This is a genomic window from Corynebacterium sp. LaCa117, assembly GCF_046717765.1.
GTDB classification, from domain to species: Bacteria; Actinomycetota; Actinomycetes; order Mycobacteriales; family Mycobacteriaceae; genus Corynebacterium; species Corynebacterium kefirresidentii.
Genome location: NZ_CP177102.1, coordinates 447,116 through 504,786 on the forward strand (window position 1 = coordinate 447,116; position 57,671 = coordinate 504,786).

Genomic DNA, 57,671 nt, shown 5'->3' on the forward strand with positions numbered 1-57,671 from the left:
AAGTCCGTGATTTCAGCCAAAAGCTCGCCCACGCTGGAACTCAACGGTAGTGCCACGTCCGCCTCTTTATGGAAAGTGCCAGCGTGAATGCGGATGGTAAGGCGCAGGTGGTGCGCTGTAGCAGTAGTCATTATTCCCCCGAAAGTCAATGGATTGTGGGCGTCCCCCTTGCCCAATGCCACATATTGTGGCTTACTAGTGGCGACGTGTCCACCGCAGCGCGGGGAATCTTGGCAGGGGGCTAAGGGCGCTGGCGCGTGGCTCGGGGGAGGTTACCTAAGCATGCTTGGGATCGGGGATACCCGCGTAATTGAGCCGTTGACCATGCCATTGCGGGACGCTGCACCACCGCTACCCACCGGAAGCATTGAGGCCGAGGAGGTCCCAGAGGCAGTACGCCCACAACCGGTACCGCTGGTGCGGCTGCTCCTTCCGGTGGTGATGATTGCGGCGATGCTTGGCATGGTCGCCCTCATGGTGCTTGGTGCGGGAGATTCCCGGCAGATAAGCCCGATGGCCTTGATGTTTCCGCTGATGATGCTGGCGAGCATGGCCATGATGTTTGGGCCCAATAACAGCGGGCAGGATCCTGATGAAACCCGACGCACCTACCTGCGCCACATCAAAGCCTTACGGGAAAAGGCCCTATGCAACGCTTCTGCGCAGCGCGCACATGAGAACTATCGCCACCCCGCACCGGAAGAACTAAGCGCGCTGATAGGCTCGCGTCGCATGTGGGAGCGCGGCCCCGATGACTCAGACGCTCTCGAGGTACGCGTAGGAACTGGGCCTACCACGCTGTGCACTCCCATCAACGTGCCGGATTCTGGAGCCACCGAGGACTTAGACCCAGTGTGTGCAGTGAGCATGCGCCAGACCATCAAAGCGGTGGGTACCGTGCCCGATATGCCGGTGGTTATTCAATTGCAGGCTTTTCGCTTTCTTTCTGTTTCCGGTACGGCATCGACGCGAGGTGAAGAGCCTGCGGATCCCGCCCGCGATATGGTGCGCGCTATGGTCCTCCAGATGGCATTGGCGCATGGCCCAGAAGCTTGCGGCATCGAGGCTCGTGGTGGCAAGTGGGAATGGCTAAAGTGGCTGCCCCACGCTCGCACGCCGGAGAAGGCACGCTTTCGCATTCTCATTGTCGATGGCGTGCTGACAACGGGAACCGAGGATTTTTTCCACGATGATTCTTACACCACCATCATCGAGGTCGCAGGGGCGCCGTCCTCGGCGCTGGGGGTACGTGCCGAGCACGAAGGCCTAAGCCTGGTGGCAGGGGAGCACTTGCAGGTAGTCACCGCAGCCGGAGTGGAAGAACTAGGGGCTCCCGATGGAATGAGCGTGGCCGCTGCGACATTGCTTGCGCGCAGCATGGCTTCCTTCCGTCGGCCCGATAGCACCTCTGGCCGCCATGGAAGTGACCTCATGGGCCTTTTAGGCTACCGCGATGTGGAGGAACTAGCGGCCAGCGGCATGTGGCATGGCCGAGAAGGCTCGGCGCGCCTCATGGTGCCCATCGGCATCGATACGGTCGGCCAACCCGTCACGGTGGATCTTAAGGAATCTGCGCACGGCGGCATGGGCCCGCATGGCTTGTGCATTGGGGCTACCGGCAGCGGCAATAAGGAATGTGGGTTTGGGGTACGATAGGACGTATGACAACGACTACATCACAGCGTGCGGCGATTTACGCACGTATTTCGTTGGATAAGCAGGAAGAAGCCGGTGTGAAGCGGCAAATTCACCTCGCCACTAAGCACGCTGAGGCTGACGAGGCTAAGGTGGTCGCCACCTACGTGGACAACAACATCTCCGCCTTCTCAGGCGACCCTCGCCCTGATTACAACAAGCTTATTCACGCCATCGAGAACCGCGAGATTGACGTTGTTTACGTCTACGCACTCGACAGGCTGACCCGTCGCACCAAAGACACACTGGCGCTCTTTGAGTTGTGCGAGAAGCACAACGTCACCGTCAAAGCGAACCGTGGCTACAACATTGACCCTTCAGACCCTGCATCGCGGCTCACTATCGTGATTCTTGGTCTGATTGCTGAGCAGGAGTCTATTGATCGTGCTGCACGTGTCCGAGCTGCCTACGAAGACCGGGCCCGGACAGGGCGGCCTAAGACAGGCGGGCGGCGTATGTTCGGCTACGAGGCTGACGCTGAGACCATCATCGACGAAGAGGCCAAGGCTATTCTCGACGCCGCCGCGATGGTCATTGCTGGAAAGACTCTGCGCGAAACCGTGCGCGAGGTCTTTCATGCACGCAGTCTTACTGCGACTTCAGGCAGGCCTATGTCGGCGCCAACGCTGCGAGACATTTTACTCAACCCACGCGTGCGCGGCTTGAGTACGTTCAACCCGACTGACCCGGATACGGGGAAACGTCTTGTTAAAGATCGCAAAATCATTGGTAAAGGCAACTGGTCTGCGATTATCGACGAGGTTACAGGTGAAAAGCTCGATGCAATCTTGCGCGACCCGTCGCGGCGGCTCTCACATAGCGGTAACGCACCGCGCTATTTCCTCGCTTCTGTCCTGACCTGCACCTGCGGAGAACCGATGTATTCGCGTAGCCGGCGGAACAAGGATGGTAAACCTCGTCGTTTCTATACCTGCAAGCGCTCTGAGCCGGGCGGTACCCATGTCTCTATCGGTGCTGAGGTTGATGATCTTATCGAAGCTGTCATTCTTAAACGCATGGAGCAACCTGACGCCGTGGATGCGTTGCGTAAGGCCTTGGCGCCAGAGAACAACACCCTTACCGAACGACTCCAAGAACTTTCAGGACGGCGAAACGCGCTGTTGGCCAAGCGTGAGCAGATTGAAAATTCTGCTATCGATGAAGAGATTGACATGCCAACATTCGTGCGAATGTCAAAGAAAATTGAAGCTCAGATTGCAGGTCTTGATGGAAAAATGCGTGAACTAACGACCAGTCATGCTGCTGACCCCCTTGCTGTAGAACTTGCCGACGTGCCGGACTTTGCCAAATGGTGGGGCAGTGCCTCTGTTGAGGATAAGCGACGGCTGACTCGGCTGCTAATGGAAATTCACATCCTGCCTGGCAAGCCTGGCGCTAAGAAATTCGACCCGCACCGCGTGAAGATCACCTGGCTACAGTAGCTGTCTGTAAAGCGCTTCTACGAGGCAGTGCTGCGAGAGCTGGCAACCAATCTGTCCATGTTCCTCGGGGGCGGCACCGCTCAACCGTAGCGTTTTGGGAAAAATTAGACACAACTCTCGCAGCCTCGCATGTCGAGCGCTGGAAAGAATATCTTAACTGTCCGAGATCGTTAATTTTTAATTGGGTTACACCCAAATAGACTCAGGAATAGTGTTAGTAGATACGTGCAGAGGTACCACATTGAGGGTCGACCTTTACACGTGAAGAAGGGTTCTTGGAGCTGTGGTGGGTCATCTCGTTGAACACTCCGTGTGCCAATATCGCCTGTATGATCGATCTTCTAAGAAGCGATAGGAGCCCTAGAATGGCACATATTAGCGTCCATGCATTTGGAATCGGCATGATCTTTCGCGTTCCCGATGACGCCGATATGAGTGGATTTAGCCTCGGAAGCTTCAAGAGCGAAAAGATGTACAGGGTCAGCTTGATGAGTACTTACGTAATCAGGGATATGACCCCAGCGAGTCCTACAAGTGGTGAGCGACGCACAAACAGGAACGAATGAATTTTCACTGTAGCGAATATTCTATGGGGTCATCCTTTTTCATGGACACCCACTGCAGGCACACTGGCTAAATTTGAAGAATGTCTTCTGCAAATAACCTTCCCGTTGCTAACCCTACTCTGACCCGCGCGCTCTGCAAGGCACTCGTAGCCGGATGGGAGGGAATCTCAGCTACGGAGATGCATAACGCTTTCGCCGCGGCTGGTATCACGATGATCAAGGATTTTGTCTCCAAGACTGATATCGCCTACCACGCATTGATGAACGAGCAACAATTCGCTCAGTCGAGTGGGCCACTGGCACGTTTTGTCTCGGAGGCTCTAGCTCCAGCTCGGTTTTTGAAGGAGCCCCAGAAGCGTCAACGGATCATCTCCGACGTCGACACAATCCTTCGCACCTATAAGTTCAGCGTCACCGACGAGGGACACATTGTCCCTGCACTTGAAGGCGTCATCGGCGCCGACGCCCTGACCAGGCGGTTAAAAGAGAAGCTTGTCTTGCGTGGCACTCATGCAGAGGCACTGAGATTTTGTGAAGAAGAACTGATCAATCAGTCGATGTTCCATGCCGTAACCGAGGCGACGAAGTCACTGATAGAACGTATCCGGCCCGCAGAATGCGCGCTTGACGGAGAGAAGCTCACTCAGTACGTGTTCGGTACACGCAATAACCCTGGGCCACGATTCATAAACGATTTCTCCAGCCCGGCAGATGAGGCGGAGCATTTCGGATTCATCCATCTACTCAACGGAATCTACGGACATCTTCGTAACGATCATGCCCATCGTGCACGTCTGAGATCGGAAGAAAAGGAACAAGATTTCCTCGACGCCATGGCGATGATTTCCTATGCACACCGGGTCATCGACAGGAGCTGGCTGAAGGGTCAAGCCTAAGCTGCGGATGGTCGAATTACCGCTACCCCTGAGGCAATATGCATGGGCGACAACCCTCCTCTAGATTGGCAGTATGGTAAAACTCTTGCAAGTCGATGGTAAATCCTCGATGGTATGCGAACAGACGAGCATGATTGAACAAGGCCTGGGTGAGGTCACCGATCTTGAGGCGTGGATCGTTCACCACCCCGAGGTAATCGACCCGAAGATGAAGATCGTCACGACCCAGTTCAACCGCTGGGCTTCCGAAGAAGGCTCGGCCTTGGAACGCCCCGATATTGTCGGGTTGTCAGATTCCGGTGAGCTGGTCGTCATTGAGCTCAAGCGAGTCAAGGACAAAACGGTACATCTCCAGGCCTTGACTTACGCTGCGTTAGCATCGAGTTTCACCCTTGACGTCCTCGCCCAAGAGCATGCTGCCTGGTACAACAAGCAGTTCCAACCCACCGATCGGATGACAGAAGTCCAGGCGAAGGAGGAGTTGGAAAGCTTCCTGGAGGTCGATGACGAATTTGATGAAGAGTTGGCTTTCGCGCTCCCTAAAATCATGCTGGTGGCTCCGGAGTTTCCGGCTCAGGTCTTGACCACCGTGCAGTGGCTCAATGAGGTCGCCCCGGATCTGACGATCGAGTGTCACCAGTATCATCTTTTCACTGTGCCTACTGGAGAAACTGTTGCAAATCTAGTTGTCAGCTTCAACCGTGCATTCCCAGTAGAAGACATCAGTCAGCTTCGTCTTCGGGCCCAGTCACCCCGGGTGACCGCCGCGAAGGAACAACAGAAGACAAGACGCCGTCGATCAGTGTCGAGGATTCTAGACCATGATCTGATTCCTCACGGAGCCTCACTTGATTTTGATCCTTCTGGCCAGGTCAATCAAGAAAGTGTGTCCACTTTAAAGGCATGGCTGAACCAGGATCCTGCTCGGCAGAAATTCACGTGGAATTCGCACTCACAAAAGCCATTTAAGTGGGGCGTTGAACCGGAACAAGAATGGACAGCAACTAGGCTCAGTAACGAGTTGTTTAAACGGGCAGGAGTACCTAGGGGGAACTTTGCCGCCACCACCGCATGGTTCTATCAGGGCGAAAACCTTGCCTTGGTGGCAGAGCGAGCCTCATCCGACCTGGAGATATAGGGCGTCCTCAGGTGCCTCATGTTCCCGGAACTAAGGCGCGCGATCATGTGACTAACAGAAATACGTCCGACGTACACATAGTCTGTGAAAAGGAGCCGGGCTACATAGACAACGGTTCCTCACCCCTAACCTGAGGACCTGTTGTTACGAACTCTAGCCTTGTACTAGGGGCTGTTTGTTATGTCCATGGACTTTTTGGACACGGAGTCCAGTAACTTTTTGGGCTAGGAGTCCAATGACTTTTTGGACGTGGAGTCTCCCTGCTTTTTGGGCAGGGAGTCTTTGGTGTTTTTGGACAGTCTCTAGCTCGTCTTACCGGTTATGGTTTCTTTCGTCTCGACGGGCGCGGACGCGACAGGATTGGTTTGATCTCTGGTGGTCGGCGGTGCCACATTCCTTCGACATGCCCGATGTTGATCTGTCCGCCGGCTGGACGCTCAAGTAGCTTGATGGGCAGTGGGAATGAAAACAGTGCTTCACCATCATGATCAGTGAAGAACTCAGCGGTGTCATCGGTAACGTGGCTGTATATGAGCCGGTTTTTAAACCGGAGTCCTACATAGAATCCATAGCCCAGGATGCGCACCACTCCGCTTTTGTTGATCCACAGTGTGTCGGGGATACCCCAGGCGTTGCTTGACTGGGCGGATAGACCGTCTACGGTGGGACTGACGGTAGGAGATGATTCTTGCTGGATTGGTTCGTTATCGTCATCGATGGTTGTGGGAGAAGCTGCAACTTCTCCCACAACCGGCGCCATCGCCTCTTTAACCCCATTCTCGATACGATGCTCGTGGTGTATCGCGCTTTCTGAGTGTGTATCCCGGTATGACTTCACAATCTTGGCCCACAGCATATCCGGGTCAATGGGTTGTGTTGGGGATTGAGCGTGGGCGAAGTGCTCACGGGCTTGGGCTGGAGTGATGTGCATTTTGCCGACTAACAGGCCTTGATGGCGGCGCCTGGTGTTGTAAAACTCGCGGTAGTCGTCCAACAGCTGTTGGACGTGCTGAAGTGTCGTAGGTTGGCGTGCATCGAGAAACTTGGTCATGGTTTGATGCGAGCGTTCATCTTTGCCTTGGGTTTGCGGGCCAAAACCTGCAATGGACCAGATACCTTGGGCGGCGAGCCAGCGCTCGGTATCGGACAATCGGCCCCGGTGATAGGTGGCAAAAGCTTCACCGTTATCGGTCAAAAGTTCCTGCGGGCGACCATACGTTTCTATTGCTGCGGCCAAGGTAGTGCGAGCATCGAATCCGTTTTCTTTGGCGGCGAAGGCTTGTGAGCCCAGATCAAACCGGCTGGCATCATCAACCAGCTGGTAGATAGTGATCTGGGTATGTGGAGTGTCAAAGAGTCGGTAGACAAACCCGTCGAGTTGCCACAGCTCATCGACCTTATCGCGTGCCCAGAGTTTATAGCTTTTACGAGGACGTTTACGGGCATTGGCCTCAGCAACACCAGCTTCGTGGAGCCAAAGCGCAATCGTAGACCGTGCCGGTGGGTGCTCTAAACCAAGGTCATCAATGAGGTAGTAATAGATTGACCACGGGCCATAGTCACGTCCCTGGGCCTTGAGCACTGATCGAGCTGTGATGACTTTCTGACGAAGGTGATCATCGTAGATTCTGGCTGGGGAATGCGGGGCGGTGGAGTCAGGCAGGATGCCTGCACGGCCGCGTTGTTCAACGCGGCGTTTGATGTTGGCATAGGTTTGGCGAGATACGCCAATATCCTTGCAGAATTGGGTGACGGTTCGTCCGTCTCTTACTGGGTCGAAGTCCGCTATTTTCTTGCGGAGATGGGTTGAAATAGCCATCTTGGTATTCCAACCCACCGACTGTCCAAAAAGTCTTGAGACATCACGACAAGGAAGTCTTTGGACTCCGTGACCAAAAACTATCTGGACTCCCCGTCCAAAAATCCATTAGACTCCGTGTCCAAAAACTCCATAGACATCACAGTACTAGGGGCTGTTGTATTTTTTGGGTATACTTTTCTTTTACCTAGTTATTACTCCGGTTGCGGGCGCGCTGTAAGGCGGTATGGTTTTGGGTGTCCGCAACGCGCTTCCCCCGGCGCATAGTCGGACGGAAGGAAAATAAAAAAGCCACAATCCCTGAACTGCTCCCCATTAGTTGGACTGAGAAAATCAGTTACCGACTAGTGGGGGGTAGTTTTCATTGAGAGCTCGAAGTTCGCTGAGTGAGCATCAGCGCGAGCAGTTGGTTGAACTTTTTGAGCAAGGCATGGGCTTTAAGGCTGCTGCCACTGCTCTTGATGTCTCCAAATACGCCGTCCGTATGCTCTATCGTCGGTTTACGCTGCATGGCAGGCTATGTCTCGTGGAGAAACCGACTAAGCAGCAGTATTCGTTCGAAATCAAGAAGGAAGTTGTCCAACGCCACCTTGCTGGTGAGACAGCGATGGATCTCGCGCGTGAATTTGGCCTGTCATCAGAGCAGCTAGTCAGCCAGTGGTCGTGGAAATGGCGTAAAGGTGGCGATGACGCGTTAAAACCGAAGCCGAAAGGCAGGCCTAAAGGTTTGGCCGCGCCGAAGCTGCTCGCGGAGGAGGACAAGCTGCGTCGCCAGATCGCGCGGTTGGAAGCGGAAAACGCTTACTTAAAAAAATTGCGGGACTTGAGAAATCAGGGACACGCCTGAAAGTCCAGGCGATTGTCATCCTCAAGTCACAGCATCGTCTGCAATACCTTTTGGATGCGGCAGGCATGCCGAGATCGACGTTCTTCTACCACCAGAAACGACTCAGCGAGCCGGACAAGCACGCTGCGCTCAAAGACCCGATCCGGGAAAGCTTCGAACGTAACAAGCATCGCTACGGCTACAGGCGAGTGCTACTTGACCTGCGCAACCAGGGGTGGGTGGTCAACCACAAGCTCGTCTACAAACTCATGTGCGAGTTGGGGCTTCGAGCCAAGGTCCGCCAGCGCAGGCCATATGTTTCTTATAACGGGACGATCAGCCACATTGCCGAGAACACACTTGACCGCAAGTTCACCCCAGATAAGCCAAACGCCGTCTTTGTCAGCGACGTCACCGAGCTCAGGATCGCAGGCCGCAAAGTCTACCTGTCACCGGTGATGGATCTGTTCGACCGTTCAATCGTTGCCCACACCGTGGCTACATCACCGTCGACAGCCTTTACCGCCGATGCTTTAACTCAGACGATTAAAATGTGCGCCTGAGACTGGGTGGATGATGCACACCGATCAAGGTTTCCAGTACCAGCATTCGTCCTGGCGCAACCTCATTCATGACAACGGCGGTGTTCAGTCGATGTCGCGTAAAGCTAACTGCTACGACAACGCGGTCATGGAGAACTTCTTCGGCCACTTGAAAACCGAGATGTACCACGGAGAAGTCTTCGACACCGTCGCAGAGTTCAACCAGGCGATCGACGACTACATCCAGTGGTACAACACCGAACGCATCCAACAACGACTCAAGGGCCTGGCCCCGATGCAATATCGAAATCAGACCCTTGAAGTCCTAACCACCTAGAGTTAAACCAGTCCAACTTTCGGGGGCCAGTTCACCCCCGCAGGTGGCTTCTCCCCTAGTGCTTCCAACGACGAGAAGCACTAGGGGAGTTTCCTTTAGTGTGTAGCTTCCAGTCGTTCTTTGAGGCTGGTGGCTAAGTCTAGAAGTTCGTCTGGGTTATCTGCGGGCCGTTGTTGGGACAGATTCCTCTGTGCTGCGCGTACGAACTTGGCGAGTGTGCCGGCGTCGCGGGCCAGTGGGGAAGTGGCAGGCAACTCCGCTTGTATTACCTGTAGGTGCTTGGCGGCACTGTTGGCGGCGTCTAGTGCGTACTTGTAGTCTCCAGTATCCCCGTGCGCCCCAATAAACAACGCGCACAGGTGCGTGTCCTGGGCTTCATGAATAATGTCAGCCATTCCTTTACCCCCTTAACCTCCGACCAACGACAACGCGTGCTAAACCCCGACATTATACATATTCTTTATGAATGGGTTATGGCAAAAATACACCTAACGAAGAAAACACACCAAAAGACGCTTCTCCGAAAGAACAAGATGCACCAGATAGGAACCCCTCTATAGAGAGCCATACCGAACAGGAAAAAGAAGTCACCCAAAGCACAAGTTCTGCTTCGCCTGCCCGCTCCGAATGGCTCCGCGACATTGGAATACCATTCATTGCCTCCACAGTGGTGGGATCCATTTTTATGGTGACGCAGATTTGGGACTCTAACAATCAGGCAGACACAGCAGAGCGACTCGAAAATCTGCGATACGTTCGAGATCGGGCTCAAGTTGCGACGTCAGCTAACCTATCACCCCATTGTCTAACAGCTGACGGGACCATATTTACCCCTGGTACGCCCACTACGAAATCTTCCACAGATAAACCAGACCCTTCCATTCCTGAACTGCCTTTTAAAGACTTTGACCTAAAGGAACAAAATTTGAGTGGTCTTTGGCTTAATTGTGCAAACTTTAGTGGAGCAAACCTCGAAGGGGCAGACTTAAGCAACGCAGTTTTAATAGAGGCGAAGTTTGACGGCGCGAATCTAAGAAACGCGAATCTACAAGGTGCAATCCTTGAACTAGCACAATTAGGGGGTGCCGATTTGCGTGGTGCGGATCTAAGCAACGCGGACCTATCGGGAACTCCTACAGACCTTTCAATTCTTGAAACTGCAACTTTGCACGAGACCATTCTTCCAGAGGATAACTTGGCGTTGACTCCACAACAGAAACAACGCTTACAAGATTTAGGTGCGACTTTCACTAAGGAGGAAGACCCCGAACCATAGTATAAAAGTCCGATTAGGTACACCCTATTGTTACGTGCGCCTATGGCAGTAAGTTACATGTAAAATAAGGTAGATTTGGGCATTATTTTACACTTGTATAGTGGGGTCTAGGCCGTATCTATACAGAAAGTGGTGATTGTGGTGTCGACGGCTAGTGGTTCTGGTTCGCGTGGGCAGCGGGTGGGGTATATCCGCGTTTCAACGGTGGAGCAAAATAATCAGCGCCAGAAAGAACTACTGTCCGTGTCTGGAAGTATTGACCGGTTCTTTGAGGACAAGATTTCCGGCCGCACTAAGACCGAGCGCCCTGGGCTTAGGGAGTGTATGGCCTATGTGCGCGACGGTGACGAACTCGTCGTCTCGTCGATTGATCGCCTCGCCCGCTCACTAACAGATCTACGCGGTATTGTCGACGAACTCGTCGACAAGGGCGTAACCGTTACCTTCCTGCACGAGCATCTCACTTTTACAAAAGACACCGCGGATCCGCGTGCGGATCTTATGCTGGGTATTTTGGGTTCGTTTGCGGAGTTTGAGCGGGCCATTATCCGCGAGCGCCAGGCGGAGGGTATTGCGTTGGCGAAAAAGGCCGGCAAGTACAAAGGCCGCAAACCCGCCCTTAGCCCAGACCAAGTAACAGAAATTAAGCAGCGCGCACTAGCAGGGGAGGCGAAGGCAGCGCTGGCGCGGGAGTTTGGGGTCACTCGCCCTACGGTGTATCGGGCGCTGAAGAACGCGTAGACGCGACGGAGCGCGGAGGGAATGTATACGCGATACTTTTCGCATCCGACAGTATTTCTACGGATCGTATCTAGCGCGGATATCGGCGGGGCTTAGGCTTCTACCTGTATCGGAGCAAATTTATAAGTGTTGCTACTGCTATGGCTGATATTCCAGCCGTCCCCCCGCTTCCCCAGCTAATCACTTCAAATTGAGCTAAGAGGGCGACAAGACATATCCCTAAAACTGCGGATAACCCAATTCTGATATAGGAATTCATTGAGCCATTCTCCTTCGTCAGTCCTTACCTTAATACCAATCAACGCATAAAACCGCTGCCTTGATTCAAGAGAGTCACAACTGTTGAAGTCTCACCAGTATACAGCCTAAGATAAATTTTTAAGCTTTGCGTTCTGGTACTTTCCTACGCACCCTAGATACGCGACTCCAAGGGCCCACTAAGCGCGCTCTATATTAACCTCTATCAAAGTCCATTCCACCATTTCGCAGCGGTATAGATGCTTACGTTCTTCCCTGCAACAGAGTCTAAAGCCGCCGAGACGGACTGCTCAGTACATGGGGATTTCTGGACCTTGGCCACGGAAGTTTTCGGTCAAAGCCCCGAACTCGACTTCCCATATATGAAACTCACTCGGCAAGAATGCAGGCTCCTTTTTCTGCCGAGAAACAACATCAGCTTGAGCTGCTTCACGTGTGGTAAATGCGGCCAATATATCTGGGCCTATTTCCTGGTAGCGCACGGAGGAATGTTGCGCATACCCTTCCCTAAAAACGAGATAAACAAGTCTCGGGAAACGACACTTGTTTAGTTCCCCCTTCCAGCCTTGAAGGGGAACTTCTTCAGTCCAACAGGTTATATCTGAAGAATCAACATGCTCGCCCATGGCACGCTCCTGCTCCCTAGTTAAAGCTATTCCGACGAATTCCTCGTCATACGTAGCGTCCGTACGCGCAAAGAGTACAAAGATTCTAGCCTGGTTACTGTTGTTTAAGATTCTACCTATTAAACCTTGCATGCTTCTCTAAACGGTTTAGTGTTAACAGTCGCAGTGTAAGTTTTATCGTCGTCTACGATAGTTCCCGTATTCGAGGGGCCTAACCCCCGACGTGTCCACTTTCCGGGGGTCAGGCCCACGCGTCTTTCGGCCCGAGGATCCGCTTCAGTCGACCATGGTCGCCTTCCAGGATGTTGTTGAGGTATTTCACCTGCCGGTGTTCCACTATTGCCGGCCAGATTCCCACTGACTTCAACTCGGCGATTGCCCTGACTAGGGAGGGTGCTTTACCGCCGTTGATCACTCTGGGATACCCGGCTGACGCATTGGATCTGACGGCCTTGGCTAGGAAACGCTTCGCTGCGGCCACGTTCTGCTTCGGAGAGAGGTAATAGTCTAGGGTCTGGCCACCGGCGGTGATCGCCCGATAGAGGTAGCATCACCTGCCGCTGACCCGGATATAGCTCTCATCCACCCGCCAGGAACTGGCCTGCCAGTCAGGTACCTGTCGGTACCACCGTGTTTGCTTATCCAGCTCAGGCGCGTATTTCTAGACCCAGCGGTAGATCGTGGTGTGATCAACCGGCACGCCCCGTTGAAGTCATCATTTCCTCCAGATCGCGGTAGCTCACCCCGTAGCGGCAGTACCACCTACTGCCCACAGAATGATGCCACGGGGGGGAAATGACGGCGGGAGAAGATACCCATGGCTGTGATTATTTCACGTCGCCCTTCCTACTGCCCCAACTTTGCAACAGCACCAGAGAGAGCATAAAAGAAGCGTAGCGGTTAACCGCTACGCTGTGTTGTGGGGATTTTTACTTTTTACGGTGCACGTGTTCTAGTTAGTGGTTCGTTTCTTTCCTCGGGTGATTGCGACGATATTCCTCGACCAAGTGAGCAATACCCGGCGCAGCCTGGGACAGCATCCAGGTCATAAGCGCTATAAGAACCCCTATGACGATAAGTGTTAACGCCAACCAGCCCAGTGTTGGGGCAACACCTTCGGCCTCCTGGACGTGACCCCACAAGGCAGACACGCCGTCGGGTATGCCGAGCATACTTAGCAGCCCCTTCCCCAAGGCTCCGACAGCAACGAGTGCAATAGCAACGAAGAGAACACTGGCTGCAATCCACGCGGCAGACTGGCAAGCCTTAATAAAGTGCCTGTTAGATGCTGCCATGTCCTCGTTATACTTCTTGCGCTCTGCTCGTATATCCTCCAGCAGCTTCTCGTTGGCCTCCTTCTCCTGGAGCAAGGCGTTGCGGGCCTTGTCAGAGGCTTTTGCTGCCTTGTGCAGGCTTTCCGACTCTTTCGACATTGCCTCGGAGACCGCTACTGCTACCAGTGGCTCCAGGTCAGTAGTCAGGCTGGCCGTCATCTGGTTGTTGAGGCTCTGGGCTACTGCTTGGCTGGAAGACCGGTCGAGCTGGATGGGACTTTGTGCTGCCCTGATTACCTCCCGTTGTAGCTTTACGAGCTGCGACATCTGCTGATTTAGCTCGAGTAGAGTTCCCTTGACCCCGTCCATGCCGCTGGGCAGTGCCTCGATATTCTTTATCAGGCCGGTGATCATCTGTTGCACTCCCATCATCGTTTCCTGGAAGTGACTGCTGCTCACGTAGTTCTTGTTCTCGGCGAGCCTGCCCCTTACGCTTCCTAATTCGGTCTCCACTTTCGCTAATCGCGTCGAGAAGTCGCTGGGCAGACTGTTGATAATCTCCCCCGCGTTCTCCGGCAGACTCTTCAGTTTCTCCTGCGTCGCCTTGATAGCCTTCTCCACTTTGTTCAGGCGTGGATGGAAAACCTTCAAGACGCTTTCCATCTTGCCCTTCGCTGCTGCCTGGGCTATCTGTGTCATCTCGGTCACTGAGACCATAATTAAATCCCTCCTGGGAGTAGTAGTTTTCCTCCTCGTCATCGAGAAGGCTGGAGCCGTATTTCGCCTCCAGGTCATCGTCAATTGCATCAGCTTGGAGTTCCACCTCCTGCCGCGCAACGAGAGCTGCCTGAGCTTCGTTAACGCGCTCGGTCACACCCTCTAGCGAATAGCTGCGGCCTAATTTCGAGCCGGCCTTAGCTGCTTTACGCTTTCGGGTACGCCCTGCCTTCGTGGTGTTCGTGAAATAGGCCTCCTCTCCGTCATCATCGACCAGGGCCACGGTTAACGATTCACCCTCGGTCTTTGAGTTAGGCTGCACTTTTAGGGACAGGTTGTGATGTCTATGGAGTTTTTGGACACGGAGTCTAATGGATTTTTGGACGGGGAGTCCAGATAGTTTTTGGTCACGGAGTCCAAAGACTTCCTTGTCGTGATGTCTCAAGACTTTTTGGACAGTCGGTGGGTTGGAATACCAAGATGGCTATTTCAACCCATCTCCGCAAGAAAATAGCGGACTTCGACCCAGTAAGAGACGGACGAACCGTCACCCAATTCTGCAAGGATATTGGCGTATCTCGCCAAACCTATGCCAACATCAAACGCCGCGTTGAACAACGCGGCCGTGCAGGCATCCTGCCTGACTCCACCGCCCCGCATTCCCCAGCCAGAATCTACGATGATCACCTTCGTCAGAAAGTCATCACAGCTCGATCAGTGCTCAAGGCCCAGGGACGTGACTATGGCCCGTGGTCAATCTATTACTACCTCATTGATGACCTTGGTTTAGAGCACCCACCGGCACGGTCTACGATTGCGCTTTGGCTCCACGAAGCTGGTGTTGCTGAGGCCAATGCCCGTAAACGTCCTCGTAAAAGCTATAAACTCTGGGCACGCGATAAGGTCGATGAGCTGTGGCAACTCGACGGGTTTGTCTACCGACTCTTTGACACTCCACATACCCAGATCACTATCTACCAGCTGGTTGATGATGCCAGCCGGTTTGATCTGGGCTCACAAGCCTTCGCCGCCAAAGAAAACGGATTCGATGCTCGCACTACCTTGGCCGCAGCAATAGAAACGTATGGTCGCCCGCAGGAACTTTTGACCGATAACGGTGAAGCTTTTGCCACCTATCACCGGGGCCGATTGTCCGATACCGAGCGCTGGCTCGCCGCCCAAGGTATCTGGTCCATTGCAGGTTTTGGCCCGCAAACCCAAGGCAAAGATGAACGCTCGCATCAAACCATGACCAAGTTTCTCGATGCACGCCAACCTACGACACTTCAGCACGTCCAACAGCTGTTGGACGACTACCGCGAGTTTTACAACACCAGGCGCCGCCATCAAGGCCTGTTAGTCGGCAAAATGCACATCACTCCAGCCCAAGCCCGTGAGCACTTCGCCCACGCTCAATCCCCAACACAACCCATTGACCCGGATATGCTGTGGGCCAAGATTGTGAAGTCATACCGGGATACACACTCAGAAAGCGCGATACACCACGAGCATCGTATCGAGAATGGGGTTAAAGAGGCGATGGCGCCGGTTGTGGGAGAAGTTGCAGCTTCTCCCACAACCATCGATGACGATAACGAACCAATCCAGCAAGAATCATCTCCTACCGTCAGTCCCACCGTAGACGGTCTATCCGCCCAGTCAAGCAACGCCTGGGGTATCCCCGACACACTGTGGATCAACAAAAGCGGAGTGGTGCGCATCCTGGGCTATGGATTCTATGTAGGACTCCGGTTTAAAAACCGGCTCATATACAGCCACGTTACCGATGACACCGCTGAGTTCTTCACTGATCATGATGGTGAAGCACTGTTTTCATTCCCACTGCCCATCAAGCTACTTGAGCGTCCAGCCGGCGGACAGATCAACATCGGGCATGTCGAAGGAATGTGGCACCGCCGACCACCAGAGATCAAACCAATCCTGTCGCGTCCGCGCCCGTCGAGACGAAAGAAACCATAACCGGTAAGACGAGCTAGAGACTGTCCAAAAACACCAAAGACTCCCTGCCCAAAAAGCAGGGAGACTCCACGTCCAAAAAGTCATTGGACTCCTAGCCCAAAAAGTTACTGGACTCCGTGTCCAAAAAGTCCATGGACATAACACTTTTAGGGACAGGTTGTAGTCGCCAGCAACCTCTAGCGCCTTGGTCAGCGGGTCCTCGGCATCGGCTACTCGTTCATCAGCACACAGCTCATCTATGCGCTTGCGAGCAAAATCAGCCCAGGTGATTGCTGTTAATTCATCCACGCCCAGGCCCGTCGAGTCGGTGGACTGGCCCTCTTTGCGTGCCCTGCGCTCGGCAGGAAGTAGCGATATTTCCGGCTTTATCGGCTTGCTGTCTTTCGGCTTGCTACCTATCGGCTTGCTTCCATTGCCTCCCTGACGGCCTCCCGGCTTGCCCAGGACACGCATCCCCAACTCGCGCATCAACTCATCGTTGACGTTGCGCAACTTAAACCAGTTACGCATGTCCCTCGGTGCAGCCTTCTTTGTCTGCGGGTCGTGGTTGGCAAAGACGATATGGTTATGGACGCAGCCGCTTTTACTGTCGGTGTGCGTGGCAACGGTAAACGGAACTCCCGTGCCTTTAGTCAGCCGCATCGCCAGCTCTGAACCGGCTGCATTAGCCCGAGCTACATCAGCCGGGTTGTCCTTATCCAGCTCGTCTTTCGCCCACGATTGGATATAAATAATTGCTTCGTCAGTGCGCTGAGACGGAGCATAACGCTCCATCTCGTCCACACTGGCCTCCATGAAGTCCACTCCAGACCAGCGGCCAGATGTCGCCTGCGGCGAGAACGATTCAGCATTAGGTTGAACCGTGCATAAAGCATCAGCTCGCGCCCGGCCCTTGCGGGCATTGTCTGCCGTTCCGTAGACGGCATACACTGTCGCCGCGCGGAGGTTCTGGCTGTAGCTAATCTTGATTGTGGACAAAGTCTTTCACCTCCTGGCGGAGAGAATCGACTTTGTCAGCGATGCCTTCTACCAACTCGGACACCGATTCAGTCCCGTCGATATTTGCCCGCCGAGCCAGCTGGTTCAGATTGATGCCAATCCGGCGCAGTTGCTCGTTCATCTCGTCCCACCGGCGCAGCGTGTCCGGGGCCAAACGCTTTTGCGTTAGCACGCTCTCCTCCTCTGCGAGGACATAGAGAGCTTCCCGGAACACGACTGCTTTTTGCACACCTGCGAACCGTGCGACCTCCTCGACAAATTTGTCCAAATCCTTGTCGAGGCGCACGGTTGTCCGCGAATATGTCGAGAACTTGTCTCGCATATCCACCTCCTACTTTCCATACTTACTGTGGCAGGGTGGCCCCGGCTGCTGACGCAGCCAGGGCCACAGTCTGTTAGTGAGGGTCACGCTTCTCCGGTGTCGGCCCCCTGAATCTGCTGCGCAGCTTCAGGCGTACTCGCCACCGTCAAAGACGGCCCTCCCTAACAGGCGGCCAGCAAGCCACTCGGGCACCTCCGGTGTCTCGTGGCGCTGGCGAGGGAGATTCTCTCCCTCGACCCTCTGGTCCTACGCTCACTGACCGTAGTGGTCAGTTTGCTCCGGGCCTGCGGGGGATTCCTCCGGCTCTGGGGAGCCTTCGGAATCTGCCTCAGAGGCTTCGTCAGCCTCTTCGTATTCCCCGCCGTGGGAGTCCTCAGAACCCTCCGACTCCTCCGACTCTGTAGAGTCATCGGAGCCTTCATCGGCTTCTTCGTCCTCCGACTCCTCCGGCTCGGTCGAGCCTTCGGAATCGACTTCGGAGCCTTTATCAGCTCCCTCGTCCTCCCCGCGATGAGCGCTCTCGTCCTCCTCGGACTCTTCGCGGGAGGGGGCCACCTGTGTGCCGCATTCCACGAGCAGTTCCCGGACAGAACGGTCGAGAAATGCGGCCCATTTGCTCGACGGTTCATAAACGCAGGCGGCGAGAACTTTGCCTAACCTACGCTCAATTTCCTCGAACTCCGCAGCCAATTCGGTTTCCTCTCGCTTCTGCTTCTCCAGGCGAGCTTCAAACTTTTTTATCGCAGAGGCGGTCTGAGACTTCGTAATCATAGTTCTGGTTCCCATCCTTTATCTGTGTCGTTTTCTTCTGGTTCATTCTGGAAAAGAGGGGCAAATCGCGGGTCTTTAACCGTGACGTTACGGGGCTTGCGCTCGGGCTGGCCCGGGGGATTGCCGTTGGGCTTGCCCTGCATTTTCCTGTCGCGTTCGTCAAGCTCTCGTGACAGCTGGTCTATTTCGGCATCGACCTTTTTCCTCTCCTCCCTAAGCTGCTCCAGGGACACGCCCTCTGCGGGAGCGTGTTGGGCAAGATCCTCGAGAATCTCCTGGACGCGATTAGAACGACGAATGATGTCGGCGCAGTCTAGGCCGACTAAACCTGCGATAAGGCCTTTTGCAGATTCCTCGGCTTCGTAGCGTTCCTTCGACCCGCCGCGAGGTGTCCGGGGTGGCTGCGGTGATTGTGGCTCCATGGCCAACTCCTTTCTTTAGGTTGCGGTATTTCGGTGCCATCGGGCACTTGGGTTAAGCACCCGATGGTTCAAGGCTTCCCAGGGGTATGTTGCCTACGTTGTTAACGTCTCTGTGACGATAAAAGTGTCTAGGGGAGGGCTGCGAGAGAGCTGCATGCAAACCGCCTACTTACACTCAGACCAGTTGTCGCCAGGGCCAGCTGAATCCGAGAGCACAGGGACAGAGACCCCACCAGAGGAAGGCAGCTCGACAGCCTTAAAGGCGGCTACCACACACTCCTTAATCCCCTCAGCACGCTCGCGTGGCACCGAGAGAATAATCTCGTCATGGACGAAAATGCGTACCATCTCCAGGACTTCCCTCGGGAGATTGAGAACGCCCTCCAGGAATACGTCTCGGGCCGTGCCTTGACCGTATGCAGCCGGTGCTTGGGTATAAGCCCTATCTCGTGCGACAGCGACACGGCGACCGAAGCCGGTGGAAACCCAGCCACGAGTCTCGGCGCTTTTACGCAGAGACTCTTTGAAGGACTCCAGCTCCGGGAACTCACGATGCAGGCGGTCAAGCTGAGACCGAGCCTCAACAACAGAGATGCCAGCATGGTCGGCAAACGACTTTGGCCCCATGCCGTAGTTTGCCGCATGGCCGAGAGCTTTAGCCTCAGACCTGCGGGACTTATCGCCAAATACACGGACAGCCATCTCTGTATGTGCGTCACGACCAAGCGCGAATAGCTCTGAGTAGCGCTCGTCACCGCTGCCAGCAGCCATGCACCTAGCATCAATCTGGCTCAAATCCACGCTGATAAGAACCTCGTCAGCACTATCCGAGAGGATCATCTCGCGTTGACGGATAAGCCTTTTATCACGAGAACCGAAAACCGTCATACCTGGATCTTTGGTGCTCAAGCGTCCAGTGTTCTGACTGGGCTTAATAGACGGGTACACACGGTCACCGTGCAGATACTTTTTAATCGTCGCAGCAGGCGTCGAGGCTTGCAGCAGTGTTTGCATCCTAGTCGCCAGCTCGACTACCTCGGGGGTGCCTGCATGTTGCTCAGCAAGCTCCTGCATCGCCTTACCGCTAATCGAGATTCCACCTTTCTTTGTACGCGGCACTTCGGCACCGAATCGGCCAAAGTAGTCTGCAATAGCCTGCTTGCCATCTACCGAAGCCCATGGCGACGTACCTTCGTCGGGCATACCGACAGTGTCTACTAGCCACTGTCGGATATTGCTTTTCGTCTGTTCTTCCTCCGCGAAAAAAGCCTCGACCTTACCGGTGTCTACACGGATACCTTTCGCTTCCACGACGGATAGAGCGTACGTCTTTTCGTGCTCACGCTGGAGATATTCCTCGCCCACTGCGTCGATGGTCTCAGGCAGAAGCTTGCTGTATACGGCAGTGTTCGCCCGCACGTCCTGGAGCGCGTACTTGACATAGTCAGGGTGATCGGTGGGTATCTTGTCGAAGCCACCAAACTGCTCCGCCTGCGCGTCAAGTACTGTTTTCCCATCTTTGAGCAACTTTCCACCAACGCCGTAACGCGACGCGACAGCATTGAGGTCGTACTTTAAGTTCTTAGCACCACCTGCAGCCAGCCGCGCCATGACGAGAGTGTCATGCACACGGTTAGACTTCACCAGAGCCTCAACATCGAGACCATAAAGACGCTGTAGCGCAGCTAGGTCGTATTGGACGATGTTGTGGCCTACGACCACGCCTGCACGCTCGATTAGAGGTAGCAGCTCACCTGCAATATCGGTTGTAGCTACAGGTTCTGCACCATTGATGGAGTAAGTAGCCAGCCGGACAAAGCCAGGGTCATCCGTCACGTGCAGGTGATCGGCACGGCCGGTCTCCAAGTCGAATACCAGCGTGTCAACACTATCTGTATCCGAAGGCTCAGGTGTTGCAGGGGTAGAAGGCTCTGGCGGCACACTGTTATCGGGACCAGCACCAGGGCCGGGGCCACCACCCCAGTCATCCTCGCACACCACATGAAAAAGCTTCGTGTGGTGCTTTACACCAGCGCTTTCAAGACAGTATCCACCAATCCACGCGCCTTGCAGACGGGAGTAGACACGCCCGAGGCGGCGTGCTGAGACCTCGTCCAAAGAAACCAGACCCTCAGGCAGAGGGACATAGTCGCGGGAGTCAGCGATTTTGCATTCCGCGTCGAAGGCGCGGAAATCGTCGCCCTCCATTGCTTCATAGAGCCACGCTAGGTGCTCAGCGTTTTCCTGCTCAGAAGCGTTATACCGTGCTCGGATCTCCTCCAAGTCTGTCGTGAGATCGGCATACCCGACGTGCTCCAAAGTGCCACCGACCACGTGATACCAGCCCTCGAAAGAGCCGAACGGGCCGGCCACATTAGGCGATGGCCTGCCAGCCACAGCCCATGCACGGATTAGTGTCAGTGCCGCTGCCAGCAGTTCACGCCGGTGAGCACGCACATATCGGCGCAGGTGAGGATGCCGGAAACCGCTGCGAGATTCAGGCCTGGAGCACTTCGGGTCGAGAAGAATAGGAACGACACGGCGGGCCAGGTCGCCGTCAACAGCGATATTATTTCCGGCTGCGTACACGCACAGGTTGTTTTGTACCGAAATCATGCGCGACTCACCAAGGATGCGGTCGGTATAAGACTCGGCTGTCAGCAGGGCAGATAGAGCTTTACTATCCACACCGACGCTACATTCGTCGAGGAAAAGTGTTGCAGCACCAGCAAAAAGCTTCGACGCAATTACCTTCCGCATCTCTGTCTCAGTACCAGGCAAGTCCTGCACCGCAGCAGTCTCGCCTGTTGCGATCAGATGGAAAACATCTGTGAGCAGACCTTTTCCAGAGGATCGGCGCACGGCAGAAATCACGTGCATAGGTGCTGTGGTAAGCATCGGACGCGCCAGAGGTGTTAGCAGAGCACCGAGAGCACGGGTGCGATCAGCAGGAGTTACCCACGGAAAATCGTAGAGAACATCCTCAAGCAGCACCTTTGCATTCTCCACGTCCTGATCACTTGGTTTATCTGGCACAGAGATACCGGTAAGGGAATCGTCGAGGTCTACATAGACACCCGTGCCCTTGTGGTAACCCGAGCGCGTGATAATTTCGCCAGTCTCTGTAACCAGCGGCGACCGCGTCACGCTGTGCAGCGGCGGCAGACTATCGGTATAGAAAGGAGTGAAAATCACGTCGATATCTTTGTCCATCGGTGCCACGACAGTGGTGGAATCGTCAGTTTCACGCACCAAATCGAAAGCAGCAGCAGCCAGACGCCGCCCCGTTGCACGGTCTACCGGCACCAGGACAGCCTGGCCATCACGCCGAGAAATCATTACAGGACGAGAATCCTGGCGAAACAGTGTCACACCTGCATGTTTACTCTCAATTGCCTCCCAAGCTCGATCCCATAGCGTTTCAGGCGGCAAGTCGGTATGAAGCTTCGGACGCGAGTCGTTGCGAGTCTCGTCAGTGTTGCTGCGCTGCTTCTTGCTAGCACGCTTCGGCATCTTGCTGGCAGGCTTAGCCTGCGCCCGGCGAATCCACAGCTCAAGCATCTCAGAGCGCTCGCCATCGTCCACAGTGGCAAGGACATCATCTAACCCTTGCGACCCGTGGCCTGGCATACGCACGAAACGGACAGGGGATGCACCCCACGCCTTACAGTGTTCACCAAGGCCTTGCGCACCGTCGTAGACAGCACGGTTAGAGCCAGCATCAGCATCAGGGATGATGTAGACAGACTGCCCTTTAAGACGGGCAAAAGCAGGGTTAGGCCCGTCCTCGCCACCCATCCATGTCTGAATACCAGGGATGCAGTACACAGCAGTCGTGTCATCAGTCCAGGTCATCGCAGCAAGAGCCTGCTTCGTGCCCTCGACCACCAGCACGCGACGTGTGGCACTCGTAATCGGTCGCCGCTCGATAAACGACGGCGAGATATTCGACCCTTCTTTCTTCGGGCAGATGTATTTACGGGGTCGCCCCTCCTCGTCCACCAAAGAACCAGGTTGTGGCTTTACTTGCCACGTCACACCGCGCCCGGCCTCAACCATTGGATAGACCAAAGCCGGAAGGGTGTCGTTTCTATCTGCAATCCAGCGCAACGGCTCAGGCAGCTCGTCACGGGTGGAGGCAGTATAGACACCAGTTGCAGCGATTGTTTCATCGCTAATAGCAGAGGCATGAAGCTCAGCTAGATGGTCTGAATTAAGGTCAATGTCTGGACTTATGACAGTCGAGGCAGTAGAATCAGAGTTGTTCAGATTATGAGAGGCGCTCTCCGGGGCGCTTTTCTTATGTGTCACGCCGCTGCACCCCCAGACAGAACAGTTGTAAGGCGGCAACGTTGCTCCTCACTTAAAGCAGGCGCAACAGCTACAATGGCATCGATGAAATCCTCGACAGTCGCCGGGCGGTGACATGCCGCTAAGTAAGCATCGAGATCGGCGCGGCTTACTCGGTACGTGCCGCCGATAAGATGTGCTCCCAGCTCGCCACGCTTAATCCTGTCGCGCAGAACGTCAGCGCTGCCGAGACCCATGTCGGTGAGGTCAGCGAGGGTATAAAACGAAAGACGGGGGTTGACCGCAGGAGCGGTAACAGAGGAAGACAAAGCGTACTCCAGACAGCATTAATCGCTATCCGGAGAGGGGTGCGTTCCCGGCTTATATCTGGGCGGTCTGAGAGCACCGTGCGCAGCTTCGCTTTACGGGAGCGCTAACTCCCTACCCAACCTCTGTCCCCAGCCTGGCTTGCCGTTCCAGGACTTACGCGGATGTATCTTTTATCGTCGGAGAAACGGCATGCTCGTGCCGTCGGGGCTACCCATTTTAAGCATTGTTCTCGGGGTTATCCCTGCCGACTCCCTCGCATAACGGAAAATCGACACTGATGACAAGTATAGGGAGCAACCCGCCAGCCGTCAAGAAAAAAGAGCACTTTTTCGGCACAGGTCGCCGCCGTTAGGTACGGGACATGTAGGGGTTGGCGCGGCCTAGGTACCGTCCGAGATTGCTCCGGTGCTATCAGCCTTACTGCGTGCTTTTTGGTGGGGGTTATGGGGCTTATGGGGCTTGGATTTCGGCCCTCTATACAAAAACATGAAAAAATGGAAGCTTAGGTACACAAAACCTTTTAAATTTTCCTATTTTCTAGCGCAGGGTTAAAAGTAAGCCCCCTAACCCCCACCTGCTGCTGTACCGTGCTGCCGTGCTGCTGTGTATGGAAATGCTATATAGTACCCACAACCCACATTCATTTAAGTCGGAGCTCCTGCGCACCCTTGTCACCGCGCTTGCGGCTACCCATAGCCCGGACGAGCTGAACCTCGTACTGGTGGATTTCAAAGGCGGCGCTACGTTCTTAGGATGTGACCACCTGCCGCATACCTCTGCGGTGATTACTAACTTGGAAGAAGAATCTACGCTGGTAGAGCGTATGTACGATGCCATCTCCGGCGAGATGAACCGCCGCCAAGAGTTGTTGCGCACCGCCGGAAACTTCGCCAACGTCAGCGAGTACAACGCTTCCGCCGCTGCAGTACGCGAGCACGGGCCACTGCCCGCCTTGGTCATTGTTGTTGACGAGTTCTCGGAGCTTTTGGGCCAGCACCCTGATTTTGCGGAACTTTTCGTTGCCGTCGGCCGCTTGGGGCGCAGTCTCCACGTGCACCTGCTTTTAGCCTCTCAAAGACTCGAAGAAGGCCGGTTGCGGGGGCTGGATTCCCACCTGTCCTACCGAATCGGGCTAAAAACCTTCTCTTCGGCGGAATCCCGCCAAGTATTGGGCGTGACCGATGCCTACCATTTGCCCGGCCAACCCGGCGCGGGCTACCTCAAGTCTGATGCCGAGGCGTTGATTCGTTTCCAAGCCTCCTATGTTTCTGGGCCCGTGCCGCGCCGGGCGATAGCTGAAGCTCATGGGGACGGACCCGCCGCAGCCCGCGGCCGCGTGCAGTTCTTTCGAGGTTGGGCAGAGGAGGAAGAAAGCACTAGCCCTGTGGTTGTTCTCGATGACACCACCACTGTGCTTAGCGAGGTCGTGCGCGCCGCGGCAGAAGAAGCCCAATTGCGTGATCAATCGGCACACCGTATCTGGCTGCCGCCGCTACCACCGGTCATTGAGCTATCTGCATTACCCGGACTGTCTAGCGGAGCGGACGTGGGCACCTCGTCGTCTGTTGCAGGTAACGGGACGCTGCTGGCTCCTGTCGGCATTATCGATAGACCGTATTACCAACGCCAAGATGAGCTGATAATCGATTTCCACCAGCACGGCGGGCACATGGCCTTATGCGGCGGCCCGCAGTCAGGAAAATCAAGTGCGCTGCGCACCATCGTCTCGGCTCTGGCGCTACGGCATAGCCCCAAGGCAGCACGCTTCTACGTCATCGATTTGGGCGGCGGTCAGCTAGCGTCTCTGGAGAGACTGCCCCACGTTGCCGGAGTTGCCGGGCGTGAGGAGGGAGAAAAGGTGCGGCGCATTGTGGACGAAGTAGCCGGCCTTATTCGCCGCCCGGAACAGTGCGCAACCTTCCTCGTCATCGATGGCTGGCACCACATAGGCACCTCCAACGCGGAGTTTGAAGACATAGCGGAGAAAGTCACAGAGATAGTCGCCGATGGCGCCTCTGCCCACGTGCATGTCGTCATTGCCACCTCGCGGTGGACCACGATGCGCCCCGCTATCCGCGACCTCATAGCGAACCGACTTGAGCTGCGCCTTGGTGAGTCCTTGGATTCGCTTATTGACCGCAAATTGCAGCAGAAGCTACCCAGCGCGCCGGGCCGCGGGCTCACCTTGGCCGGAGAGAATATGCTCCTAGCTCGCACATCAAACCAGGACATCGCCCACATTTGCCGCGTTCATGCCGCAGCCGATCCAGTTCCGCAACTCAAGATGCTGCCCGCGGTACTCACCCCGTCTGCCCTTGCTACTCAAGGGGACATTCCCGACGGCGAGATCGCCTGGGGCATCGGCGGACGGGATCTCGATCCGCTGACGTGGAATCCATCGCGCGAGCCGCACCTAGTGGCAATAGGAGCGCAGGGTTGCGGCAAGTCCACCTTCTTGGCACAAATAATGCGCGGTATCTGCGCCTTCGCGCGGGAAGACGCTCGCCTTGTGGTCATCGACCAGCGGCGGGCCCACTTGGGAACCTTGAACCAAGACATGGTTGCCGCTTATGCCGCAACGCAGACAAGTGCACAAGAGACCATTCTCGATACTGTCCGGACACTGGAATCCCGCCTGCCGGGCCCGGATATTACCCCAGCGCAGCTCGCCGCACGAGACTGGTGGGAGGGGCCAGATATCTACTTGGTCATCGACGATGCGGACCTGCTGAGCGATATTGCCCTTTCACCGCTCCTGGAGCTACTCCCGCACGCCCGCGACATTGGCCTGCATCTCATCGTCGCTCGCAAGTCCGGTGGCATTGGCCGCGCCCTTTTCGGTCAATTCTTCTCTGCAGTGCGCGATCTTCAACCAGCGTTGCTGCTTTTCGACGCCGACCGGGACGAAGGCACCATCTTTGGCCTTAAACCCAGCCAACAACCACCCGGCCGCGGTCAGTGGAGCATCCGCGGTGAAAACCTCGGCGTCGCCCAAGTGGTGTACCCAGAAGGAGAGAAGTAAATGACCACCAACCTCAGCGCGAATTCGCACACCGACGCCCCAATCACTGACGGTGGGGAGACTAACGCTGTACCAATTACCGTCACGATCCTGGACGCGGCCACCATTTTTGAAGGGCCTGATTCGGTATACCGCTACGACCTGCCGGGTACCGGCATCGTGGAAGGTTGGGCTTTGGGCCAGGTCATGGATCAGATTGCAAAGTTGGCCGGGCCGTCCTGGCCCGACGTGGAAGCTTGCGTGGTGGCAGACTCGTCCGGCACGGACATTGCGCAGGAGGCCACCACCATCGTCAGCCGGCAATTGGAAGTCACCGGGGTGCGGCTCATTGACCCAGAACCAGCTATCTCCTCGTTAGCTACGTCAACCTCATTTGGAACCCCTACTCATCCGGCTACGGAGATTGCGGAACCAGCTTCTCCCACCAGAGTGATGGAAGCGCCAGCCTATGATGAGCCAGTAACACCAAGCTGGTCCGACCGGCTGCGCGGTTGGCTCGGGGCTATTGATATCTTCCACCTCGCAATTGCAGTGGTCATTATTGCCGTTGCCGGAGCTTCCTGGTGGGCTATCGGCGCACGAGATTCAGCAGACAGTGATGCCGCCTCAGGTGATTCCCGCCCACAACCACGCGCTGCAGATCCGAGCCGCGACAGCGCAATGGAATCCGTGCCCAACTCGCCAGAGTCCAGTGCCGTGGATACTACAGAACCAGGTGGTAACGAATTAAATCCAGGGGAGAAGCATCTAGATATTGAGGGGATGTCTGTGGTCGTTCCCACCGGGTTTCATACCAAGGTAGAAGATGGGTTGGTTACCGCCACCGGGGAGGATCCGAACCTGCGTATCCTATTGGCGGCGGATGAAATGTTTAACGTTCCGGCGGATGCACTTTTTAAAGAAATCCGCGCGCAGGTCGACGAAGACCCGGCGCTACGCGATGCTACCGATAAGGCCGGGCGCCTGAGCTATACCGAAGACCCAGGGGACGGCTCTTTGGTGGAGTGGACTACCTGGGAAGACCGTGGGCATCAGATGTCTGTGGGGTGCCATACCCGCCACAATTCCAATGCTGTGCAAAAGGCAGCCTGCCGCATGGCTACGGAAAGCCTGGTCAAAAAATAGTCTTAAAAACTTTGCCCCAGGCGGGAACCGTTTGGTGGAAAGTTCAGTCCAATAAAGGTGAGAAAGCACAGATGCTTTTTCGGGGGAATATACACAATCTCATCCGTCCTAAGGAGGGGCGCACTTTTATGTCTCAGACTTTCAAGACACAAGCCGATGTCATGGTTGCCACCGCCGGCAAAGTCGATAACACCAACGATGAAGTCCAAGGCGAGCTCACTCGCCTGCAGGGAGTCGTCGACTCTGTGCGCGGAAGCTGGGTAGGCCAAGCCCAGGTCTCTTTCGATGACCTGATGCAGCGCTACAACACCTCTGCACAACAGCTGCGCGAGGCATTGGCCTCTATCTCTGACAATATCCGCAGCAACGCCCACAACTTCGACAACGTGGAAGCAGAAAACGCCCAGGCATTCTCCAATGTTGGTGGCGGCCTCGCCCTCTAAACCGCACTGCACAGTTCTCTAGTCCACTGACCAAAACCTATAGATTCACAGAAGGGAATCCACCACCACATGTCCGAGATCAAGTACGAATTCGGTGCCATTTCTTCCGCCGCAGCTGATATCAACGCCACCTCAGGTCGCATCAACAGCACCTTGGCAGACCTGAAGGCGCGGCTGCAGCCGATGGTGAGCACTTGGGAGGGCGAGTCCGCAGTGGCTTATAACCAGGCACAGGCCAAGTGGGACAAGGCATCTCAGGAACTCAATACCGTGCTCGCGACCATCTCCAAGACCGTCTCTCAGGGCAATGATGCAATGAGTGACGTTAATCGTCGCGCCGCCGCAAGCTGGGGTTAGATCCGCGCCCCGCCTGCACTGTTTCAGGCTGTCTTGGCCGAGCTTGCGGTGCCACTGACCACACCCGAGTGGCAGGAGGCGGACGCAGCCGCAGTCTTGGCAAAAGATTGCAGCGTGAGCACTTTTTGACCAATACCTCTTTTCCTCTCTTCCACCTTTTCAAGTCGTACCTTTCTAGTCCACACCCACGAGCCGGTACCTTCCGTTTGAGCCGCGGAAGGTACCGGTTTCGGCGTTTTGGTTTTCGAGCAGGTGAGCAAGTAGGGTAGGAGACCTATGTGTTCGCTCGTCGGTTAGCAGCTGGCGAAGCGCTCCCTGCAGGTCTCCACCGGCCGCTGTACGGGAGTGGATGGATGCTTAGCGCTGGCCGGCAGTTCCGAGACAGACTTTCAAGGAGTCAAATTGTCTACTTTCCACCCAAAGAGCGGTGACATCACCCGCAAGTGGTACGTCATCGACGCTACTGATGTGGTGCTGGGCAAGCTCGCTTCCACCGTTGCAGACCTGCTGCGCGGCAAGCACAAGCCACAGTTCGCACCGAACGTTGACGCTGGTGACCACGTCATCATCCTCAACGCTGACAAGATCCACGTTTCTTCCGTTAAGCGCGGCCGCGAGATGCGCTACCGTCACTCCGGCTACCCGGGCGGCCTGAAGTCCATGACCCTGGGTCAGTCTTTGGACGCCAACCCGGTTCGCGTTATCGAAGAAGCCGTTGCCGGCATGATGCCGCACAACAAGCTCTCCCGCGCTTCCATCAAGAAGCTGCACGTCTTCGCAGGCGAAGAGCACCCGTACGCCGGCCAGAAGCCGGAAACCTTCGAGTTTAAGCAGGTGGCACAGTAATGTCTGAGCAGAACATCGACAACAACGTAGCCGACGCTGCTGACATCGCTGCAGCAAGCGCCGCTACCGAAGAGTTCACCAACACCATCGGTGATTCGTTGGCTAGCGCCAACGCGGAGACTGAGGCAGAGGTCGAGGCTGCCGCTCCGGTACACGAGGGCCCGATCCAGACCGTCGGACGCCGTAAGCGCGCCGTCGCTCGTGTTCGCCTCGTTGCTGGCTCCGGCCAGATCGTGGTTAATGGCCGCGAGTTCGGCGAGTACTTCCCGAACAAGCTGCACCAGCAGGACATCCTGTTGCCGCTTACCCTGCTGGAGCGCGAGAACCAGTTCGACCTCAAGGTCACCGTCAACGGCGGTGGCCCAACCGGTCAGGCTGGCGCCCTGCGTCTGGCTATCGCTCGTGCACTGAACATCTACAACCCAGGTGACCGCACCGCCCTCAAGAAGGCTGGTCTGCTCACCCGTGATGCTCGTGCAGTTGAGCGTAAGAAGGCTGGTCTGCACAAGGCACGTCGCGCACCGCAGTACTCCAAGCGTTAATCTCGCTTCTACTGCGCGCGCAAGCGCCACGAACGCCGCTGCTTCCCTTTTGGAGGCGGCGGCTTTCGTCGTTTTATGGAAGCGCGGGCGGAAGGAATAGTGCTCAACCCGTCGATAAACCAAAAGCTTGATTTCGCCTAAACCGCCCCAACATGCAATCGCTGGGCACAGGCGTGCATAATTGACTGCATGACTCGACTTTTTGGAACCGATGGCGTTCGCGGCCTCGCGAACAAGAAGCTGACCCCGATTCTGGCCTTGCAACTAGGCCAGGCCGCTGCGGAGGTATTCACCGCCCAGCGGGAATCCTATGAGCGTCGGCCGTTGGCCATTATTGGTCGCGACCCGCGCGTTTCCGGCGAGATGCTGGATGCGGCGATTGCCTCCGGTTTGGCCTCCCGCGGCGTTGACGTGGTGCGCGTGGGCGTGCTGCCGACCCCGGCGATTGCCTACCTGACGGATGACTATGGCGCGGATCTCGGCGTAATGATTTCTGCCTCCCACAATCCTATGCCGGATAACGGCATTAAGTTCTTCTCCGCCGGCGGCAAGAAGCTACCGGACGAAGTAGAAGACCAGATTCAGGCCACCATGGAAAACCTCACTGAAGACGGCCCTACTGGCACCAAGCTGGGGCGCATCATTTCGGAAGCGCCAGACGGGCGCGAGCGCTACCTTAACCATTTGAAGGAAGTGGTCTCTACGGATTTGAGCGGCATCAAGGTGGTTGTAGACACCGCCAATGGTGCGGCCTCCAAGGTTGCTCCCATCGCCTATGAGGCGGCCGGGGCTGAGGTTATTGCTATCCACAATAAGCCGAACGCCTTTAATATCAATGAGGATTGCGGTTCGACGCATATTGAAAAGGCACAGGCGGCCATCGTCGAGCATGGCGCCGATTTGGGCCTGGCCCACGATGGTGACGCCGACCGTTGCTTGGCTGTGGACGCCGAGGGCAATGTGATTGACGGCGACCAGATTATGGCGCTGTTGGCCGTGGGCATGAAAGACGATAATGACCTGCGCTATAACACCTTGGTAGCAACCGTGATGTCCAACCTGGGCCTGAAGCTGGCGATGCAGGAACAAGGCATTGAGGTGCGCCATACCGCGGTGGGTGACCGCTACGTCCTAGAGGAGCTCAACCGCGGAGATTTCTCCTTGGGCGGCGAGCAATCCGGCCACGTGGTGCTGCCGGATGATTGCACGACTGGCGACGGCACCCTTACCGGCCTGTCCATCATGGCGCGCATGGCAAAGTCTGGAAAGTCCCTCAAGGAATTGGCATCGGTGATGACCGTGCTACCGCAGGTGCTCATTAACGTGCCGGTTTCTGATAAGAGCGTCATCATGGACGCCCCCGAAGTACAAGAAGCCATTGCTCAGGCCGAGGAAGAACTCGGCGAGACCGGCCGCGTGCTGCTGCGCCCCTCCGGCACTGAGGAAGTTTTCCGCGTCATGGTGGAAGCCGCCGAAAAAGAGCAGGCCCGCAAGGTTGCTGGGAGGCTTTCCGCCATCGTCGCTGCGGTCTAGAACCGCCATGTGGTGCGGAAGAATTTTGAAAAACTAGGGAACCATTTGGTCTAAACCCCAGTCCAATGAAGGTGAGTACTTTTACCGCATATGGATTTGGGGGAATATACCAGTGTCTGAGGTTTTTCTTCGCCCCTTGGAGGCGATGTCCGCACTACGACAGGTTGTAGCCGATAACGACGAACAACGCGATGCCCACCGGGCCGAGGTACCGGGTTTTCCGGTGTCCGCAGCCGGACGCAACTTTGGCGGCCACGGTGAGCGCATTCGCGACGTTTTGGCGCGCATCCATGAGCGCGGTGGGCAACGATTGGATAATTTATCCGCCACGGCCCACGCCGCACATGAACAGGTGCGCGCCTTTGCCGATTTTGATGAGTCCTTTGGTGGCTCCTTTGTTCGCGGCGGGGAGGCGGACACCAAGTGAGTGCGCTGACAAAATCTCTGCTGGGGGACTATTCCAACGCTATTTCCCAATTCCAATTCGCCTGCCTAGGCAGCTATTCAGGCCCTAGTATGCCGATGAATCTCCTGGGGGAGTTAGTAGGCGCGGTTGATGGCATCGCGCCCGAGAACTTAGTGAAAAACACCGTTGTGGCCGTTGGCGGCAACCGCCCCAAGGGAGGCGGGTCCGGCTTAGAGCGGTACTTGCAACAAGATGATTCCGAGCTTGCGCAAGGCACTATGCGCGAGCACCTCTGTGGTGTCCAGGATGATTTCACTACTGACCGTCAAGACGCCGCACATCTGACTAGCTCGGCGGAGCAGTGCTCGGGCGCTATTGCTGACGTCGTCGATGTCTCTGACACGGCCCTTACCGAGCTCGTCTCAGCGGTCATCCCACTGCTGAATATCTTGTCCATGGTCGCCACCAAACACCCTTTAGCCAGGTTCATCATCCCGATTCTTTCCACCATCGGTGGGAGCATTATCGAAGAGACAAATCACAATATCGCCAGCACCTGCCGCGACCGCGATGATGCGATCGAATCCTGTTATAACGAGTTCGAATCGCGCTGCGAATGCGTATGTGGGCGCCCATTGCCGGAAGAATGTCCGAAGCCGGCAAAACCTACAGATGATGCCTGTCCCGCACCAGTAGAAAAGTGCCCGGATACTCCAGCGCCCACCAAGAAAATCCCGAAAGAAGAGTGCCCGCCCCCGCAGCCCACCGAGCCTGCCCAAGTGGAGTGCCCACCAGAGCCCAAGCCCATGCCGGAGCCTGATTCCAAGCCAGAATCACACCACGCCACCTCCGTGCCACCACAACCGACGCCGCCTTCGTCACCGCCTCCTCCACTGGAGGAGTGCCCTGCCCCGGAGCCGATGAGCGAACCCGAGCCCGAGTGCGAGCCTGCAGCCAAGACGGAAGTGCACACGGAGAATGCATCAGAGCATAGGGCTGAGTGCCATTGCCATGAATGCACTGAGCAAACAATGACCGAGCATCCAGCACGTTCCCAACGTGAAGTAGAGACCACTCGGCCAGCACAGGCGGAGATCATTCCGCCGCAGGAGCCGCCAGAACAGCCGCAGCAGATAGAAGAGCCATGCCCAGAGCCAGAATCTAATCCAGAGCCGAAGCTTAAGCCAGAAATGGATACCGAACCCGCTTCTGAATCGGGCACAAGCGAGGAACCACTGTGCCCAGACAATACCGAGGAGAGTACTGAAGAATGTGTGGATAAGAGCCAAGACAGCACAGAAAGCTGTGAGATCGAGTCCTCCTGTAGCGGTAGCCTCGGCCTAGTCGGTGCCGGAATCGCATTGGTTGGCGTGGGCCTCATTGTGGAAGGTGCTGCACAGTGTCTGGAGAATATGTCCGAACTGGACTGTCCGGTGCAAGAACCTGAACCCGATCCTGTACCTGAGCCGGAACCTGATCCCTGCCCTGAGCCTAGTCCAGAGCCAGAACCGGAGCCTTGCCCTGAACCAGAACCAACTGGTGGTGACGGAGTTATAGCACCGCCTCCAGAGCTGTCTCAGGTAGAGGAGCCAACGCCGCCACCGGAGAAGGTGGCGCACCTCCAAGCCGCCGGTCCCGTAGAGACGTCGGCACCAGCTCCTGAGCCAGCACCTGAGTCGGGCCCAGCACCGAGCCAGGCACCGGATTCAGCACCTGCACCGGCGCCGGCGCCACAGCAGGATGCGGCACCACAGCAAGAGGCGGCACCCGCGCCAGAAGAACCATCCATTAAGGCACGAAAGGCAGGGCAGTGGTAATGAATAATGATTTTGCAGAGTTTGCGCAGGGCTTTCGGGAAAGGACGGCTAAACGCTTGCTGGAATTTGAAAAAACGCTGGCGAAAGCGCAGGACGAGCTAGAAAAGTCCGCAGATAAGGCCATGCAGGAGGCACGGAGGGAGGAGAGGCAAGTGGGACGTCGACAAGCGGCGGTGCCAAGGCCCCGATATGGCGCTGCCTCGGCGCGCTCACGGAACGCGTCGGGGCAGGTGCAATCTGTGCTGCGGCGGGGCTAAAGCCTTAGGCGTCGCGGGTTACGCCGGCGCGCTCGGCCAAGTCCTCGCCTACCAGGCTTTCTACCTTCTTCGCGCTTGCCTCTGGATCTGCAAAGGCGGCGTAGGTGGAATCGTCATTGAGGGTGGCTAGCAAGAAGCCGGTGACCAAGCCGCGGGCGATTTCGGTGGGGCCGGACTGGAAAGCAGCGGTGCCGATTGCCAGCTTGCGCAGACGATCTTCGGTAAAACCGGCCTGGCTGCCCTTGTCGACGGCGCGGAAGCACACCGGGCCATTCCAGTTATAGGCCAGCTTGGCGGGGTTGCCAGCATTGAAAATGTCGTCCTGGCCAGAACCGATGACTAGGCCTGGGGTGTTGATGCGGCGGGCTGCCTGCACCGCAGAGGGGGAGGTGACCGAGGGGTAAATAGCGGCTACAGCCGCAACCTTCTTATTGTCCAAGGCCCCAAGCACGGCGATGCCACCGCCCATGCCGTGGCCAATCATGCCGAGCTTGCCTGGGGAGACCGTAATGTTTCCGGCGCCTAGCTTTACCCCTGCGGCAATCTGCAATGCGGATTCCATATCCGCAGCTAGGTTGCGGTGGTCGGGGAAGAGGCCGGTCTCAGAATCGGGGGCTACCACGACGATGCCCCAGCTAGCCAGGTGGCGCAGGGTGGCGTGATAATCCTTAATTTTGTGCATCCAGTCATGGCCAAAAGCCACGGCGGGCAGGCTCTGGCCCTCCGCGGGGGTATAAACCTTGCCGGTGATTCCGGCATAGTCAAGGTCGCCAACCAAAACTCGGTTGCGGCCACGCTTCGACAACGTTGCTAGATGTTTCTTCAAATTCGCAGACACGCATTCCAGGATAGATGAAGATCACCCGCCAGGCGGGAAAGGGTGCGGGTTTATCTGAGAAAAATCTACGCAATATCCGGCCGAGTTGCGGGTGTGGCGGCACGGCTTTCCTAAGCCCCTCCTAACTTGCGCCCCTATGCGCAAGGGAGTGCAATGTGTGAACACCTACGTACTCTTTTTCTGGGAAGGCAGGCTGCGGTACATGACTACCGGCGTCGTTGATGTGGAAGAACTTTCTACTCGCTATGGAATGGAGGTAAAGACCGAGGTCATTGACCGCGTGGCGCATGCCTCCGATGCCTCTCACTACCTATACACCCCCAAGGCAGTCATCGAGGCTCGCTCCGCCGAGCACGTGGCCGCCATTTTTCGTGCCGGCCGGCAGCAGAATGTTCCGGTAACCCTGCGCTCCGGCGGCACCTCCCTGGCAGGCCAAGCTTCCGGCGATGGATACCTGGTGGATGTGCGCAACCACTTCCGTGGCATTGAAGTTTTGGATGAAGGAAAGCGCGTGCGTGTCCAGCCCGGCGCGACCGTGCGCCAGGTCAACGCCCGCCTAGGCCTGCGCAACCGCAAGCTTGGCCCGGATCCGGCCAGCGAATCTGCCTGCACCATCGGCGGCGTGGTGGCCAATAACTCCTCCGGCATGGCCTGCGGTACCGAGCTCAATACCTATAACACTCTGGAATCGCTGACCTTCGTACTACCCACCGGCACCGTGATTAACACCGCCGATTCGGACGCAGACCGGCAGTTCCAAGAACAGGAGCCGGAGCTGGTGGACACGCTTATCCGCCTGCAGCGCCGTGTGCGCGATAACCAGGAATCCGTGGATATTATCCGCCGTCACTTCCAGCTGAAAAATACGATGGGCTATGGGCTCAATTCCTTCCTCGACTTTGATAGCCCGGTCAAGCTCTTTGAGCACCTGCTTATCGGTTCGGAAGGAACCCTGGCCTTCATTGCGGAAGCGGTATTCCGCACGGTGCCGATTTCTAAGCTGACCACCACCACGGTGGCCGTATTTAATGACCTCACCGCTGCCACCAAGTCCCTGCCGGCCCTGCTGGATACCGGGGCGGCCACCCTAGAGCTGATGGACTCTGCCTCTATTCGCGTCGGTCAAGGCTTTGATAAGGTGCCGCAGGCCATTACCGGTTTCGATGTGGATAAGCAGGCCGCGTTGCTCATTGAGTATCACGCTGATGCCCAAGAGGAATTGCAGGAGAAAGAAAGCAAGGGATCGCAGCTCTTGCGCGAATTGCCGCTGCAATCGCCGGCTGCCTTTTCGGCTGATGCCGCAACGCGAAATACTGCCTGGAATTTCCGTAAGGGCCTTTACGCCCAGGTAGCAGAGGCGCGCCAGTCTGGCACGACGGCCCTTTTGGAAGACATCGTGGTGCCCGTCGGCGATCTGGCAGATACTTGTTCTTCCCTGCAGGAACTCTTTGCCCGGTATGGCTATGACGATGCCGTTATCTTCGGCCACGCCAAGGACGGCAATATCCACTTCCTGCTTACGGACCGCTTTGAAGGCGATGATGCTATCGGCCGCTATAACGATTTCAATGAGGGCATGGTGGACTTGGTCCTCTCGGCCGAGGGCAATCTCAAGGCGGAACACGGTACCGGCCGCGCCATGGCGCCGTATGTGCGCCGCCAGTACGGCGATGAGCTCTATGAGGTAATGCAGGAACTCAAGCGGGCCTGCGATCCCACCAACACGATGAACCCCGGCGTCATCTTGGACGATGACCCCGATGCACACATCAAAAACATCAAGCTCAACCCCACCGTGGAAGAGGAAGTAGACCGCTGTGTGGAGTGTGGCTACTGCGAGCCGGTCTGCCCGTCGCGCGACCTCACGCTTACCCCACGCCAACGCATTGTGGTGCGCCGCGCCCGCAAGCGCGCGGAAGAAGCTGGCGATAGCCAACTCGTCGCTGAGCTAGATCAAGCCTACGAGTACATGGGCATCGAGACCTGCGCCGTGGATTCGATGTGCCGCACTGCCTGCCCAGTAGGCATCGATACCGGCAAGTTCATCAAGCGCCTGCGCCGCGAGGAAGCCCAGCCAGCGCAGCAAAAGCTGTGGGGTGCTGCCGCCAAGAACTGGCAGGTAGTCAGCCAAGGCGCCGGGGTAGCGCTTACCGGCGCGCACCTCTTGCCCACCGAGCTAGTCAAAAAGGTTACCGATGTAGGCCGCAGTCTCATCGGTGCCGATAATCTCCCGCAGTACCAGCCAGAGTTGGGCAAGGGCGGCAAGTCCCGCGGACGCTTGGCTGGGCGCGTGGGAGACCGCTACGCGCAGACCACTGGCATCTACCTGCCAGCCTGCGTAAACACCATGTTCGGCCCGCAGGGCAGTGGTAAGGGCGCGACCGATTCCTTCGTCGCCCTCTTGGAGCGCGCCGGGGTAGCGCTGGAGGTTCCGCAGGGCATCGACAAGCTCTGCTGTGGTACACCATGGTCTTCCAAGGGCATGCAGGCCGGCCACGATGCAATGGAGCAGCGCGTGCGCGATATCGTCATGGACGCTACTGATGGTGCGCGCCTGCCGGTTATCGTGGACGCCAGCAGCTGCACCGCTGGTTTTAAAGACATGTTGGAGTCGGTGGGGATTACCGTTATTGACGCCATTAGCTTTACGGCCGATACCTTGCTGCCGCAGCTGGAAGTAAAGAATCCACTGGCTTCCGTGACTGTGCACCCCACCTGCTCTGCCTTCCAGCTGGGCATGATGGACGATGTAGAAAAGGTGGCCCGCGCCGCCGCGACCGAGGTACACATTCCCACCGAGTGGAATTGCTGTGGCTATGCCGGCGACCGCGGCATGCTGCACCCGGAGCTTACCGCTGCCGCCACCCGCGCCGAGGCAGCGCAAGTCAAGGAAATCGGAGCGCAGTATCACGCCTCGACCAACCGCACTTGCGAGCTTGGCCTCACCCGTGCCACCGGCGAGGATTACCACCACATTTTGGAGCTTTTGGAAAAGGCATCGCGCTAGTTTTCCCAGCACAGTAGCGGGTGGGGTGCCGTGCCTTGCTTGCCGACGCCCCGCCCGCCTAGAGCTTTGCCCCTTGTGCTGTAAAATCAGCAACCATGTGTGGAATTGTTGGATATATTGGTCACGCTGGTGGTGACCGTGATTACTTCGCCCTCGACGTAGTTCTGGAAGGGCTGCGCCGTCTGGAATACCGCGGCTATGACTCCGCTGGTGTAGCAATGTACGCCGATGGAGACATCAGCTGGCGCAAGAAGGCCGGTAAGGTCGCTGCGCTGGATGCTGAGATTGCAGCCCGCCCGTTGCCTGACTCCGTGTTGGGCATCGGCCATACCCGCTGGGCTACCCATGGTGGCCCTACCGACCTGAATGCGCACCCGCATGTGGTCGATGGTGGCAAGCTGGCCGTGGTGCACAATGGCATCATTGAGAACTTTGCCGAGCTCAAGTCCGAGCTTTTGCACAAGGGCTATAACTTCGTTTCCGAGACCGATACCGAGGTTGCTGCTACGTTGCTGGGAGATGTCTTCCACAATGAGGCAGCCGGCGACCTGACCAAGGCCATGCAGCTAACCTGTGCTCGCCTGGAGGGTGCGTTTACTCTGCTGGCCATCCACGCCGAGCAGGCCGATCGCATCGTTGCCGCTCGCCGCGACTCCCCGCTGGTTATCGGCTTGGGTGAGGGCGAGAACTTCCTCGGCTCCGATGTATCCGGCTTTATTGATTACACCAAGTCTGCCGTGGAGATGGACAACGACCAGGTTGTGACCATCACCGCGGACGAAGTGGAAATTATCGATTATGAGGGCAACCCTGCACAGGGCAAGCCTTTTGAAATCAAGTGGGATGCCGCCGCTGCGGAAAAGGGCGGCTTTGATTCCTTCATGGAAAAGGAAATCCACGACCAGCCTTCCGCCGTGCGCGATACCCTGCTGGGCCGCTTCGATGAGCAAGGCCAACTGACCCTCGATGATCTGCGCATCGATGAGACCGTGCTGAAGTCCATCGACAAGATCATCGTCATTGCCTGCGGCACTGCTGCCTACGCCGGCCATGTGGCGCGCTACGCCATCGAGCACTGGTGCCGCATTCCTACCGAGGTCGAGCTCGCTCACGAGTTCCGCTACCGCGATCCGATCGTGAACGAGAAGACCCTCGTTGTTGCGCTGTCCCAGTCCGGCGAGACCATGGATACCTTGATGGCTGTGCGCCACGCCCGCCAGCAGGGCGCCAAGGTCATTGCCATCTGCAATACCCAGGGCTCGTCCATCCCGCGCGAATCCGATGCCGCGCTCTACACCCACGCCGGCCCGGAAATCGCCGTGGCCTCCACCAAGGCCTTCCTCGCGCAGATTACCGCCACCTACCTGCTTGGCCTCTACCTGGCTCAGCTGCGCGGCAATATGTTCGCCGATGAAATCCAGGGCGTTCTCGCTGAGCTGCGCCACATGCCGGATAAGGTCCAAAGCGTCATCGACGAGGAAGACCAGGTAGCCAACCTGGCCAATTCCATGAAGGACGCGGAATCCGTGCTCTTCTTGGGCCGCCACGTGGGCTTCCCGGTGGCTCTCGAGGGTGCGCTGAAGCTCAAGGAGATCGCTTATCTGCACGCCGAGGGCTTTGCTGCAGGCGAGCTCAAGCACGGCCCAATTGCGCTTATTGAAGAAGGCCAGCCGGTCTTCGTTATCGTGCCATCCCCACGTGGCCGCGACTCCCTGCACTCCAAGGTCGTCTCCAATATTCAGGAGATCCGTGCCCGCGGTGCCATCACCATCGTGATCGCGGAAGAAGGCGATACCGCCGTGGAGGATTACGCTAACCACGTCATCCGCATCCCGAAGGCGCCGACCCTCATGCAGCCGCTGCTGGCTACCGTGCCGCTGCAGATCTTCGCTGCCCACGTAGCCAAGTCCAAGGGCTACGACGTGGACCAGCCGCGCAACCTGGCCAAGTCCGTGACCGTGGAGTAATCCACTCCAAGCGTCCGCCGTTAGGCCCCCTTACCTGCCGCGTTTCTTGCGTGGTAGGAAAGGGGGCGTTGGCATTTCTTTGCAGCTTGAAACTGTTATGCTTTAGGGAGCAATCGTTGTCGGTGAAAGGAGTAGGCAGTGCTCATCCGTCGTGTTTTCGCCTAAAACACTGAAGGAAGAACGGATTTAAGCATGCCTATTTTATTAAAAGACCTTTCCCTTATATGGCCCGATGGCACAACCTGCTTCAGCGGTCTAAATGGCGCCTTTTCTGGCCCTTTAACTGCGCTAATTGGAGATAATGGTGCAGGGAAGACAACTCTATTAAACGTCATCCTTGGAAATATCTTGCCTACCGCCGGAACGGTGGAAAAGCCGGAATCGGTAGCTTACCTGCCACAAGACCTTGCTTGGAATAGAGATGACGTAGTAGCAGACATCTTCGGTGTCACCCAGGTGCTCGCGGCGATTTCCGCAGTCGAAGCTGGTGAGTATGACCCTGAACTCTATGAGTTAATTGGGGAGCAATGGGACGTCGGTGAGCGCATTACCGCTGCCCTTTCTGCCGCTGGATTGGATATCCCGTTGGACCGCCCTATCGAAAGCCTCTCTGGAGGGGAAGCGGTCCGCGTCGCTTTGGTGGCGGTGTTTTTGTCCGAGCCAGATTTCATTATCCTCGATGAACCGACCAATAACCTCGATGGAACTGCAAAGAAATATCTGAAAGATATGTTGGTAAATGCCGTGGCACCGGTGTTAGTGGTAAGCCATGACAAAGACCTGTTGGATGTAGTTTCTGAGGTAGCGGAGTTAAGGGATGGGAACCTACGCTTCTTCCAAGGAAATTATTCCGATTACCTTGCCTCAATTGATGCAGAACAGGAAGCTGCTCGAAAGGCAGTATCCACCGCCAAAGCGACTTATAAGCAGCAACTCCGCGAACAACAAGCAATGCAGACACGGATTGCGCGTGATGCGCGCCGGGGAAGGAAGTTCGCAGAGTCGAAGCGCAAGCCTGGCATGACGATGAAGCTTGATAAACAGCGAGCCGAAAAGACAGCATCGCGCAGAGCACAGCTGCATTCAGGCGCAGTTGAAGCAGCCCAACGCTCTATAGTTCGGGCAGAGCGAAATATACGTGATGATGACTCGGTGTATATCAAGCTGCCACGAACTGAACTGCCGGAAGGAAAGCGGGTTATTTCGGTTCCCGGGCTGTCGATTGTCGGCCCAGAACGCGTGCGCTTGTCAGGGCCAAATGGAAGTGGAAAGACCACGCTCTTAAACCGAATTGACTCTGGTGAAGCGGGCTTCGTTATCGACAACTCAGGATACTTACGTCAACGAATTGTGTTAGATCCTTCTCTCAGCGTGTGGGACGTGGTTACCAACGCGAATCCACAAGAGGAGCCGCAGTTTATCCGTGATCAGCTTGCTCAGTTGTTGTTTCAATCTGACTCGGTTCATGCGTTGACAGGGACCCTTTCGGGAGGCGAGAGGTTCAGGGCGGAATTCGCCAGAGTGCTCTTGGCGGATCCGGCGCCGCAGTTGCTAATGCTCGATGAGCCGACCAACAATATTGATATTTCAACTGTTGATTGGCTGGTCTCGGTATTGAAAAGTTATCGGGGTGCATTGCTAGTGGTGAGCCATGATGAAGATTTCTGCTCGCGGATAGAACTTACGAGGCAAGTTTCTATAGAGGACATTGGATGAGCCGACTCCTAGATCGAGCTATCGCGGGTGAATGCGCCCCTACCCGCCCGAATTCAGCAAAAGGGTGAGCAGTGGCACAATGGTGGACATGCTGAAAACCACCATTGATCTCTCCGCCATCGCGCACAACGTCCGCCTCATCAAGGAAAAGGTAGGGCCTGAGGTCAAGCTCATGTGCGTGGTCAAGGCCGATGCCTATGGCCACGGCGCGACCAAAGTCGTGCCGGTAATGGCGCGCGCAGGCGCGGATAGCTTTGGCGTGGCCACTCTGCGGGAAGCGGTGGACTTGCGCCGCGCGGGTGTGGAGGCACCCATCGTGGCGTGGATTTGGCAGACGGACGAAATCCTCGAACAGGCACTTGCCTGCGGCATTGAAGTAGCAGTTAACTCTCTTGAACAGGCACATAAGCTGGTTAAAGCCGATTTTCCTGCTGAGGTATATGTCAAGGTAGAAACCGGCATGCACCGTTCCGGCGTGGATGAAGAGGATTGGGCGGACACTTTCAAGGTGCTGCGCGACGCCCCACATATCAAGGTCCTCGGCCTTATGTCGCACTTTGCCTGTGCTGATGAGCCGGATAATCCACACAACGACGCCCAAGAGGAGGCGTTCCGCAAGGCCCTGCGGCTCGCGCGCGAGATTGGGCTGGAGTGCCCAGTCAATCACCTGGCCAATTCACCAGCTGTGCTGACGCGTCCTTCCTCCTATTTTGAGCAGGTACGTGTAGGCGCCGCCTGCTATGGTTTGGAGCCTATTGACGGCCGCGAGCATGGTCTGCGCCCAGCCATGACCTGGTCCGGGCAGATTTTTAACGTAAAGCCCATTCAGCCAGGGGAAGGCACCTGCTATGGACTGACCTGGAAGGCGGATAAGCCGGGATTTTTGGCCACCGTGGATTGCGGATACGCCGATGGTCTACCGCGTGGTTATCAAGGCGACTTGCATGTAGGCATCGGCGGGCACCTGTATCCACAGGTAGGCCGAATCTGTATGGATCAGATTGTGGTGGACTTGGGCGACAACCCCCATGGCGTGGACACGGGTCAAGATGCCGTGATTTTCGGCAACGGGGGAGTATCGGCTACGGATCTCGCCGCGGCGGCAGGAACCATCAACTACGAGGTGGTCTGCTTGCCCGATGGCCGCACCGAACGCGAATACATAGGAGAAGAAGATGCGCAGTAGCTTTCCGGAATCCGGCAGCCGTGACCTATCCACGGTGGAAGAAACCTATGCCTTCGGCGAAGAGATGGGCGCGGCCCTTGAGGCTGGCGATGTGGTGATCCTGGATGGGCCATTGGGGGCTGGAAAGACGACGCTAACGCAGGGCGTCGCCAAGGGCATGCAGGTCAAGGGGCGGGTAACCTCGCCGACCTTCGTGATTGCCCGCGTACACCGTTCTACGGTGGGCGGACCGGATCTCGTGCATGTGGATGCCTACCGCCTGCTTGATGAAGGCGGCGCTAATTCCGGGGATCCGCTAGGGGAGCTCGATGCTTTGGACTTGGACACGGAGCTAGAAGACGCCGTGGTCATCGCCGAATGGGGCGGGGGACTGGTAGAGCAGATTGCGGAACGTTACCTGTTTATCAGCATCGACCGCGAGCCGGCGGAATATGCGGGCGCAGACGAGGATGTTCGCCGCTTCACATGGTCGTGGCGGGGAGGTCTATAGCACATATGCCCACCTTAAGGGCGGATAAGTGATGAATATCCTAGGTGGAGAACTTGCTCCGAGTATAACCAGTACGTAATTCTATTGAGGTGTTGAATTTTCTCGCCTCTAGTCCTTTGCTATCTCTCTTCGTCATCATGGCGGTGGGTCTAGCGATTGGCAAGATCAAGATCTTCGGCATCTCCCTCGGTGCTGCGGCTGCGATGTTCGTAGCTTTGGGTCTATCTACCGCTAATCCTGATATCCAAATCCCGCCTTTGGTCTATCAATTTGGCCTGGCGATTTTCGTTTATGCCATTGGCCTAAGCTTTGGGCCTTCCTTCGTCCGCGAGTTTAAGACCCGTGGCTGGAAGCTCACGGTATTCATGCTGGGAATGTTGGTAATCCTGGTTGCCGTAGGCTTTGGCCTCATCCGCGCCTTTGGCCTGAGCACGCCAGAAGCTACCGGTATGTTTGCCGGTTCGCTTTCCTCCACGCCGGGTATGGCTGCGGTGGTGGAAATGGTGGGCGATTCCACCCCGGTTGTCGGTTACTCCTTGGCCTACCCGGGTGCGGTTATCGGCGCTATTCTCGTTGCCGCCATCGGCGCTAAGGTGGTCAAGGTCAACCATGAAGAAGATGCCCGCGCAGAGGGCATGATTCCCGCCGAGCTTGTGGCCAAGGGTGTGCGCTTGACCAAGAATTTTAATGACACCGCTGGTCATATCTATCGCGTAACCGGTCAGACCGTCGTTGCTACTCGTATCATTTCTGACGAAGAGCGCCACCGCCTGGCTGTTCCAGAAATGCCGCTGTGTGAGGGTGAGGCTTATTTGCTTAACGGCTCTGAAGAAGCCGTCGATAAGGCCATCGAGGTCTTGGGTGAGGAACACCCGGTGGAGCTGACCGAGGATGCAGGTTTAAAGTACACCCGCGTTACCGTGTCCAACCCGGATATTGCCGGTAAATCGATCCGCGAGATCAAAGCTCTTGACCACGGCTTTATCATCGCTCGTGTCCGCAAGGGTGATAAGGACCTCGTCCCGCACCCAGATACGGTGCTTAACTATTCGGACCGTGTTCGCGTGGTAACCAGCCCGAGCCGCCTGCCGTACGTGCGCAAGTATCTCGGTGACTCTGAAGCTGCTTTGGGCAACGCGGACCTGCTATCCATGGCTATCGGCCTGACGCTGGGTATGTTGCTCGGCCTCATTCCGATTCCGATGCCGGGCGGCTCCACCTTGCAGCTGGGCTTCGGCGGCGGCCCCGTGGTCGTCGGCCTGCTGCTGGGTTACCTCAACCGGACGGGTCCGCTTAACTGGCAGATGCCGTTTCACACGCGCGAAACCATTTCTAATATGGGACTGACCCTCTTCCTCGCTGGCGTGGGTACCTCGGCCGGCGCCTCCTTCCGCGATGCCTTAACGGATCCGTCTTCCCTGACCATCATGGGCGTGGGCCTTATCATCACCTTGATCTCCGCCATTCTTATCGGTGTCATCGGCATGCTAGTTCTGAAGCTGAAGTGGGACGAGGCCATGGGCTGTGCGGCTGGTATGACCACCAACCCTGCGGTCTTTGCCTATATTCGTGACCAAACCGGCACCGAGCTGGCAGCTCGTGGATGGGCCACGGTCTATCCCACCACGATGATCGGCAAGATTATTGCCGCGCAGGTGCTGCTTTTGCTATTGCTATAACGTCAATACATCGCGTTAATTACTCACCCACAGGGGTGCCCGCCTACACTGGCAGGCACTACCCTGTGGGTTTTGTGTTGCGGTTAACCAGGTAGCATCGGTTGCCAGATAAACCGCCCACCGCCTGAAACTTAAAAACTTTTCAAGGAGCCTTACTCACCCCATGACTAAATTCGCTCGCAACCTTACCGCCGCCATTATCGCCATCTTTATTGTTGTCATGATGGTTCTCCTAGCCTCGTCCACCCTGCGCGAGGACAATCCCTTGGAGGGAAACCTCAGCTCCACGCTGTCTAAGACGCCGAAAAACCTGGAGGCGATGAGCCTTATTCCTTCCGATGTCTACGGCAAGGAGTACCGCGCCCTTGGCTTCATTTGCCCGGGCATGCAGGAAGAGAAGGTCAAAGAGGCTCAGATCGATACCAAGGACATCACCTTTGAAGATGGCAAGGTCCCTGAAGGCAAGAGCTACGCGGTTGCCATCTCCCAGAGCGCTGAGCCCTTCATCGAAGAGCTGGATCCGGAGAAGGTTGAGGTGTGCAAGATGATTGACATGCAGATCAAGGCCATGGAGCAGCAGGGCCAGAGCTTGGATGGTGGAGTACCGATGGTCCAAGGTGCCCAGCCGTTGGCGTTCCAGCGTAAGGATGGAACCTGGAAGCTGGTCGGCTAATGCGTGTCCTCGCGATCGACACGGCAACTACCGTCTTGGTTACCGGGGTGGTAGATACCGCCACAGGGCAGACCACCGAGCGTGTATTGGAAGATACCCGCGCTCATAATGAGCTGCTCATACCTACGATCACTGACGTCCTCGCAGAGGCAGGTATGGAGTATTCCGACCTAGATGCGGTGGTCACCGGCGTGGGCCCAGGCCCGTTTACCGGGTTGCGCGTGGGTATGGCGACGGCCTCCGCGCTTGCCGACGCCCTGTCTATCCCCCTCCACGGCGTATGCACCCACGATGCAATCGCCCATGCTGCCGGCCTCCCCGCGAGCCCCGCAGACGCGGACGGCGAGGCCACCGCCTTGGTAGCTACCGACGCACGCCGCAAAGAGATCTATTGGGCCACCTACCGCGCCACCAATTCTGGTGTGCAGCGCATCTCTGGTCCTGAGGTAACTAAGCCGGCAGAAGTTGAGGTGGGACTTAACGCTACGGCCGAGGTCATCATCCCCGAACATCTCGCCACACAGTTACCAGAGAAGCTGACCGAGCTGCCGCACCGCGCGGCCCACCCCACCGCAGCAGCCCTAGTGGCCGTAGCTGACCTCACTGCGGAACCGGCCCCCGTTGTGCCGCTCTACCTCCGCCGCCCGGATGCGGTCCCGCCGAAGCAGCAACAGCTGTCGGCCGCCATCCCCAAGGTGGAACTGTGAAGCTGCGCGAGTTGACCCCGGCCGACGCGCCTCGGTGCGCCGAGCTGGAAAAGGTCCTTTTCCCCGGAGAGACCCCATGGTCCAGCGGAGTTTTCCACCAGGAAATGGCCCAGCCCTTCAACTTCTATTTCGGGGTAGAAGGCGCGCTCGACTCCGCGCACGAATCCACAGTGCTGCTAGGTTATGCGGGAATCGGCATGATGGGGCCAGCGGCTGAACCAGAATTTGAAATCCACACCATCGGCGTCGATCCCGCCGCACAGCGCCGCGGCATCGCTCGCATGATGATGGACAATATTTGCCATATTGCGGATCTTAAAGACGCCCCGGTCTTCCTCGAGGTACGGATAGGCAACGAACCTGCTATCGGCCTTTATGAGGGGTATGCCTTTGCCAAGCAGGGGATTCGTGAGAATTACTACCAACCTTCCGGAGCAGATGCGCACGTGATGGTGCGCCCGCGCCAGTCCGAGCGTTAAAGAAACTTAAGGAGCAGTCATGAAGATCATGGGCATCGAGTCCTCCTGCGACGAAACCGGCGTGGGCATCGTCGAGCTTCGCGAGGATGGTCACATGGAGATCCTCGCAAATGCCGTCGCCTCCTCCATGGAACAGCACGCCCGTTTCGGTGGCGTCGTCCCGGAAATCGCCTCCCGCGCCCACCTTGAAGCCATGCCGCAGGTCATGCAGGCGGCGCTTAATGAGGCGGGCATCGCCAAGCCAGATGCCATCGCCGCCACCGTGGGGCCCGGCCTGGCCGGCGCGCTGTTGGTGGGGGCCTCGGCAGCTAAGGCCTATGCCGCGGCCTGGGGTGTGCCTTTCTACGGCGTGAACCACCTTGGCGGCCACGTTGCCGTGGCCAACCTGGAAGGCGAAGAGCTGCCGCACTCGGTGGCCCTCCTGGTCTCAGGTGGGCATACGCAGCTGCTGGAGGTAGAGGCCGTCGGCAAGCCTATGCGCGAGTTGGGCTCCACGCTTGATGACGCCGCCGGTGAAGCCTACGACAAAGTCTCCCGCCTGCTTGGCCTCGGCTACCCCGGCGGCCCGGTGATTGATAAGCTCGCCGCGCGCGGTGAAGCCACCATCGATTTTCCACGCGGCATGTCCCGTGCCGAGGACCTGCGCGGCCCACACCGCCACGATTTTTCCTTCTCGGGGCTAAAGACTTCCGTGGCTCGCTATGTCGAGCGTGCCGAAAAGGCAGGGGAGACCATCAGCGTGGAAGACGTCTGCGCTAGCTTCCAGGAAGCCGTGGCCGATGTTCTGACTGCCAAGGCCGTCCGCGCCTGCGAAGATACTGGCGCCCGCGTCCTGCTGCTGGGAGGAGGGGTGGCCGCAAATTCCCGCCTGCGCGAGTTGGCCGCCGAGCGCTGTGCCGCCGTTGGGGTCGAGCTGCGCGTGCCGCGCTTTTCACTGTGTACCGACAATGGCGTGATGATCGCGGCCATTGGTGCGCAGCTTATTCATGAAGGTGCCCAGCCCTCTGGTCTCGGAGTTGGCACCGATACCCAGCTGGATGTGGAAGAGCCGCAGTTAACCTAAAGTTCTTCTTTCTCGCTCTGCAGGCGGGGTGCGGGGCCGGTACCCTAAAAGGCGTTCATGCCCTCTTGGCTTTGTGAAGGAGCTTTCTCTCATGACCGTCGGTTTCCTTGTCAACCCTGATCTCACCCGCCGCAAGCTGGAATTCGAGCTGGAGCACGCCAACCAGTTCTTGGGCGGCACCACTGAGGACCGCGTCTCCGTAGTATTCCAAGAAGACGGCACCACCTATGCGGCGCTCTACAACCCCGAAGCCAAGGCTGAAGGCGCCGAACCCAACCCAGTAGCCTCCCTGGCGCGCAACGCCGCCGCCACCGGCAATGCCGCCTTCTTGCAAGACCCCATCCGCTCCATTTGTGGTCCGGTCATCTTCGTTGATGCCGAGGGCGAAGATAAAACCATTGACGCCGTCATCGAGTCCGTGGAGCAGGGCATTCGCGCCGTCAAGAACTACCGCGAAGATAACCCAGAGGAATACACCCTCTGGCGCGCGGCCGTTATCAATTCCGAAAAGAGCCTTTAAGCTTCACTCCCTCACAGGTAGGGTTCAAGCGCTTTTCGCACGCTCGTAATACGGTGTTCACATTCTTATGGTGTCCTAGGGAGCCGTACTGCTTTTTCTAAGACTCCAAAAGGTGAAAACTGTATGCTCCGATCATCGCGCTTCATCGCCTCCTTCGTTACCGCCCTTGCCGTGGGCGGTGCCGCCACCATCGTGCCCGCCACCCCGGCGCTGGCCGCTGATTCGCCCATCTACCGCACCATCCTGCAGCCGGGCGAGGACGAATCCCAAGTGATGGTTACGTGGCGCACCAAGTCCAAGGCGGACGAAGTCCTCGAGGTTACGGGCCCGGAAGGCACCCAGACTTTCCGCGCCGAAGAACGCGATTATGGCGCCCTGCTTTATAAGTCCCAGTTCGCCACCGCCACCGATCTGCAGCCGAATACCGAGTACTCCTACCGCGTCGGCTCTGAGGAAGGCGGCTGGTCCGAACCAGAGACCTTTAACACCGGCTCCAATGGCGATGAGTGGTCTTTCCTCACCGTTGCGGACCCGCAAATCGGCGTGGACCTCAAGGTCGATGACCAAGCGGAGCAGTGGCGCAAGACCATCGCTCACGCGGCTTCCCATGTGCCCAATGCCAACATGATCTGGTCCCTAGGGGATCAAGTAGAAGGCTGGGGCGCCCAAGTGCCGCAGTACGATGCCTACTTCTCCGCCCCGGAAATCCGTCACATCCCGACCAATACCGTTCCGGGCAACCACGAGACCTATAACCTCACCATGAAGCATCATGATGAGCACTTCTCTAACCCTCACCAGGCCGAAGATATCCGCGACCACTACTTCGAGCGCAATAACGTGCTCTTTATTGGCCTGGACTCCAATGCTTCTTCCGACGCCGATATTGCCCGCCACGAGCAGTTCCTGCGCGAGGCCGTGGAATCCCGCGGTGCGGATAATGACTGGATCGTAGTTGGCATGCACCACGGTCCGTATTCACAGGGCTCGCACCACTTTGATAAGGACGTCACCAACCTGCGCGAGAAGCTCACCCCGGTACTCTCTGAGCTCAACGTGGATGCCGTGCTCTCCGGCCACGACCACATCTACACCCGCAGCCACCTGATGAAAAACAACAAGCCAGTCCTGCCGGAAAAGAAGCCACAGCGCGGCGATGTCCTCGAACCCAAGGATGGTGAGGCCTTGTATTTGACCACCACCACCGCGGGTGGCGGCAAGTACTACGACTTCACCGACGTCAATAATCAGAAGCACAAGGGCGCACGCATGGAGACCATCGATCCGAAGCTCGCCCATGAGTCCACCGCCATGTGGCGCCAGGACTACACCGAGGACTACATGCGCGTGGATGTCTCCGATGACAAGCTCACCTTCGCTACCTTCAACGAAGCCGATAACACCCTGGTAGACAAGGTTTCGCTGAAGAAGAAGGACCGTGGCGCTGCGCCTGCCGACGCCTCCACCAGCCCCGCCGAGTCCACCGATCCCGACACCCCAGAGGTGCCACAGGATCCGGAAAGCGGCAGCTCCCTGAGCTCCAGCGATGCTTTGAGTGGACTCAGCTCCAAGAAGTAGCTCGCGTCGCCGGCGTTATTAGCGCTCGGTGTGGCGCAGCCACGCCAGCACGGCCTTGACCCGCCGGTTAGAGTCCTCGGGCCGAAAACCTAGCTTCATAAACACATTGGAGACATGCTTGCTTACCGCTCCAGCGCTAAGAACGAGCGTGTCTTCAATTTCTGTATTGCTTAACCCCTGCGCCATGAGCCCCAACACCTCTCGTTCGCGGGAGGTGAGTTGGGCGAGGCCGGTGCGCTTCGCAGACAGCAGTGCCGTGACCACCTCTGGGTCCACCACGGTGCCGCCGCGGGCGACCTCGTCGAGAGTACGCACGAATTCCTCTACATCAGAAACGCGTTCTTTGAGCAGGTAGCCAAATCCACCGTGCTCCAAGAGGCGGTCGAGGTAGCTTGCCGCTACGTATTGGCTTAGCACTACCACTGGCTGGGTGGGATGGGCCGCTCGCAGGTCATGGACGGCGCGCAGGCCATCGTCCGTCATGGTGGGCGGCATGCGCACATCGCTGATAATAAGGTCGAAGGCTTCTTGCCCTGCGATTGCGCGCAGCTCTTCGGCATCCGTGGCGGCTATAACGCTATGGCCCAAAGAGCTAAGCAGCTGCTCGAGCCCGGCGCGCAGCAGCGCGGAATCTTCCGCGATTAAGAGTTTCATTCCGCCTCCTTCAGCGGCAGTTCGACCAGTAGTCGGCCGCCGCGTTCGCCCGCGGCAGCGTCGTGTGCCGCGGCAAATTTTAGCGTGCCGCCCAGTGCGGCGGCGCGCTCGCGTAGCCCGGCTATGCCAGTACCGGCTCCCGACGTGGTGCCTGTCGCCGCGTCCGTGGTGGACGCCTTGGCCGTGGGGCTGAGGTCGGGGCCGGTGCCATTATCAACGATGTCCAGGCGCAGCATGTCCCCAAAAGTAACCGTTACCATCGCCTCGGTGGCCGCGCCGTGCTTGGAGGCATTGGTAAGCGCTTCGGCCACCGCATGATAGGCCAGCAGGGCAGTGGTCTCGTCCACGGAGCGTTCCGGACCGTCCACGTGCAGTTCAGCCTCCAGCCCGGAGTGGGCGAGTAGCTCGTCGAGGGCGGGGATAAGTCCGGCGTCGAAAAGCACCTGTGGGGCAATGCCACGCACCGTTGCGCGCAGGGAAGCCAGGGCCAAAGAAGCATTATGTTCCGCATCGGCCAAGGCGGGCAGCGCCTCGGGCGGGGCTTGCAACTTTGCCGCCGCCAAGTTGAGCTTGAGCGCGGTCAGGTACTGCTGCGGTCCATCGTGCAGCTCGCGTTCGATGCGGCGGCGCTCGCCGGAGAAGGCATCGATAAGCGTGGCGCGCGAGGCCGCCAACTCCTCGGCCGAGGGGCTCAACGCCAGCCGAGTCAGCGAGGTCGACGCCAAGACCAAGAGGCGGTTGAGCCCCACCAATAAAGCCACCAGCAACGGCGCGGTGAGCCAGCAGGTAAAGAAAATGAGCGGCCGGTTGGTGGTAGACCACTCGCCAAAGGAGAATTCGGTCTTTGGCACGAATGGCGCAATGACCAGCACACCCGCCGTAAACCCCAAGGCAGTCCACGCGGCAAAGCAGGCAGCTGAAAGCAATAGCTGCATAATAAGGTGATAAAACTGCTGCCAATCAAACCAGCGGCCCGCACGCCGGGGTGGGATCTCCACGCCCATCCACTGCGCACCCAGCCGGCCGACAAATTCCGCCGCCCGACCCACGAGCGGAATCCACGGCAGCATCAGCACCGAAACCACCAACGCCGGGATAAATAGCGCGCCAAGGACGAGGCTCCACGCGCAGGCTTTGAGGGTTCGCATAACCCCTGAGCCTAGCTGCCTTACCCGGCGTGGGGCAGTAGAGCTAGCTCTACCATTTTCCGGGCAGCCCGCCCCATGTCTTTCTTCCGTGCGGCCGAGTGGAATCAAAGGCATGTTAAAAGCAGAAAATCTCACCAAGCGCTACGGCCGCCGCACTGTGCTCAAGCGGGTCACTGTTTCCATCGCCCCGGGCGAATTCGTCGCCATCATGGGGCCTTCCGGCAGCGGTAAAACTACGCTCCTTAACCTGCTATCCGGGTTGGATAAGCCCACTTCCGGCCGAGTTAACGCGCCGGGTCGCAAGCAGCGTGCCTTTGTATTCCAAGACTATAACCTTTTGGAAACCCTCAACGCCCAGCGCAATGCCACCTTGACCGCACGCTTTTCCGGCCGGCGCCCTACACGCAGCCGGGTGGCGGAGGTCTTTGATTCGCTCGGCCTTGCTGGCCTGGAGCGCCGCCTGCCCGCACAGCTTTCCGGTGGTCAGCAACAACGCGTGGCTGTAGCCCGGGCCCTGCTGGCTCAAGCGCCCTATATCTTCGCCGACGAACCCACAGGCGCGCTTGACGACGCCACCGCATCCACCGTCCTTTCCCATCTACGCGCCGCCGCCCGCGATGGCGCCAGCGTGATTATGGTGACCCACTCGCACCTCGCCGCTGAAGCGGCCGACCGCGTTATTTCCCTTGAGGAGGTAGCCCATGCTGGTGTGGCTTAAGGACTTACAGTCCAATTGGCTCTCGTGGCTGGCCGTGGCGCTGACCCTGGTGGTCTCTTCCACCTCGTGCACCCTGGCACTAGCCATGCTGGTCGCCTCCTCCGAGGCCGAAGAAAATCCCGCCGGCCCGTTGGGCGGCACGGTATTGGGCATGGCCTTGTGTGTGGTGGTGTTGGTGACGCTGTCGCAGATGCGCCTTATCATCGCCGAGCGCGAGCCGGTCTACCGTTCCTGGCGCATGGTGGGCATGCCCGGGTGGATGATTATTTCCTTCATCCTGGGCCAGGTCGCCGTAGTCAGCGCGGCCGCAGGGCTCCTTGGCGTGCTGCCGGCCGGCCCGCTGCTCGCTCCGTGCGTACGCGCGCTACGCAGCGATGGCATCCCCATGCCCGACATTGCCATTACCGGCCAGGTCACGGTCATTGCGGTCATAGTCTGCATGTCCGCAGCGCTAGTTGGCGCGCTGCCTCCACTGCGCCGAGTCTTCCGGCCGCGCACCACCGCACACCCGGCCTGGACCGTGGTGAAATTCGTACTTGCAGCCGCGGCCATCGGCAGCACGGTTTACGGGTGCTTGCATATTGATGATCCCGGCGACCTTCTCTCGGCCGAGATGGGCTTGGTCATCCTCGTCGCCCTCTTTTGGCCCTGGCTTATGCCCGCTATCGACCAATGGACCCGCGCGGCCGGCATCGCTGGGGCCAATGTGCGCGTGCGTCGCAACTTTTCTACCCCGCACATCGTGCCGTGGGTCCTCGTCGGCGGATTTATCGTCGCCGTAGGCTCTGGCCTGCGCTTTGAAAGCGCCGCAGGCGCCGGCGGCACCCTATCGTCTTGGCAGGTCTTCGTCGCCCTTTTAGGGCCTGTCTTTGCCCCCAGCATCGTGAGTGCCGTGCTCACCTCGCTGCTCATGCACGGGCGCATTGCCTCCGATATCCGCGGTCTCACCCTCGCCGGCGCCGCTCCTCTAGCCTGGATCCGCGTGCAGGTGGGGGAGGCGGCCTGCCTCACCCTGACTGCGGCCGGCGTGGTCTGTGCACTGTGCTTGGCGACGCTCCTCCCACTCCACCACCTGCTCACCCCACAGGTTCCTTTCGGCCAGACGTTGGTGGAGCAGCTGTGGTGGCCGGCCTTCGCCGTAATTTTTGGTGCGATGTTTATCGCACTGGGCGTCGTCAAGCTGGCGCTTGCCGGCTTTGTACGCGCGGGGAATCGGGAGCGCTGAAAGGATCGCTGAGGGCTTAGGAATGTGGGCCGGGTCATTGTTGAGGGTTAGCAGTCACGAGGGTAGAGTGCTAATCAGGTTGTTTGACCCACAGTTGTTCACCCGCGACGACGGCTGTGCTGGACATCCACAACCGGCACGCGCGCGCCATACCGGCGCGCATACGAACACTACGGAGGAAACATCATGGCAAACATTAAGCCTCTCGAGGACCGCGTCCTCGTACAGATCGTAGAAGCTGAAACCACCACCGCTTCCGGCCTGGTTATCCCGGATTCCGCTAAGGAAAAGCCGCAGGAAGCTACCGTCGTTGCAGTAGGCCCAGGCCGCACCAACGACAAGGGTGAGGTCACCCCGGTAGGCGTTAACGAGGGCGATACCGTGGTCTTTTCCAAGTACGGCGGCACCGAGCTGAAGTACAACGGTGAGGAGTACCTGCTGCTGTCCTCCCGTGACCTGCTCGCCGTCATCGAGAAGTAGGCCTCACTATGGCAAAGCTTATTGCATTCGACCAAGAGGCCCGCGAGGGAATTCAGCGCGGCGTCGATACGCTGGCTGATGCCGTCAAGGTCACTCTCGGCCCGCGCGGCCGCAACGTCGTGCTGTCCAAGGCTTTTGGCGGCCCCACCGTCACCAATGATGGCGTGACCATCGCCCGCGATATTGACATCGAGGAGCCCTTCGAGAACCTCGGCGCGCAGCTGGTCAAGTCCGTTGCGGTCAAGACCAATGACACCGCAGGTGATGGCACCACCACCGCTACCTTGCTGGCCCAGGCGCTCATCTTCGAGGGCCTGCGCAACGTAGCGGCCGGCGCCAACCCCATCGAGCTCAACCGCGGCATCGCGGCGGCGGCCGAAAAGGCCGTCGAGGAGCTCAAGGCCCGCGCCACTGCGGTCAACTCCTCCTCTGAAATCGCCCAGGTAGCCACCGTCTCCTCCCGCGACCCGGAGGTTGGCGAGATGGTTGCCGGCGCCATGGACAAGGTGGGCAAGGACGGCGTTGTCACCGTCGAGGAATCCCAGACCATCGACTCCGCCGTCGACGTCACCGAGGGTATTTCCTTTGACAAGGGCTACCTTTCCCCGTACTTCGCTACGGAGGAAGAGACCTACCACGCCGTGCTGGACGACGCCGCAGTATTGCTCGTCCGCAACAAGATCTCCTCCCTGCCGGACTTCCTGCCGCTGCTGGAGAAGATCGCCGAGACCAATCGCCCGACCCTCATCATCGCGGAGGACATCGAGGGCGAGCCGCTGCAGGCGCTCGTCGTCAACTCCATCCGCAAGGTGCTCAAGGTCGCGGCCGTGAAGGCTCCGTACTTTGGCGAGCGCCGCAAGGGCTTCATGGATGACCTGGCTGTCGTTACCGGCGCCACCGTCATCGACCCAGAGGTGGGCGTTAACCTCAACGAGGCTGGCCTCGACGTTTTGGGCTCCGCTCGCCGCGTGACCATCACCAAGGAAGACACTGTCATCGTCGATGGTGGCGGCACCGCTGAAGCGGTAGAGGAGCGCCGCGAGCAGATCCGCCGCGAAATCGAGCGCACCGACTCCACCTGGGATAAGGAAAAGCTGGAGGAGCGTCTGGCTAAGCTCTCCGGCGGCGTGGCCGTCATCCGCGTCGGCGCCGCCACTGAGACCGAGGTCAACGAGCGCAAGCTGCGCGTCGAAGACGCCATCAACGCGGCCCGCGCGGCCGTTGAAGAAGGCGTCATTGCCGGCGGCGGCTCCGTGCTGGTCCAGATTTCCAAGGAACTCGAGTCCTTCGCCGAGGGCTTCGAGGGTGAGGCAAAGGTCGGCGTCCTCGCCGTCGCCCGTGCCCTGACCCGCCCGGCATACTGGATCGCCGAAAATGCTGGCCTTGACGGCGCAGTTGTTGTCTCCCGCGTTGCCGAGATGACCAACGGTGAAGGCTTTAACGCCAATACCCTTGAGTACGGCAACCTCATCGATAACGGCATCATTGACCCAGTCAAGGTCACCCACTCGGCCGTGGTCAACGCCACCTCCGTGGCCCGCATGGTTCTTACCACCGAGGCCTCCGTGGTGGAAAAGCCACAGGAAGAGCAGCCTGCTGACGCCGGACACGGCCACCAGCACTAAACTGGCTACCAACATCGCCCGCCCCGCTTTGCGCGCGGCGGGTTTTGTTGTGCCTAGACTAGGCCCGTGAAATACATCTAGGTCACCGGTGATACCGACCCCATTCGCAAGGCCAATGGCGTCAAACCCGTACTCTTTTCCGCGAATTCCGAGGGTGCCTGCCCCAAGCGCAACGGCGCCGGTGTGGTCTACGTGGAGCCGGGCGTGATGAACGGGTGGAGTCCGGCTATACCGTCATGTGCATTGATCACAATCTTGCTGTGATTGCCCATGCGGATCACGTCATTGACTTGGGCCCCGGAGCCGGTTCGGCCGGCGGTCAGGTGGTCTTTAGCGGTACACCGGCCGCTTTGGCCGAGCGGCGAAGCTCAGTGACGGGGCGCTTTCTTGCCGACGCCCTCGTCTCCCCCTAGCTTTCCTACCTTAAGCGTTGACCGGCGCGGCGGCGCGGCGACGCTGGCGAAGCTCTACCACGCGTTCGGATTCGCTCATTCCGCCCCAGACGCCGTAGGGCTCGGCGGATTGCAAAGCATGCTCGCGGCACATTTCAATGACTGGGCACGAGTTGCAGATTGCCTTCGCGCGGTTTTCGCGCTGGGCGCGGGCGCGGCCGCGCTCGCCATCTGGGTGATAAAATACGTCCGAGTTTTCTCCGCGGCAGGCGCCTTGTAGCTGCCAATCCCACAGGTCAGCGGTGGGACCAGGAAGCAAATGAGGCTGAGACACGTTACTAAGCTCCTTTGTAAGGGCGAGAATTCTTGTGTGGCTTCCGCAGTATCGCGAAAGCAACCTCACGTAGTGTTTCGCGCGTGGGTAAACGGTGGGTTACCGATTTTTGACTTTTAAGTATTGTCCTCGCAATTCCTTCACCGACACCACGGTTTACCAGCGCAAACGCCGAAGGTTAACGGTTTGTGAATTTTCTGCCGTTCAGCTTGCATAGCTAATGGGGCTGCGCGTTGCCTTTGCATAAACTTCCCGTGTGCCAATATGGTTAGTTACCGGTCGAAAACATCTCAGAGGGTGCATACGTGAGCGATAGGGAACAGGAGCTAGCGGATCTCGTTCCGCATGCCGTCGACGGCAGCCGTCGAGCGCTGCAAAAAGTCCTGCAGATCATTCACCCGCAGGTCCTGCGTTACTGCCGCGCCCGCATCGGGGGCGGCCGCCAACCCACCGCGGAAGATGTGGCCCAAGAGATTTGCCTAGCAGTGGCTACCTCGATTGGTTCCTATGAGGACAAGGGCCGTCCTTTTATGGCCTATGTCTACGGCATCGCATTTAATAAGGTCACCGATGCTCACCGCGCGATGGGCCGCGATAAGTCCACGCCTACCGAAGAAATTCCGGAAGACTCCGCGCGTGAAGCCACTCCTGAAGAGTGGGCGCTAGAGGCCGATGGTAGTAACAGAATGCGCGCCTTGCTCGATACATTAAGTGATAAGGCGAAAAACATCGTTATTCTGCGCGTGTTCAACGGTTTGTCAGCAGAAGAGACTGCGGAAATTGTGGGTTCCACTCCAGGCGCGGTCCGTGTGGCACAACACCGAGCACTAGCTCAATTGCGAAAGACCCTCCAAGTCGCGCAGGAAGCTGCACACTAAGGGGCTTGTGGCCCAATCTCACAGCAGGTATTTCATAACAGAAAGGAAGGGGGAGAGACACCATCATGGTTCCTAAGCACCACGGCGATAACGACGACCTAGCGGACCAGCTCCAGCCCTTGGTCGATGATGATGCATTCCTCACTGAGCTTTCGAAGGGGAACGTCCCTTCCGACCGTCAGGATGACCTGGCGGGGTTGCTGCTGGAGTTAAAGGGGGACGTCGACAAGCAGATGCCCCCGGCCCCACTGGTAGAAGGCGCTGAGGCGGAGCCTGAGGTTATTGACCTTGGTAAGGCGCGCAAGCGTCGCCGCGGCGGGCCTTTCGTGCATGGTCTCATTGGTGCGGCCGCTGCAACCCTAGTCATTGCTGGAGCCGGTGGCGCAATGCTGCATGCCGGAACCTTTGATAAAGGGGATAAGACCCGCAATGTAGAGCTGGCCGGAACGCTGGAAGAGATGGAATCTCGCGCGGCCGAAGGCGATATTGAAGGCGCTCGGGAACTGATGAGGGATGCCCGAGCCAAGCTGGACGCGGCCGAAGGCAAGGAAGAAAAGGCCATCGCCGCCAACCGCGAGGCGGAACACAAGCGCTCTGCGCACCCGAAGCCCGCCCCGCACACCGTGACGGAGACCGCCACCGAAACCGTGGCGGAAGAAGCTTCCCAACCGGAACAGCAGCCGGAACAGGTTACCGTGA

The 57,671-nt window shown here is 57.7% G+C and carries 48 protein-coding genes and 5 pseudogenes (2 of these 53 running past the window's edge); 37 read left to right on the forward strand and 16 right to left on the reverse strand.

The features are described 5' to 3' along the window. Positions 1-131, reverse strand: partial view of a type VII secretion integral membrane protein EccD gene (gene eccD / locus ACLI1L_RS02330; protein ID WP_411707950.1) — the 5' end (the start) only. The gene continues 1,297 nt to the left of window position 1, outside the view; 131 of the gene's 1,428 nt are visible here — the first part of the coding sequence; it begins with the start codon at positions 129-131; the stop codon falls past the left edge of the window. Positions 132-282: 151 nt separating this feature from the next. Here eccD and ACLI1L_RS02335 point away from each other — a divergent pair, with 151 nt between their 5' ends. The 4 genes from ACLI1L_RS02335 (at position 283) to ACLI1L_RS02350 (ending at position 5,737) form a co-directional block, all read left to right on the forward strand. Beyond that, entirely contained in the window at positions 283-1,656 is a 1,374-nt protein-coding gene (locus ACLI1L_RS02335; RefSeq protein ID WP_411707951.1) for a cell division protein FtsK, read from the forward strand. After that, a complete protein-coding gene (locus ACLI1L_RS02340) occupies positions 1,635-3,137 on the forward strand; it encodes a recombinase family protein (protein ID WP_396335064.1) in 1,503 nt (500 codons plus the stop codon). The genes ACLI1L_RS02335 and ACLI1L_RS02340 overlap by 22 nt, the downstream gene beginning before the upstream one ends. Positions 3,138-3,783: 646 nt before the next feature. After that, complete coding sequence (locus ACLI1L_RS02345; RefSeq protein ID WP_239208130.1) at positions 3,784-4,599, forward strand: TIGR02391 family protein; 816 nt, start codon at positions 3,784-3,786, stop codon at positions 4,597-4,599. Positions 4,600-4,672: 73 nt separating this feature from the next. After that, positions 4,673-5,737 carry a hypothetical protein gene (locus tag ACLI1L_RS02350; protein ID WP_239208129.1) on the forward strand — a complete coding sequence of 355 codons (1,065 nt, stop codon included), beginning with the start codon at positions 4,673-4,675 and terminating at the stop codon, positions 5,735-5,737. Positions 5,738-6,056: 319 nt separating this feature from the next. On the opposite strand, the gene ACLI1L_RS02355 is transcribed toward ACLI1L_RS02350, so the two are convergent. Next, positions 6,057-7,556: an integrase core domain-containing protein gene (locus ACLI1L_RS02355; RefSeq protein ID WP_411707371.1), complete on the reverse strand. Its 1,500-nt coding sequence runs from the start codon at positions 7,554-7,556 to the stop codon at positions 6,057-6,059. A 410-nt stretch (positions 7,557-7,966) separates the two neighbouring features. Between ACLI1L_RS02355 and ACLI1L_RS02360 the strand changes: the two are divergent. Beyond that, positions 7,967-9,261: pseudogene (locus ACLI1L_RS02360) on the forward strand (IS3 family transposase). A gap of 95 nt (positions 9,262-9,356) precedes the next feature. On the opposite strand, the gene ACLI1L_RS02365 reads toward ACLI1L_RS02360, so the two are convergent. Next, on the reverse strand, positions 9,357-9,656 hold the full coding sequence (locus tag ACLI1L_RS02365; RefSeq protein ID WP_317001276.1) for a hypothetical protein: 300 nt from the start codon (positions 9,654-9,656) through the stop codon (positions 9,357-9,359). Positions 9,657-9,727: 71 nt separating this feature from the next. Here ACLI1L_RS02365 and ACLI1L_RS02370 point away from each other — a divergent pair, with 71 nt between their 5' ends. Together ACLI1L_RS02370 and ACLI1L_RS02375 are read left to right on the forward strand one after the other, a co-directional pair. After that, positions 9,728-10,537 (forward strand): pentapeptide repeat-containing protein, encoded by an 810-nt coding sequence (locus ACLI1L_RS02370; RefSeq protein ID WP_317001274.1) that lies wholly within the window; start codon positions 9,728-9,730, stop codon positions 10,535-10,537. Positions 10,538-10,669: 132 nt separating this feature from the next. Next, complete coding sequence (locus tag ACLI1L_RS02375; protein ID WP_317001273.1) at positions 10,670-11,278, forward strand: recombinase family protein; 609 nt, start codon at positions 10,670-10,672, stop codon at positions 11,276-11,278. Between the two features lie 548 nt (positions 11,279-11,826). On the opposite strand, the gene ACLI1L_RS02380 is transcribed toward ACLI1L_RS02375, so the two are convergent. From ACLI1L_RS02380 to ACLI1L_RS02390, 3 genes and pseudogenes are all read right to left on the reverse strand, one after another. Continuing rightward, the gene (locus tag ACLI1L_RS02380) at positions 11,827-12,162 is read right to left on the reverse strand and encodes a hypothetical protein (RefSeq protein WP_317001272.1); all 336 of its coding nucleotides are present in this window, start codon (positions 12,160-12,162) and stop codon (positions 11,827-11,829) included. 247 nt (positions 12,163-12,409) lie between these two features. Continuing rightward, positions 12,410-12,981, reverse strand: a pseudogene (locus ACLI1L_RS02385) (IS6 family transposase); the annotation flags it as partial. A gap of 137 nt (positions 12,982-13,118) precedes the next feature. Then, positions 13,119-14,153, reverse strand: a complete 1,035-nt coding sequence (locus ACLI1L_RS02390; protein WP_411707952.1) for a hypothetical protein — start codon at positions 14,151-14,153, stop codon at positions 13,119-13,121. A gap of 480 nt (positions 14,154-14,633) precedes the next feature. On the opposite strand from ACLI1L_RS02390, the gene ACLI1L_RS02395 reads away from it, so the two are divergent. After that, positions 14,634-16,133 (forward strand): integrase core domain-containing protein, encoded by a 1,500-nt coding sequence (locus tag ACLI1L_RS02395; protein WP_411707371.1) that lies wholly within the window; start codon positions 14,634-14,636, stop codon positions 16,131-16,133. 513 nt (positions 16,134-16,646) lie between these two features. Here ACLI1L_RS02395 and ACLI1L_RS02400 read toward each other — a convergent pair. From ACLI1L_RS02400 to ACLI1L_RS02425, 6 genes and pseudogenes are all read right to left on the reverse strand, one after another. Next, positions 16,647-16,928 (reverse strand): annotated as a pseudogene (locus tag ACLI1L_RS02400) (relaxase/mobilization nuclease domain-containing protein); the annotation flags it as partial. 163 nt (positions 16,929-17,091) lie between these two features. Continuing rightward, complete coding sequence (gene mobC, locus ACLI1L_RS02405) at positions 17,092-17,454, reverse strand: plasmid mobilization relaxosome protein MobC (RefSeq protein WP_316327662.1); 363 nt, start codon at positions 17,452-17,454, stop codon at positions 17,092-17,094. Between the two features lie 252 nt (positions 17,455-17,706). Further along, positions 17,707-18,225, reverse strand: a complete 519-nt coding sequence (locus tag ACLI1L_RS02410) for a hypothetical protein (RefSeq protein WP_411707953.1) — start codon at positions 18,223-18,225, stop codon at positions 17,707-17,709. Beyond that, on the reverse strand, positions 18,222-18,647 hold the full coding sequence (locus tag ACLI1L_RS02415) for a hypothetical protein (protein WP_046203532.1): 426 nt from the start codon (positions 18,645-18,647) through the stop codon (positions 18,222-18,224). Before ACLI1L_RS02415 ends, ACLI1L_RS02410 begins: the two co-directional genes overlap by 4 nt. A 165-nt stretch (positions 18,648-18,812) precedes the next feature. Then, entirely contained in the window at positions 18,813-22,958 is a 4,146-nt protein-coding gene (locus ACLI1L_RS02420) for a DNA polymerase (protein ID WP_316327664.1), read from the reverse strand. Then, entirely contained in the window at positions 22,955-23,266 is a 312-nt protein-coding gene (locus ACLI1L_RS02425; protein WP_316327666.1) for a helix-turn-helix domain-containing protein, read from the reverse strand. Before ACLI1L_RS02425 ends, ACLI1L_RS02420 begins: the two co-directional genes overlap by 4 nt. A gap of 641 nt (positions 23,267-23,907) precedes the next feature. Between ACLI1L_RS02425 and eccCb the strand changes: the two are divergent. From eccCb to ACLI1L_RS02475, 10 genes and pseudogenes are all read left to right on the forward strand, one after another. After that, positions 23,908-26,289: pseudogene (gene eccCb / locus ACLI1L_RS02430) on the forward strand (type VII secretion protein EccCb); the annotation flags it as partial. Further along, entirely contained in the window at positions 26,290-27,414 is a 1,125-nt protein-coding gene (locus ACLI1L_RS02435; protein ID WP_411707954.1) for a type VII secretion-associated protein, read from the forward strand. Between the two features lie 128 nt (positions 27,415-27,542). Next, the gene (locus tag ACLI1L_RS02440; protein ID WP_023020602.1) at positions 27,543-27,857 is read left to right on the forward strand and encodes a WXG100 family type VII secretion target; all 315 of its coding nucleotides are present in this window, start codon (positions 27,543-27,545) and stop codon (positions 27,855-27,857) included. Between the two features lie 69 nt (positions 27,858-27,926). Next, positions 27,927-28,214, forward strand: a complete 288-nt coding sequence (locus ACLI1L_RS02445) for a WXG100 family type VII secretion target (protein ID WP_005322746.1) — start codon at positions 27,927-27,929, stop codon at positions 28,212-28,214. A 402-nt stretch (positions 28,215-28,616) separates the two neighbouring features. Next, on the forward strand, positions 28,617-29,060 hold the full coding sequence (rplM, locus tag ACLI1L_RS02450; RefSeq protein ID WP_023020603.1) for a 50S ribosomal protein L13: 444 nt from the start codon (positions 28,617-28,619) through the stop codon (positions 29,058-29,060). Further along, entirely contained in the window at positions 29,060-29,602 is a 543-nt protein-coding gene (gene rpsI / locus ACLI1L_RS02455; protein ID WP_049360564.1) for a 30S ribosomal protein S9, read from the forward strand. Before rplM ends, rpsI begins: the two co-directional genes overlap by 1 nt. A gap of 189 nt (positions 29,603-29,791) precedes the next feature. Beyond that, complete coding sequence (gene glmM / locus ACLI1L_RS02460) at positions 29,792-31,135, forward strand: phosphoglucosamine mutase (protein ID WP_411707955.1); 1,344 nt, start codon at positions 29,792-29,794, stop codon at positions 31,133-31,135. A gap of 145 nt (positions 31,136-31,280) precedes the next feature. Continuing rightward, positions 31,281-31,562, forward strand: coding sequence for a hypothetical protein (locus ACLI1L_RS02465; RefSeq protein WP_411707956.1), 282 nt, complete (start codon positions 31,281-31,283; stop codon positions 31,560-31,562). Beyond that, complete coding sequence (locus ACLI1L_RS02470; RefSeq protein ID WP_411707957.1) at positions 31,559-33,358, forward strand: hypothetical protein; 1,800 nt, start codon at positions 31,559-31,561, stop codon at positions 33,356-33,358. The genes ACLI1L_RS02465 and ACLI1L_RS02470 overlap by 4 nt, the downstream gene beginning before the upstream one ends. Next, complete coding sequence (locus ACLI1L_RS02475) at positions 33,358-33,615, forward strand: hypothetical protein (RefSeq protein WP_411707958.1); 258 nt, start codon at positions 33,358-33,360, stop codon at positions 33,613-33,615. The genes ACLI1L_RS02470 and ACLI1L_RS02475 overlap by 1 nt, the downstream gene beginning before the upstream one ends. A gap of 4 nt (positions 33,616-33,619) precedes the next feature. Here ACLI1L_RS02475 and ACLI1L_RS02480 read toward each other — a convergent pair whose 3' ends face one another. Beyond that, positions 33,620-34,453 (reverse strand): dienelactone hydrolase family protein, encoded by an 834-nt coding sequence (locus ACLI1L_RS02480; RefSeq protein ID WP_411707959.1) that lies wholly within the window; start codon positions 34,451-34,453, stop codon positions 33,620-33,622. A gap of 202 nt (positions 34,454-34,655) precedes the next feature. Between ACLI1L_RS02480 and ACLI1L_RS02485 the strand changes: the two genes are divergently transcribed. The 12 genes from ACLI1L_RS02485 (at position 34,656) to ACLI1L_RS02540 (ending at position 49,518) form a co-directional block, all read left to right on the forward strand. Beyond that, positions 34,656-37,460: an FAD-binding and (Fe-S)-binding domain-containing protein gene (locus tag ACLI1L_RS02485; RefSeq protein WP_411708347.1), complete on the forward strand. Its 2,805-nt coding sequence runs from the start codon at positions 34,656-34,658 to the stop codon at positions 37,458-37,460. A 95-nt stretch (positions 37,461-37,555) separates the two neighbouring features. Continuing rightward, positions 37,556-39,427, forward strand: coding sequence for a glutamine--fructose-6-phosphate transaminase (isomerizing) (gene glmS / locus ACLI1L_RS02490; protein ID WP_411707960.1), 1,872 nt, complete (start codon positions 37,556-37,558; stop codon positions 39,425-39,427). A 192-nt stretch (positions 39,428-39,619) separates the two neighbouring features. Continuing rightward, positions 39,620-41,143, forward strand: a complete 1,524-nt coding sequence (locus ACLI1L_RS02495; protein WP_411707961.1) for an ABC-F family ATP-binding cassette domain-containing protein — start codon at positions 39,620-39,622, stop codon at positions 41,141-41,143. A gap of 82 nt (positions 41,144-41,225) precedes the next feature. Further along, positions 41,226-42,329, forward strand: coding sequence for an alanine racemase (gene alr, locus ACLI1L_RS02500; protein WP_411708348.1), 1,104 nt, complete (start codon positions 41,226-41,228; stop codon positions 42,327-42,329). Continuing rightward, on the forward strand, positions 42,319-42,819 hold the full coding sequence (gene tsaE, locus ACLI1L_RS02505; RefSeq protein ID WP_086587800.1) for a tRNA (adenosine(37)-N6)-threonylcarbamoyltransferase complex ATPase subunit type 1 TsaE: 501 nt from the start codon (positions 42,319-42,321) through the stop codon (positions 42,817-42,819). The genes alr and tsaE overlap by 11 nt, the downstream gene beginning before the upstream one ends. An 89-nt stretch (positions 42,820-42,908) precedes the next feature. After that, on the forward strand, positions 42,909-44,498 hold the full coding sequence (locus ACLI1L_RS02510) for an aspartate:alanine exchanger family transporter (RefSeq protein ID WP_239208262.1): 1,590 nt from the start codon (positions 42,909-42,911) through the stop codon (positions 44,496-44,498). Positions 44,499-44,661: 163 nt separating this feature from the next. Further along, positions 44,662-45,171 (forward strand): hypothetical protein, encoded by a 510-nt coding sequence (locus ACLI1L_RS02515; protein ID WP_411707962.1) that lies wholly within the window; start codon positions 44,662-44,664, stop codon positions 45,169-45,171. Next, on the forward strand, positions 45,171-45,878 hold the full coding sequence (tsaB, locus tag ACLI1L_RS02520) for a tRNA (adenosine(37)-N6)-threonylcarbamoyltransferase complex dimerization subunit type 1 TsaB (protein WP_411707963.1): 708 nt from the start codon (positions 45,171-45,173) through the stop codon (positions 45,876-45,878). The genes ACLI1L_RS02515 and tsaB overlap by 1 nt, the downstream gene beginning before the upstream one ends. Further along, on the forward strand, positions 45,875-46,357 hold the full coding sequence (locus tag ACLI1L_RS02525) for a GNAT family N-acetyltransferase (RefSeq protein ID WP_411707964.1): 483 nt from the start codon (positions 45,875-45,877) through the stop codon (positions 46,355-46,357). The genes tsaB and ACLI1L_RS02525 overlap by 4 nt, the downstream gene beginning before the upstream one ends. A 19-nt stretch (positions 46,358-46,376) precedes the next feature. Next, positions 46,377-47,420, forward strand: a complete 1,044-nt coding sequence (gene tsaD / locus ACLI1L_RS02530) for a tRNA (adenosine(37)-N6)-threonylcarbamoyltransferase complex transferase subunit TsaD (protein WP_411707965.1) — start codon at positions 46,377-46,379, stop codon at positions 47,418-47,420. Between the two features lie 91 nt (positions 47,421-47,511). Beyond that, the gene (locus ACLI1L_RS02535) at positions 47,512-47,940 is read left to right on the forward strand and encodes a hypothetical protein (RefSeq protein WP_086587806.1); all 429 of its coding nucleotides are present in this window, start codon (positions 47,512-47,514) and stop codon (positions 47,938-47,940) included. 123 nt (positions 47,941-48,063) lie between these two features. Next, the gene (locus tag ACLI1L_RS02540) at positions 48,064-49,518 is read left to right on the forward strand and encodes a fibronectin type III domain-containing protein (protein WP_411707966.1); all 1,455 of its coding nucleotides are present in this window, start codon (positions 48,064-48,066) and stop codon (positions 49,516-49,518) included. An 18-nt stretch (positions 49,519-49,536) separates the two neighbouring features. Here ACLI1L_RS02540 and ACLI1L_RS02545 read toward each other — a convergent pair whose 3' ends face one another. Next, positions 49,537-50,172 (reverse strand): response regulator transcription factor, encoded by a 636-nt coding sequence (locus ACLI1L_RS02545; RefSeq protein ID WP_411707967.1) that lies wholly within the window; start codon positions 50,170-50,172, stop codon positions 49,537-49,539. Next, on the reverse strand, positions 50,169-51,320 hold the full coding sequence (locus ACLI1L_RS02550) for a sensor histidine kinase (protein WP_411707968.1): 1,152 nt from the start codon (positions 51,318-51,320) through the stop codon (positions 50,169-50,171). Before ACLI1L_RS02550 ends, ACLI1L_RS02545 begins: the two co-directional genes overlap by 4 nt. 112 nt (positions 51,321-51,432) lie before the next feature. Here ACLI1L_RS02550 and ACLI1L_RS02555 point away from each other — a divergent pair, with 112 nt between their 5' ends. The 5 genes and pseudogenes from ACLI1L_RS02555 to ACLI1L_RS02575 form a co-directional block, all read left to right on the forward strand. Next, positions 51,433-52,038 (forward strand): ABC transporter ATP-binding protein, encoded by a 606-nt coding sequence (locus ACLI1L_RS02555; protein ID WP_411707969.1) that lies wholly within the window; start codon positions 51,433-51,435, stop codon positions 52,036-52,038. After that, a complete protein-coding gene (locus ACLI1L_RS02560; protein ID WP_411707970.1) occupies positions 52,022-53,263 on the forward strand; it encodes an FtsX-like permease family protein in 1,242 nt (413 codons plus the stop codon). Before ACLI1L_RS02555 ends, ACLI1L_RS02560 begins: the two co-directional genes overlap by 17 nt. Before the next feature lie 186 nt (positions 53,264-53,449). After that, positions 53,450-53,743, forward strand: a complete 294-nt coding sequence (gene groES / locus ACLI1L_RS02565; protein WP_005322702.1) for a co-chaperone GroES — start codon at positions 53,450-53,452, stop codon at positions 53,741-53,743. Between the two features lie 8 nt (positions 53,744-53,751). Continuing rightward, the gene (groL, locus tag ACLI1L_RS02570) at positions 53,752-55,368 is read left to right on the forward strand and encodes a chaperonin GroEL (protein WP_411707971.1); all 1,617 of its coding nucleotides are present in this window, start codon (positions 53,752-53,754) and stop codon (positions 55,366-55,368) included. An 84-nt stretch (positions 55,369-55,452) separates the two neighbouring features. Next, a pseudogene (locus ACLI1L_RS02575) lies at positions 55,453-55,781 on the forward strand (hypothetical protein); the annotation flags it as partial. Between the two features lie 10 nt (positions 55,782-55,791). Here ACLI1L_RS02575 and ACLI1L_RS02580 read toward each other — a convergent pair. Continuing rightward, positions 55,792-56,094, reverse strand: a complete 303-nt coding sequence (locus ACLI1L_RS02580; protein WP_086587814.1) for a WhiB family transcriptional regulator — start codon at positions 56,092-56,094, stop codon at positions 55,792-55,794. A gap of 305 nt (positions 56,095-56,399) precedes the next feature. Between ACLI1L_RS02580 and ACLI1L_RS02585 the strand changes: the two genes are divergently transcribed. Both ACLI1L_RS02585 and ACLI1L_RS02590 read left to right on the forward strand, forming a co-directional pair. Continuing rightward, positions 56,400-56,972 (forward strand): sigma-70 family RNA polymerase sigma factor, encoded by a 573-nt coding sequence (locus ACLI1L_RS02585; protein WP_086587815.1) that lies wholly within the window; start codon positions 56,400-56,402, stop codon positions 56,970-56,972. A 65-nt stretch (positions 56,973-57,037) separates the two neighbouring features. After that, on the forward strand, positions 57,038-57,671 hold the 5' portion of the coding sequence (locus ACLI1L_RS02590; RefSeq protein ID WP_086587816.1) for a hypothetical protein. Its footprint extends 122 nt past the window's final position; 634 of the gene's 756 nt are visible here — the first part of the coding sequence; the start codon lies at positions 57,038-57,040; its stop codon lies beyond the right edge, outside the window.

Bases quoted from the DNA above. Each gene is read 5' to 3' on its own strand.
- ACLI1L_RS02515 (WP_411707962.1), top strand. From the start codon at position 44,662: ATGACTAAATTCGCTCGCAACCTTACCGCCGCCATTATCGCCATCTTT.
- ACLI1L_RS02440 (WP_023020602.1), top strand. From the start codon at position 27,543: ATGTCTCAGACTTTCAAGACACAAGCCGATGTCATGGTTGCCACCGCC.
- tsaB (WP_411707963.1), top strand. From the start codon at position 45,171: ATGCGTGTCCTCGCGATCGACACGGCAACTACCGTCTTGGTTACCGGG.
- ACLI1L_RS02340 (WP_396335064.1), top strand. From the start codon at position 1,635: ATGTGGGTTTGGGGTACGATAGGACGTATGACAACGACTACATCACAG.
- ACLI1L_RS02485 (WP_411708347.1), top strand. From the start codon at position 34,656: ATGACTACCGGCGTCGTTGATGTGGAAGAACTTTCTACTCGCTATGGA.
- ACLI1L_RS02465 (WP_411707956.1), top strand. From the start codon at position 31,281: ATGTCCGCACTACGACAGGTTGTAGCCGATAACGACGAACAACGCGAT.
- groES (WP_005322702.1), top strand. From the start codon at position 53,450: ATGGCAAACATTAAGCCTCTCGAGGACCGCGTCCTCGTACAGATCGTA.
- ACLI1L_RS02550 (WP_411707968.1), bottom strand. From the start codon at position 51,320: ATGCGAACCCTCAAAGCCTGCGCGTGGAGCCTCGTCCTTGGCGCGCTA.
- ACLI1L_RS02540 (WP_411707966.1), top strand. From the start codon at position 48,064: ATGCTCCGATCATCGCGCTTCATCGCCTCCTTCGTTACCGCCCTTGCC.
- ACLI1L_RS02410 (WP_411707953.1), bottom strand. From the start codon at position 18,225: ATGATTACGAAGTCTCAGACCGCCTCTGCGATAAAAAAGTTTGAAGCT.
- ACLI1L_RS02345 (WP_239208130.1), top strand. From the start codon at position 3,784: ATGTCTTCTGCAAATAACCTTCCCGTTGCTAACCCTACTCTGACCCGC.
- ACLI1L_RS02335 (WP_411707951.1), top strand. From the start codon at position 283: ATGCTTGGGATCGGGGATACCCGCGTAATTGAGCCGTTGACCATGCCA.
- ACLI1L_RS02355 (WP_411707371.1), bottom strand. From the start codon at position 7,556: ATGGCTATTTCAACCCATCTCCGCAAGAAAATAGCGGACTTCGACCCA.
- ACLI1L_RS02495 (WP_411707961.1), top strand. From the start codon at position 39,620: ATGCCTATTTTATTAAAAGACCTTTCCCTTATATGGCCCGATGGCACA.
- tsaE (WP_086587800.1), top strand. From the start codon at position 42,319: ATGCGCAGTAGCTTTCCGGAATCCGGCAGCCGTGACCTATCCACGGTG.
- ACLI1L_RS02445 (WP_005322746.1), top strand. From the start codon at position 27,927: ATGTCCGAGATCAAGTACGAATTCGGTGCCATTTCTTCCGCCGCAGCT.
- rpsI (WP_049360564.1), top strand. From the start codon at position 29,060: ATGTCTGAGCAGAACATCGACAACAACGTAGCCGACGCTGCTGACATC.
- ACLI1L_RS02555 (WP_411707969.1), top strand. From the start codon at position 51,433: ATGTTAAAAGCAGAAAATCTCACCAAGCGCTACGGCCGCCGCACTGTG.
- ACLI1L_RS02395 (WP_411707371.1), top strand. From the start codon at position 14,634: ATGGCTATTTCAACCCATCTCCGCAAGAAAATAGCGGACTTCGACCCA.
- ACLI1L_RS02350 (WP_239208129.1), top strand. From the start codon at position 4,673: ATGGTAAAACTCTTGCAAGTCGATGGTAAATCCTCGATGGTATGCGAA.
- glmS (WP_411707960.1), top strand. From the start codon at position 37,556: ATGTGTGGAATTGTTGGATATATTGGTCACGCTGGTGGTGACCGTGAT.
- ACLI1L_RS02535 (WP_086587806.1), top strand. From the start codon at position 47,512: ATGACCGTCGGTTTCCTTGTCAACCCTGATCTCACCCGCCGCAAGCTG.
- ACLI1L_RS02545 (WP_411707967.1), bottom strand. From the start codon at position 50,172: ATGAAACTCTTAATCGCGGAAGATTCCGCGCTGCTGCGCGCCGGGCTC.
- ACLI1L_RS02560 (WP_411707970.1), top strand. From the start codon at position 52,022: ATGCTGGTGTGGCTTAAGGACTTACAGTCCAATTGGCTCTCGTGGCTG.
- ACLI1L_RS02475 (WP_411707958.1), top strand. From the start codon at position 33,358: ATGAATAATGATTTTGCAGAGTTTGCGCAGGGCTTTCGGGAAAGGACG.
- glmM (WP_411707955.1), top strand. From the start codon at position 29,792: ATGACTCGACTTTTTGGAACCGATGGCGTTCGCGGCCTCGCGAACAAG.
- ACLI1L_RS02365 (WP_317001276.1), bottom strand. From the start codon at position 9,656: ATGGCTGACATTATTCATGAAGCCCAGGACACGCACCTGTGCGCGTTG.
- mobC (WP_316327662.1), bottom strand. From the start codon at position 17,454: ATGCGAGACAAGTTCTCGACATATTCGCGGACAACCGTGCGCCTCGAC.
- groL (WP_411707971.1), top strand. From the start codon at position 53,752: ATGGCAAAGCTTATTGCATTCGACCAAGAGGCCCGCGAGGGAATTCAG.
- ACLI1L_RS02415 (WP_046203532.1), bottom strand. From the start codon at position 18,647: ATGGAGCCACAATCACCGCAGCCACCCCGGACACCTCGCGGCGGGTCG.
- ACLI1L_RS02435 (WP_411707954.1), top strand. From the start codon at position 26,290: ATGACCACCAACCTCAGCGCGAATTCGCACACCGACGCCCCAATCACT.
- ACLI1L_RS02390 (WP_411707952.1), bottom strand. From the start codon at position 14,153: ATGGTCTCAGTGACCGAGATGACACAGATAGCCCAGGCAGCAGCGAAG.
- ACLI1L_RS02380 (WP_317001272.1), bottom strand. From the start codon at position 12,162: ATGGGCGAGCATGTTGATTCTTCAGATATAACCTGTTGGACTGAAGAA.
- ACLI1L_RS02370 (WP_317001274.1), top strand. From the start codon at position 9,728: ATGGGTTATGGCAAAAATACACCTAACGAAGAAAACACACCAAAAGAC.
- tsaD (WP_411707965.1), top strand. From the start codon at position 46,377: ATGAAGATCATGGGCATCGAGTCCTCCTGCGACGAAACCGGCGTGGGC.